The organism is Chloroflexota bacterium (assembly GCA_014360825.1).
Classification (GTDB): Bacteria; Chloroflexota; Anaerolineae; order UBA2200; family JACIWT01; genus JACIWT01.
In genome coordinates this window covers 1-49,560 of sequence record JACIWT010000016.1, presented here as the reverse complement: position 1 = coordinate 49,560, position 49,560 = coordinate 1, and the positions used below count along the sequence as shown (strand labels likewise).

Here is a 49,560-nt window from a genome sequence, read left to right as displayed (position 1 = left end):
GCACGGAAATGAAATTTCCGGGCTACGGTCACGAAGTCCCGCCGGGACTTCGCAGGCGTAGCCACCGAATTCCATTCGATGGCGGGTATTCACAAGTGGGAGCCGTCTCCAGACGGCGATGCGCCGATCGCAATCTGGAGATTGCTCCCACGACTGGCCAGCCAAGGCGGGCACAGCGCTCAAGGGGGCATATGACGCCAGCATCACGATGATGGCCGCTAAGGCCATTTTCATTCTCACACCAGCGCTCACTTTATCCCTCCCCCAAACCTTGGCGATGATGTTTTTCACTGCACACATTATAGCGCCGCAGGTTACTTTGGACAAGCCATCTTCGGGCATGGATAAGCGAATGCGCAAGAACTCAGATTGGTTTTGCACTGTTCGTCAAATAAATAATCACCGCAAACGCCTGTTGACAGTCCCAGCCTCGAGTAGTACAATGCAGGCATGCCCGGCTCACATCGGCCGGTTAGGGAAAGCGTCATCCATAGAACATCTGAGGAGGAAAACACATGGAAGTGTTACGCAGAGGCCGGGGGGAACTGGTCGGCTGGTATGACCCGGATGAGAACCGCCGCTGGATCCAGGCGAACAAGTCGCGCGAACTGCGCGACAAGCGCATGACCGTGGCCGAGGCAGTCTCGCGCTTTGTCCACGACGGCGACTTCATCGCCTCCGGCGGCTTCGGCCATGTGCGCGTCGCGATGGCCGTGGTCTACGAGATCATCCGCCAGGGGCGCAAGCACCTGACTATGGCCGGGAAGACAGCCGTCCACGACCTGGACATCCTGGTGGGAGCCGGGTGCGTGGACAGGGTGGAGGTGGCCTACTCCTTTGGCCACGAATTGCGAGGTCTCTCTCCGGCCAGCCGCCGCGCCGTGGAGACAGGCCGCTGCCGGGTGGTGGCCGAGACCTCCAACGCTGGCTACCAATGGCGTTTCCTTGCTGGGATGATGGGCTTGCCTTTCATCCCTACGCGGAATCTCCTGGGCACAGACACCTTCGAATATAGTTCCGCCGTCGTGGTGAAAGACCCCTTCAGCGGCAAGCCCATCTGCCTGGTGCCAGCCTGTCAACCTGACGTGGCCTTCATTCACGTGCCCCGCTGCGATAAATACGGCAACGCGCAGATTGACGGCATCCTGATCGAGGATTTCGAACTGTCACGGGCGGCGCGCCGGCTGATCATCACCACCGAGGAGATCGTGGATGAGGAAGTAATACGTTCTCAGCCCTGGCGTACCAGTATCCCCTTCTTCGTTGTGGACGCTGTGGTCCACGTCCCTTATGGCGCGCATCCTTGCGAGATGCCCTACCTCTACTTCTTCGATGAAGAACACATCGCCGAGTGGCTGCAGTTATCGCGTACCGACGAAGGAGTCCAGACCTACTTCGACAAATACGTCCACAGTGTGCCTGATTTTTCCGCGTATCTGGAACTGATCGGCGGGGAGAAGAAACTACACTATCTGCGCGAGGTGGAACATTTGCGCATGCCCATGGTGGCCCCGTGGATGAAGAACAAGGAGTGAGGATGATGGCTGAGGAGGCAACCTATACACCAACCGAACTCTTGGCCTGCGTGGCGTCCAAACTGTTGGAGGACGGCAAGTCGGTTTTTGTGGGCACAGGACTGCCTATGATCGCCGCTATGCTGGCTCAACGCACCCACGCGCCTAACCTGCTCATCATTTTCGAGGCCGGGGGCATAGGGCCCATCGTGCCGGTCCTGCCCATTTCGGTGGGCGATTCGCGCACCTTCTACCGCGCCGTGGGTGCGTCCTCGATGCACGATGTGATGTCGGCTTGTCAGAACGGCTACGTGGACTACGGCTTTTTGGGCGCGGCGATGATTGACCAGTACGGCAACATCAACACCACCGTCATTGGCGACCACGACCACCCAACGGCGCGCCTGCCCGGTAGTGGCGGGGCCAACGACATCGGCTCCTTCTGCTGGAAGACCATCATTCTCATGCGCCAGGACCGGCGCCGCTTTGTAAAGAAGGTGGATTTCATCACCACACCTGGCTACTTGAGTGGGCCTGGGGCGCGGGAGGCAGCCGGGCTGGCCGGGGGGACCGGGCCGTATCGCGTCATCACCCAACTGGGCGTGTACGGATTCGATGAGGCAACCAAGCGCCTGAAACTGCTGGCTTTGCACCCCGGCGTCACGGTGGAGGACGTGCAGGCGAACTCCGGCTTCGAGGTGCTGGTGGCCGATGACCTGATCACCACGACACCACCAACGCCCGAAGAGCGTCGCCTCCTGCGCGAGATTGACCCCACGGGCATGGCCATCGGGAAATAACAGATGGACTCGCCACAGCCCCGCTTGCATCGCCTCTTGGAACTCGCGGGCCTTTTCGTGAAGTTAGGACTCACCAGTTTCGGTGGGCCGGTCGGCCACATCGCGCTGATGGAGAACGAAGCAGTCCATAAGCGACGATGGCTGTCCCGTGAGTACTTCCTCGACCTCCTGGCCGCCACCAACCTCGTCCCTGGCCCCAACGCCACCGAGATGGCCATCCACATTGGTTACGTGCGCGCTGGATGGCCGGGTCTGGTGGTAAGTGGGGCGGCGTTCATCTTGCCCGCCTTCTTTATCACCCTGGCCTTGGCGTGGGCCTATGTGGAGTACGGGGCCCTTCCCCAGGTGGGGGCGATCTTGTACGGCATCAAACCCGTGGTCGTGGGGATCGTGGCGGTGGCCGTCTATCGCCTGGGCAAGGCAGCCTTGACTGAACTGAAGGCTGGCCTGCTCTTCGTCGCGGTGCTCATCTTGTCGTTTTTTCGCCTGAATGAGGTGGCATTACTTTTGGCATCAGGCGTGGCAGGGGTTCTCCTCTACACGCCTCCCTCGCTACGACCGTGGATGACCGCAGGGATGGGCCTGGGATTTTCGTTGCCGAGTCTGTCAGGTGTATTGCCCAGCCGCCTGCTGCAGATCGGACTGTATTTCCTGAAGGTAGGTTCCCTGCTCTTCGGCAGCGGGCTTCTGCTCTTCGCTTTCGTCCAACACGATGTGGTCGAGTCCTATGGCTGGCTCACGCCGCAGCAACTGGTGGACGCCATAGCCGCGGGCCAGGTAACGCCTGGGCCCGTGCTTTCCTCTGCTACGTTCATCGGCTATTTGTTGGAGGGAACGCCAGGCGCGGTGGTGGCGACGATCGCCGTCTTTCTGCCGTCGTTCCTGATCGTATCTCTCACCGGACCGTGGATACCGCGGCTGCGCGATTCTAAAGGGGCCTACGCTTTCTTGCGCGGGGTTACCGCGGGGGCGCTGGCTTTAATTCTCGGGACTGGTTTGCTGCTGGCCCGAGCAGCCGTGGTGGACATCTGGACGGCATTGCTGGCTATCGCCAGCCTGGGTATCTTATGGCGCACTGAACTCGATGTCGTCTGGGTCATTGCTGGCGGCGCCATCATCGGTTGGTTACGCTACTGGCTGGGCAGTTGACGCGACTATACGGAGCAGTTATAATTTCCATCGCACGAGGTCAAATGAAAGGAGAGACAAGACATGGCCATTTTTGGATCAGCCGAATGGTTGCAAGCCTTCCACGAGGCCATCAATGCCAGCAAGTCCTACGAAGAGGCGGCCAAGACCTGGGAGGGTGATTTCTACTTCGTCGTGGAACCCGAGGCATCCCAGACCGAGCCGGTCTACTATTACGTGGACCTCTGGCATGGCAAAAGCCGGAGAGCATTCATAGTCAAGGACGAATCCGAGATGCAGCCGGAATTCGTCATTTCTGCGCCGCCCAGCGTCTGGAGAAAGGTCATCGAGAAGAAACTGGATCCCATCCAGGGGCTCGTGACGCGGCAACTCAAACTGAAGGGTAACATGGGCAAGATCATGCGCGCCGTGAAGGCCGCCCAGGAACTGGTGAACTGCACCACCAAGGTGCCCACAGAGTTTCCTGCATAGCAGGAGAGGAGGAGACACAGGGCCCGGTTTATTGTCTTTCACAAGGGTCCGGAGGACGTTTCGCAAGAACTCGTGGTCGAGGTGGCGAAGAAGGTTGAGCGTTCACTGCCCCCAGAGGTGAAGTGGCTCAATAGTTGGTACGTGCCGAGCGAGAATCGGCTGATCTGTGAATGGGAGGCGGCGAGCGAAGGGGCGGTGCGTTCCGCCCTCAAAGACGCGATGTCGCTTTGGCCGATTGAGGTAGTACACGAGGTGGTGTACGTGAACCCGGAGTGGTACAAGTAGGGGCAGGTGGATACCTGCCCCCGAGGCAGGTGGAAATAAAGAATCCCGCGTGGGCGTAAATGGCCAGGTGGCGGGCATTTTCACGCAGGAGGGTCCCCATGTGGTTTTTCGCTAACCCACTGATCGTGTTTGGCGACGACGCCCTGGAATATCTCCGCGGAATCCAGGGCCAGCGTGCTCTGATTGTTACGGATCGCAAAATGGTGGAATTAGGCTTCGCCAAGCGCGTGGGCCGCGAATTGGCAAGGGCGGGCCTCGAGTACCGCGTCTACGATGAAGTGGAACCCGATCCTTCCCTGCAGACGATCAAACGCGGGGCCCAGGTGGCTCTCGACTACCAGCCCGACTGGCTCATCGGCCTGGGCGGCGGCTCTTCGATGGATGCGGCCAAGGGCATCTGGGTGCTCTATGCCCGCCCTGACATAGAACCAGACGCCATCAACCCCTCCGAGGTACTCAACTTGCGCCAGAAGGCCCACCTGATCGCCATCCCCACCACCAGTGGCACTGGAGCGGAAGTTACGTGGATGATCGTGGTCACCGATGTGGAAGGTCAACGCAAGATCGGCGTCGGCTCCCGCGAGACTATGCCCGACGTGGCCATTCTCGATCCCTTCTTCGTGATGAACTTGCCGCCGCAGATCACCGGCGACACGGGCATGGATGCTCTCTGTCACGCCATCGAGGGCTATACCTCTAACTGGCGCAGCGACTTCACCGATGGGCCCGCCCTCATCGCCATCAAACGTATCTTCGAGTGTTTGCCCCGCGTCTATGAGGATGGGTCTGATGTCGAAGCACGCACTCACATGATGCACGCGGCGACGCTGGCCAGTATGTCCTTTGGCAACGCCATGGCCGGCTTGGGCCATAGCATGGGCCATGCCCTGGGAGGCCTTTTCCACGTCCCACACGGTCGCGCGGTGGGCCTCTTCTTGCCCTACACAATGGAATATCTGGCCGAAGCAGCAGCGCCACTCTATGCCGACATCGCCCACTTCATTGGCATCGGCGATGGCTCAGACCTCGAAGTCACGCGGGAACTGACCGCCCGGGTGCGTGCATTGGCAAAGCGCGTGGGCCAGCCGCTATCGGTGCGCGAGGCGGGCATCGAGCAGGCGGCATACGAAAAAGCGTTGTCCGCGCTGGTCGAACGGGCCGAGAACGAGGCCACTACCATCACGGTGGCGCGTATTCCCGACAGCGCCGACTTGGAGCGCTTGTTCCGCTATGCCTACCAGGGCATGACCGTGGACTTCTAAGACCAAATTCACCAGATAGGAGACCGCATGGACGGTTACACGGGCAAAGTGCTGGTCGTGGACTTGTCGGCTAATGAGGTCCACGACGAGCCGCTCAACGAGGAGTACGCCCGGCAATTCATCGGCGGGGCCGGGCTGGCCTGTCGCTACCTCTACGATCTGATTGACGCGGACACCGATCCCCTGGGGCCGGAGAACCCGCTCGTGCTCATGACCGGCTTTCTGGCTGGGACCAACGCCCCGAGCGCCAGCCGGTGGGTGATTGCGGCGCGCTCGCCTCTGACCGGCATCTACGGTGAGGCCAATTGCGGTGCCTTTTTCGGCGCAGAATTGCGCTTCGCTGGCTACGACGGCCTGATCCTGAAAGGACGCTCGTCCGCACCAGTGTATCTTCACGTCGCCGATGGCCGGGCAGAGGTCCGCGACGCGGCTCACCTGTGGGGCCAGGACACGTATTCCACCATCGCCGCCCTCAAGGATGAGTGCGCCGACGCTCGCACCCGGGTGATCTGCATTGGCCCGGCTGGAGAGTACCTCGTTCCCTGCGCCGCTATTCTCTCCGAGAAAGGACGCGCTGCCGGGCGCACTGGCTTGGGCGCAGTGATGGGCTCGAAAAACCTCAAAGCCATCGCCGTTCGAGGCAAGGGCAGGTGGCCTATGGCCGACCGGCAACGGTTCCAGGAGATCGGACGCCAGTCTATGAAGGGCCTGCGGGAAGCGTTCGTCAGCCAGGTCTTCCACGATACCGGCACAGCCGGCTGGGTGGACACGGGCATTGCTTTCGGCGACATGCCCAACAAATACTACACCCAGGGCCTGTTCCCCGAGGCCACCGTCATCAGCGGCGTCACCATGGGCGAGACTATCCTGACCGGCGTCAGCGGCTGCTACGGGTGCCCCATCCGCTGCGGGCGTGTGGTGCATGTGAAAGATGGCCCTTATGCGTTGCCAGAGGGAGAAGGGCCAGAGTACGAGACAATCGCTGCCTGGGGCAGTATGCTGCTCATTGCGGATTTGGCAGCAGTGAACTATCTCAACCACCTGTGCAACGCCTACGGGCTGGATACTATCAGCGCTGGGGTGAGTGCCTCCTTCGCTTTCTATCTCTACGACCTCGGCGTGATTACGGCGCAGGATACCGGCGGTTTGGAATTGCGCTGGGGCGACGCAGAGGCTGCCATCGCCCTTTTGCACCAGATGGGGCGACGGGAAGGCTTTGGTGCCATCGTCGTGGAGGGTGTGCGGCGGATGGGCGAGCGCTATGGCCGGCCAGACGAGGCCGCGCATGTCAAAGGGCTGGAGATCCCCATGCATGACCCCCGCGCCTACGCCGCTATGGGCCTGGTGTATGCCACTTCGCCGCGTGGAGCTTGTCATAACAAAAGCGATGCCTACTTGGTGGAGATGGGTATGGGCAACCCCGACCTGGGCCTGGTGCCCGGGGATCGCTTTGCCGATGATAAAGCAGCGATGGTGGTGACCAGCCAGAATTGGCGGGCCTTCACCGATTCTCTGGGGTTGTGCCATTTCGCCGTGGTGCCATTGCAGGAAATATCAGAGATGATCCGCGCGGCGGCAGGTTGGGATATAGGTGCAGAGGATATGATGCGTGCGGGCGAGCGCATCTTCCAACTCCAACGGGCGCTGAATTGCCGCCTGGGCGTGACGGCCAGAGACGATCGCCTGCCCGATATCCTGATGCGCCCGTTGCCCGACGGCGGCACCGAGGGCCATGTGCCGAATATGGAGAAGATGCTGGCCGAGTACTATGCCCTTCGTGGTTGGGACCCGGCCACCGGAAAGCCATCGAATGAGCGGCTGGTGAGCCTGGATTTGGAGGATGTGGCCGAAGACCTCTGGCGGGTGTGATGTGATGATTCTGTGGGGGCCGACTTCCTCAGCGAGACACTACGAGCCGGATGATGACCGAGATTGAGGGCAATGCCGAACTGAGCGAGCGCGAGTTGGAAGTCCTGCGTCTGGTGGCTACCGGCGCTTCCAACCGCCAGATCGCCCGCCAACTGCATATCAGCCACAACACGGTGAAGGTGCACCTGCGCAATATCTTCGCCAAGTTGGGCGTCGAGTCGCGCACCGAGGCCACGCTCCGCGCTATCCACGAGGGGTGGGTCGAAGTCGCCCCTCCACCCGCGGAGATGCCAGCAGAGCCCGTCGTCATCCGGCGCATTGCCGGCTGGCAGCGCGTGGCCTTCGTACTCCTTGCGCTCGTCCTCGCGGTCATCGTCCTCCTGCCTCCCCGCGGAAGTGAATCGCTGGTCCCCGACCGTCAGTTCAGTGACCAAGGGTGGCAGGCCGGAGTGGTCACCACACCAGGCCCTGTGTCGCGCTGGTCGGAGCGCACGCCTATGTCCATCCCCCGTGCCCGCCTGGCGGTTGTAGCCTACCGAGACCAGATCTACGCCATCGGAGGCGATACACCGACGGGAGCAACCGGCGCGGTGGAGGTTTACGACCCCGAGACGGACTCGTGGACTCGGCGAGCAGACAAGCCCACGCCGGTGCTGAACATCGCCGCCGCGGTTATCGGCGACAGGATCTACGTCCCCGGGGGCTATGATGCGGCTCAACAACCCGTCGCTGCCCTCGAGATATATGATCCCTTGCAGGATGCCTGGTCTCAAGGTGCGCCGCTGCCCGAACCTCTCTTCGCCGCGGCAGTGGCGGCTGAGGGTGGGCGGCTCTACGTTTTCGGTGGTCACAATGGGATGCAGTACGTGAACACGGTGTACATCTACGATCCAGAGGCGGACACTTGGAGTCTGGGCACGCCTATGAGCACGGCGCGGGGCTTTGCCAGCGCCGTCGAATTCGACGGACTGATCTACGTGGTGGGCGGCTACAATGGGGCTACGGAATTCGATCTCTGCGAGGTGTACGACCCAGCGGCAGAGGCTGCCGGGAGCAATCCCTGGTCATCCCGCGCGCCGATGGCCCAGGGTCGGGGCGGGCTGGCCTTGGCTGCCGCCGACGGCAGCCTCTACGCCATCGGTGGCGGATGGATCAACCGCCTATCCTTCAACGAGCGATACGACGTGGCGCAAGATACCTGGTCTCCTTTCGAGACCCCGGTCTTGGAACAGTGGCGCACCTTGGGCGCAGCCACCATCCAGACAGGCGATGGCCCAGTGATCTACGCGGTCGGGGGCTTCAGTGGCGACTATCTGAACACGAACCGCGTCTTCCAGACTTTCTTCCGCATCTACCTGCCGCGGCTGTAATAGGAGCGTACGGCTATACGCTCCTAGCCCTTTGTCCCCTCCCAACTCCCTGGGTTTACCAAATTACACTTTCTGGGTTTGTGTGCAAATTTTCTCTCGTTTCCTATTGACAAACGAGCATATTTCTGCTATAATAAGAGCAGAAATGAGCACTAATTTGCTCAAATACGGCTCTTTTCTCCCCATCCAAGAAGTCCATCCTGCAGGTATGCACACACTATGCTGAGTGCTGAACGTCAACGAGAGATATTGCGTCTGATCCGTGAACGCCGGCGGGCGACGGTGGCCGAATTAAGCGAGCGATTTGGTGTCAGCCCGGCGACTGTGCGGCGCGATCTGGATGCGCTGGAAGATGAAGGAGTCATTCGCCGATCCCACGGCGGGGCCGTCGTCGCCGAGCGCGCCACTCCCGAACCACCTATCATCCAGAGAATGATGGAGAATGAAGAAGAGAAACGCAGAATCGGACAGGCAGCCGCAAAACTGATTCAGGATGGCGAAACGATTTTCCTGGGCTCAGGGACGACAACCTTCGAAGTGGCTCGCCACCTCACCGGCAAGAAGAATCTCACCGTGATTACCAATGCCCTCAACATTGTTAACCTCTTGGCAGACCAGCCGGAGATCACCGTTGTAGTCACAGGTGGATTGTTGCGCCACTCAGAATTATCCATGATCGGCCATATCACAGAGCAGACCCTGAAAGAGTTGCGGGCTAACAAAGTGATCATGGGTATGCGGGCTATCAGCGTTCAGGATGGTCTAACGAGCGATTATCTGCCTGAAACGATGACCGACAGGGCTATCATCCAATCCGCCTCAGAGGTGATTCTCGTAGCCGACCACAGCAAATTTGGAAAGGTATCTACGGTTCTGGTGGCTCCTGTCACGGCCGTTCACAAAGTAGTGACCGACTCGGCTGCCCCATCGGACATCGTAGCAGAACTGAGGAGGTTGGGCATAGAGGTGATCCTAACCTAAGCAAAACGATCACCTGCGGGTGCCCTACAATTGGGATTTGCATAGAGGCGCGGTTAAGGAGGAAATCATTGCCATGAAAATCGCCACTTTGTGCGGGATGGGCTTCGGCAGCAGCATGATGCTCAAGATGTTTATTGAGGAGATCCTGAAGGACCTTCAGGTAAAAGCCGAGGTAGTGCCGTGGGATCTGGGCACGTTCAAGGCCCAACAGGCAGACATCGTAGTGGCTCCTACCGACATGGAAATGCACTTGAAGAGCACGTCGGCCAAGGTGGTACTGATTAGAAACTTGGTTGACAAGAAGGAGTTGCGCGAAAAACTCGTGCCTGTTCTGCAAGAGTACCAAGGCAAATAGCATGCCCGTGCACTGTGCTCGAAGCCCGATGGTAGAAAGGAGGTGATAGAGGGAGGGTAGGACAATGAGGCTGTTGGGTATGGAAATTTTTCCGTTTCACTAAGTTAAGGAGGAAAAACCAATGGTCGAGTTGATTTTCGAATTGATCCGATTACCGGCTGTGATCCTTGGCCTGATTGCGCTGGTAGGGTTGCTCATCCAGCGCAAAACAGCAGGCGAGGTCATCAGCGGCGTGCTCAAGACCGTCCTGGGGGTGCTCATTATGATCGTGGGTATCGGAGCGTTGATCAATGCTTTGGTACCCATTCAGCAGATGTTCACCCATGCCTTCCACGTCGAGGGCTTCGTGACCTATGATGAGGGCTGTCTGGGCGCAGTGCAGGCGGCTAATGTCGCCGGAGTCGCTGCCGAGATCTCGCTTACCATGCTCTTCGGCTACATCATCCACATCCTCCTGGCCCGTTTCACGCCTTGGAAGTACATCTACCTCACCGGCCACATGATCTGGATCCACGCCGGCGCTTTCGCCATCCTCTACCATTCCTTCGGCTTGCCCTTCTGGCTGGTGGTAGCCCTGGCCTCCATTACCGACGGACTGTATATGACCTTGGCCCCGGCACTGGCCCAACCCTTTATGCGCAAGATCACTGGCTCGGATGAGATCGCCTTCGGTCACGGCCAGACTTTGCTAAACGTAACTGCTGGGTGGCTGGCCAGGCTAGTCGGCAACCCTGAGGACAGTGCCGAGGCCCTGAAGTTGCCCGAGGGCTTGGCTTTCTTCCGCGATATGTCCATCTCCATCTCCTTGGTCATGCTGGTTATCGTCATCTTAGCCATGATCTTCGCGGGGCCGGCCTACGTGACTGAGCTCAGTGGCGGCCAAAACTGGATCGTCTTCTCTATCCTGCAAGCCTTGGGCTTCACCGCGGGCGTGCTCGTCTTGATCCAGGGTGTGCGCATGCTCATTGCAGAGATCGTTCCCGCATTTAAGGGCATTGCGGACGTGGTCGCGCCTGGCTCGAAGCCAGCCCTTGACTGCCCGGTGATCTATCCCTATGCTCCTACTTCCCTGATGATCGGGCTTATCACCGGCAGTATTGCTCAGGTGGTCGCCATTGCTCTCCTGGCGGCTATTGGCTGGCCGATTCCCATCCCCAGCATGATCGCCGCTTTCTTTGCCAGCGGGTCGGGGGCCATCTTCGGCAACGCCTACGGTGGCAGGCGAGGGGCTGTCCTCGGCGGCTTCTGGTGGTGTTTCGCCGCTTGGATCATGATCAGCCTGGGCTACAAACTCCAGATCACTGGTAACCTCGCAGGCATGGGCGCAGAGGGCCTGTTCTGGACCTGCCCTGATGTCATAGTGCCATCCTTTGCCATTTGGGGCATTGCCAAACTCCTGGGGCTTCCCTGATAGTCGGGGTAGGTGCCCTCTCCACCTGAGTGAGAGGCTATCGAGTACTTGACACAGGGGACTGGGGGCCAGTACAATGTGTAACTGGCCCCCTTTTCTCTCTATTTGATAAGCCTGACCATTGTGAGGAATGGAGCGAGACGACGTTGGACACGGCTATCCGCTTACTCGATCTTCTGAATGAGAGAACTATCCGATTGGGCCTGTCGGCTGAGGATTGGCGACATGCAGTCCGCTTGGCAGGGCAACTTCTTCTGGAGACAGGGTCCATCACCCCGGGGTATATTGACGCCATGGTGAAGGTCGTTGAAGAGTATGGCCCTTATATGGTGGTGGCTCCTGGCATCGCCTTGGCCCACGCCAGACCTGAAGATGGGGTGAAGCGAGCGTGTATGAGTCTGGTGAGGTTGACCTCTCCGGTCGAATTCGGCTCAGAGGCCAATGACCCGGTGGATTTGGTTGTCGCGTTCGGGGCTGTGGACAAAGAAACCCACCTCCAGGCTTTGAGAGAATTGGCTACTTTCTTGGGAAAAGAGGAGGCAGTAACCGCTCTTCGCCGCTGTAGTAACGTCAAAAAGGCTATTCAGCTGATCAGAAAGTACACGGATGAGCGCACAGAAGACCGACACGCCGGTGGGCATTGAATAGGGGGTGGGGTGACGGAGAAAAAAGCGTTTGAACTTTACCTGGCCGAGATTCAGAGCATGCTGAAAGATGTTCGTGAGAAACAGAAGGAGAACATCCTGAAAGCAGCCGAGATCATCGCTCAATCTGTGGCTCGGGGTGGTATCCTTCATGTTTTTGGCACTTCCCACTCCCAGTTGTTGGCGCAGGAAATCTTCTACCGTGCAGGCTGCCTCGCCCCAACCAACGCAATGATCGAACCGACGCTCGGACTGCGCAAGGCGAGTGAGAACTGTTACTGGTATGAACGTCAAGAGGCCTATGGCAAAATCATTCTGGACTCTTATCATACCACACCAGGCGACGTTATTCTCATTATCTCCACGTCGGGACGCAACGAAGTACCTGTGGAAGTGGCGATCCAGGCAAAAGCACGGGGATTGAAAGTGATCGCTTTGCTCTCGCTACTTTATTGTGCCAATGTCGAGGCGCGCCACTCCAGTGGCAAGAAGCTCCCGGATGTAGCCGATGTGGTTCTGGATAACGGGGCGGTGTTGGGGGATGCGGCCATAGAACTCGAGGGCATACCTTACAAAGTGGGCCCCACCTCTGGGGTTATCGGCGCGGCTATCCTTCAAGCACTGATGGTTCAGGTCGCCCAAATGTTGGCTGAAAGAGGCGTGGAACCCCCCATTTGGGTTTCCGTAAATGTGCCCGGTGGGGCTGAAATCAATGCCAAATACCTCGAGAGGTACAAGGATAGGATCAAACATTTGTAAGAAAAAGGGGTAGAAATGGCAAATGTACTGGGAGAGATGACTTGGGTAGAGGCAGAAGAGGCGCTCAAGACCAGAAGGATCGCGCTTTTGCCTGTCGGCTCGACAGAGCAACACGGCCATCATCTACCCCTTGCTACAGACTACATCCTGGCAGAAGAGATCGCAAAGAAGGTCGCCGAACAGGTCAATGCCCTCGTGCTTCCCGGCATTCCGTATGGTCCAGTGTACACGTTTAGGCATTATGCGGGGACCATAGGAATACGTCCGGAGACCCTCCAAATAATGGTGGAGGATGTATGCAGGAGCGTTAAGGGTCAGGGCATTGATATTGTGGCGGTGATCATAGGGCATTTGACAGATGTCCCTCCAGTTCAGTTTGCGGCCAGGAACTTGCGCGAAGAGGGAATGCTAGTTCTATATCTATTCCATCCGGGACTGGATTATATCCTCAAGCATATATGTGAAACTAAACGCGCCCATCCTCGCGTGGTCCACGCAGCAGAGGTTGAGACTTCGTTGATGCTGGCCCTGAGGCCTGATCTCTGTCAGATGGACAAAGCGAAAGTCGAGTACCCAGATTTCCCTGTTTGGTATGATTACGTTCCACTTTCAACAAAGGGAATTGTAAGAACGGGAACGTACGGCGATGCTACGGCAGCCAGTGCGGAGAAGGGCAAGAAAATGGTGGATGTTATTGTGTCAAACATTGTAAAAATTCTGCGCGCTGTTGAGGAAGATAAGGAGAGACTGCTGGCGATGTAGCCTGGGGCGTCCGAAGAGTGAGTCTCTCTGCTGTGCTTTGAGGAGAGATTATGCACCGCGCCGTCTGGGTTGTTGTAACTGGGTGTTGCTGGCAAAAGGGAGCGTCATAATGAGGGTTCTGATCACCGGCGCCCGCGGGCTGCTTGGGCTGGATGCAGTGGAAGTCTTTTCCAAGAAGCACGAAGTTATTCCCCTTGATTACGAAGAATTAGATGTAACCGATGCTGTGGCAACAATTGCCACTATTCAGGACGCAAAACCTGATTTGGTATTGCATTTTGCGGGTTTTCGTGATTTGGACCAGTGCGAATCAAATCCCGATAAAGCGTATCTGGTCAACACGCTGGGGACGAGAAACGTAGCAGTGGGATGCCAAAAAGCGGGTGCGGTCATGCTTTATTCTAGTTCGGGATACGTTTATCCAGCGGACAAACGAGAGCCTTACACAGAGTTTGATGAAACTGGCCCAATTAATGTGTATGGGAAAAGCAAATTATTTGCGGAAAGGGTGGTGGAATCTCTACTTAACAAGTATTTTATCGTGCGACTTCCCATGCTCTTCGGAAGACACGGAGAACGCCAGCGGAACCCTGTGGTAGACATCTTGATGACAGTTCAAGAGAAAGGTGAAATCACGGGCATAGTAGATCAAATCGGCTCAATGGGCTACACGGTGCATATAGCACGAACTATGGCTCAATTGGTTGAGTCGGAACTCTATGGCGTTTATCATATGTCCAATGAAGGAAGTTGCTCTCGTTACGAGTTTGTGGAAGAGGTAATCAAGCAGGCAGGCCTCGAGGGCGTCAGGATTAGACCTATTGCATCCGCGGATCTGAATCGGCCTGCCGATAGGGGGCGCTATTGCATTCTGAGAAACTTTTGTCTCGAATCTAGTCTCGGGCCTTCCCTGCCATCTTGGCGCGCAGCTCTACAAGAATGCCTCCAGGCCATCTCACCCTTAGGAGTCGGAGTGGCAGGAAGTGAGAATTCCATCGTTGGTTTTTCCAGCAAGCAGCCAGCACTCTGACTAAACGGAGGTGAGATGATCAAGCGCATAACAGATATAACCGCCTCAGAATTCCAAAGGATGGATGCTAAGGAATTGGCGGGGAGCATAAGGGCAGCGGAGGGGAGAACTATAGCCGCTGAAGTGGTGTGCAGCGCACCCCCATTGGTTGATGGGGTCACCAATGCAGAGCTCGCTGCTGCCATGGGAGCAGATATCATCATCCTGAATCGCTACAATGTGGACCATCCTGTAATATACGGTCTGCCCTCTGCTTCTGAGGAACCTGACGCTGAATCGGCTGGGGCAGCACCCCGCGGGATCGGGGTTACAATACGAGAGGTTAAACGTCTGATTGGCCGCCCTGTGGGGGTCAACTTAGAGCCCGCCAGGAATTTCACCGAGGAGGATCATGGGCGTTTGGCCACCCCAGATAACGCTCGGAAGGCTGTTGCACAGGGGGCCGACATCCTATTCATTACCGGAACTCCAGGTACTGGAGTGACCAATGAGGCAATCGCAAGTGCTACGCAGGCCATAAGAGATAGGTTAGGGGATCGGGTGTTCATTGTTTCGGGGAAGCCCGTGGGATCTGGTATCGCTAGCGAGACGGGTGCGCATTTGATTACGCCCGACGCCATTAAAGCATTCTGTGCGGCTGGATGCGATGCAATAGCCTTGCCAATGCCTGGAGCCTCACCAGGGTGGACCACAGAGGCTGTTCGGGAGTTAGTTTCATTGGTACATAGGCAAGGTGCACTCGCTTGGTTAGTTATGATTGGTTCGGTGGAAGGCAGCTCAGCGGATGTTATCCATCGAATCGCCCTGGAAGCCAAGATGACTGGCGCGGATGTTCACGAAATCGGTGAGGGGGGCTTCTCAATATCCATTGCGGTGCCCGAGAATATTATGGAATATTCTATTGCGTTGCGCGGCAGAAGACACACTTACCGAAGAATGGCTATGTCGCCTCTACGCTGAAAGGTTTCTATGATGAGTAGACTTATCATCACCAATGGACGGGTGATCACCCCGTGGCAGGTATTAGAGAAAGGCACGGTGGTCGTCGAGGAGGGCAAAATCGTCGCAGTCCGAGAAGGTTCCGGACCGCCAGACCCGAAGGCCACTGTGATAGACGCTGCCGGCAAGATAGTGAGCCCTGGCTACATTGACATCCATGTCCACGGCGCGGCTGGCTATGACACCATGGACGCCACTCCCCAGGCGATCCAAGGGATGGCGCGCTTTTTCGCCAGCCACGGCGTAACCGGCTTCCTGCCCACCACCATCACAGCACCCCAGGGAGCCATTCTTGCTGCTATCGAGAACGCGGCTCTGTGCCAACGGGAGGGAACGGGTGGCGCACGGGTGCTGGGAGTACATTTGGAGGGGCCCTATATCAGCCCCAGCCAGCCTGGTGCTCAGCCTCCCCAATATATCCGGCCTGCCGACCCCCAGGAATACCCGCAGTTCTTCGCCTGGGATAACATCAAATTGATTACTCTGGCTCCAGAGATCCCCGAGAATTCGGCCTTCATCCCCTACGCGGTGAGCCGAGGCGCAGCGGTGGCTGTCGGCCACTCCGCGGCCAGTTATGAGGAATTGGTGGATGCGGTGGCGTCGGGCCTTACTCAAAGCAGCCACACCTTTAACGGCATGGTGGGCCTCCACCATCGCCAACCAGGGACGGCGGGGGCTTGCTTGGCTCTGGACGAGATTTACGCCCAGGTAATCGTGGACAACGTCCACATTCACCCGGCGGTAGTGAAAATCCTCGTGCGCGCCAAAGGAACGAAGCGCACACTGCTGATCACGGATGCCATGCGGGCCACAGGAATGTCTGACGGGGAATACGATCTGGGTGGTCAGAAGGTGATAGTTTCCCGAGGTGAGGCACGCTTGCCTTCGGGAACGTTGGCGGGCAGCACGTTGACTATAGATCAGGCGGTGCGCAATGTGATGATGGATGCAGGCCTCACCTTCGAAGAAGCCCTGCCTATGGCTACCAGTGTGCCCGCGGAGTCTATTGGCTTGGGTGACCAGGTGGGCTCGATCGCGCCCGGCAAGGCAGCGGACATAGTCCTATTGACCCCCGACTACCGCGTGGTTATGACCATGGTAGGAGGCCAGGTTGTCTACCAGGCCAGCGAAACATAAATTACTAAGGAGGACAAAATGCTAGCACGCGATTACTTAGACAAAGTGATTGACGTCATGAGAACGCTGCGTGATACACAGTTGGAGGCCATCAACCAGGCTGGGGAAATGATCGCCCAGGCCATCGTGGATGGACACTCATTGTTCGCCTTCGGTTGTAGCCATTCCGCGGTGCCTGTCGAGGACATCTATTACCGCGCTGGCGGCTTGATGCTCGTCAATCCCATTTTTGGCCCGGGCTTGACGCTGGACATCCATCCGCCGACCATCACTTCCAAGATGGAACAACTCTCTGGCTATGCCAAGATCCTGCTCGATCGCCTGCCCACTGCGCCTGGAGATGTACTCATTTTGGTTTCAGTCTCCGGTCGCAACCACGTGCCCATCGAGATGGCCATGGCCGCGAAGGAAAAGGGCATGAAGGTGATCGGCATCACTTCGATGCAATACACAAGCGCCGTGACTTCACGCCATCCCAGCGGCAAGAAGATGTACGAACTCGTCGATCTAGTCGTGGACAATTTGGCAGTGCCGGGAGATGCGGTGCTGGAGGTGGAGGGCGTGCCGCAGAAGATCTGCCCGACCTCGGGCGCAGTCGGTTGTGCCCTTCTGCACGCCATAATCGCCGCCACAGTAGAGAAATTGCTGGCCAAAGGATTCACGCCACCTGTATACCTGGCCGCCAACATAGATGGAGGCACTGAATACAATCGCCGGATGATGGAGCAATACAAAGACCGGATGCATTTTCTGTGATCACTCGTGCTGGGTTGGCACATCTTACTCTCAAATGGGGGTGGAGGAGAATACTTTATGGCTGAGCGAGGGGAGCACACACTGAGGGAAATCCGTGGGCAGGTCAAGGCCTGGGCCCAAGCCATACAAGAGGCCCGGATCGTCCTACCCCGTATTCGCGAGTCTTGGTCTCGCCGCAACGTAGCCGAGATGGTATTTTGCGGCTGCGGTTCAACTCATTACCTTTCTCTAACCGCCGCGGCGGTGTTCCAAGCCGAGACCGGCATTCGTGCCCGTGCCTTCCCATCGTCCGAAATCTTCTTGTTCCCTGAGATTGCTATGCCCCCAGGCGAGTGCTCGCTGGTGGCCATTTCCCGTTCGGGAGAAACTACCGAGACCGTACGGGCCGCCAAAGCCTTTGCTGAACACAAGGGCGGGGACCACGTGTTCGTTATCACCTGCTATGCCAATAGCACTCTCGCCGGTCTGACCCAAGCGCCGCTCGTGGCCAGCGCCGCCCAGGAGCAAAGTTATGCTCAGACTGCTTCTTTCTCTTCTATGCTGGTGCTGGCTCTTCACTTGATGGGGGAGTTGGCCGGACAGACGTCTGTTTTACAGGCTTTGCAAATGCTCCCCGAACACGGTGGAAATGTAGTCCGGGAGTGCGAAGAGGCGATGCGCCGACCAGGCGAGGATGACCGATACCAGCGCTTTTTCTTCCTCGGTTCGGGACCCAACTACGGCTTGGCTTGCGAAGGCATGCTCAAGATGAAAGAAATGTCGCTTTCTTACTCCGAAGCCTATCACTTTCTGGAGTTCCGGCATGGCCCACGCTCCATGGTGGATGACCACACCCTGGCAGTGGGACTGCTCTCGGATCGCGCGACACAGGAAGAGGTAGCAGTGCTGGCAGAAACACAGGCGTTAGGCGCACATCTGTTGGTCGTCGGAGAGGAGCCATCCCAAATCGGTGCACTGAAGCCCGAATACGCAGTCTGGGTCAGGTCGGGACTATCGGAGACACTCCGTGGCCCCCTTTACCTGCCGCCTATGCAATTCCTGGCCTACCATCGGGCCATGCGCAAAGGCCTGAACCCCGATCGGCCCGCCAATGTCGAGGCTGTGATCTACATATAATCGGTGTAGGGGCGCAGCACCACCGCGCCCCTACCCGCTTACATGTACGTGTTATGCGCAAGATGAAGGAGCCAACATGATTGATTTCCACACCCACCCGCTACTCGTCCGCGAGATGATGGAGAAATACCCTGAACTCCAGACTGCAGCCCGTGATGTGTTCTTCATCCGAAACATCCCGCAGCCTCTGGAGACCTTCTTGCTGGAGTTAGATGTCTCTGGATTGGAGCGGGCTGTGCTATTGCCCATTGATGCCTCTTCGACTCGGGGCTGTCGCCTTTATTCCAACGACCAGGTTGCAGAACTTTGCGCTATGAGCGATCGTTTCATAGGATTCGCCAGTGTGGACCCCCATGACCCAGAAGCGCCGAGAGAGCTGCGACGTGCAGTGGAGAAACTCGGGCTACGAGGCCTCAAACTTGCACCCCCTATGCAAGAGTTCTACCTCGATGACCGGGCCCTTGCCTACCCTCTTTATGGGGTAGCCCAGGCGCTGGGCATACCGGTAGTGATTCATGCGGGCATGTCGTGGGAGCCGGGAAGCAAGGCGATCTACGGACAGCCACTGCGTATAGAGAACGTCGCTGCTGATTTCCCAGAACTGAACATTGTGATCGCTCACTTCGCCTGGCCCTGGGTCCTCGAAGCAGTGATGCTGGCGCTGAAATACCCGAACGTGTATATTGACACGTCATGCCTTTATTTTGACAATCCTGCCGATTTCCTGCGTTTTGTGATCGGTGGACAGGTGCCATTGAGCCTCATAGAGAAGAGTTTGCGCCACAAAATTGTGTTCGGTTCCAACTATCCTCGCGTGGAAATCAAGAATATGGCCCGAGCAGTGCGCGGGCTAGGCCTAAGCGAAGGTTGCCTGGAACTGATCTTCCGCGACAACGCGCGCCACTTGCTGGGAGAGGTGTAGCATGAAAGTCTTCCTTCAGAAGATCGAACTACAAACGCGACGCGACAAGGAACTGATTGATATCACGCCAGAGGTGGAGCGCATCGTTCGTGAGAGCGGGGTCCGCGAGGGCGTGGTGAACGTGATGACTATGCACACCTCATCCGGCCTGTTCGTGACGGAAGGGCTACCATGCCTGGAGCGTGACATCATGAATCACCTGGAAGCGATGGCCCCCGATGACGGCGATTATTATCACAACCGTTACCTGGACATTGATGGGCGGCTGGGCTTCAACGCTGGCGCGCATCTGAAAAGCGTGCTGGGGGGATTCCAGGTCTTCTTCCCCATCCACGAGGGCGCTATCGTCAAGGGCTCGCGGCAGCGCATCTACTTCGCCGAATATGATGGCCCCCTATGCCGGACGTATTGCGTGCAGGTGCTGGGCGAATAACGTTTGAGCGCTCAAGACCAGTTCGGCATCCATAGCCTTCCATCAGGATTCTGCCCCTGGCTCGGGCATACCCTCTGAGCGCGTTTGTTCCCCCAGATAGATGGTGATACAATATATTCCCATCTGAAGACGAGCAAGAAAGGAAATGAGATTGCGTCGCGTCGTGTCCTTATCCTTGATATTGGTACTCTGGACCCTGGTCCTGTCCCATGCCTGGGCCCAGGAACCCGTGGTGCGGTTCTTCTTTTTCTATTCCGCGGAGTGTGACCATTGCCAGTGGGTGATGCGTGAGGTCTTGCCACCTCTGTTCGAGAAATACGGAGACCGCTTGCAGGCGCGTTACTTCGAGATCGCCGTTCCCGAGAACTACCTGATGCTCCTGGACCTGGAGTCCCGCTTCCGTGTCACTTGGCCAGGATTGCCGGAGATTTTCATTGGCGACCGGGTGCTCATCAACCAGGAGGAGATCGAGCAGGAATTACCTGGCATCATCGAAGCCTGCTTCCAGAGTGGCGGCTGCGATTGGCCTGACCCTAGTCTTGTCCCCGTGCCTACCCCAGAGGGTGGTCCGACACCAGCAATCTCTCCCAGCGCCGTGCCGACGACTACCCCTCAACCTACCCCCACGCTCGCGCGTCCTACGGCCACTCCCACCGTTGACATCACTCGTCTGCCCGAGGAGGGTTGCCGCTGGTGCGGACGCGAGGCAGGAGGCCCAGGCCCCATTCTGTATGTCGCTTATCTATATGACACTACCTGTCGTGAGTGTGACCGGGTCTCTTACGAACTGGATTACTTCAAAGAGGTCTATCCCAATCTCTACGTTCGGGCTTGGGATGTGACAGCGGATGCGGAAATCGGCGAGGCGTTGGGCCTGAAGTATGGCCTACCTCAGAACGAGCGGCTGGTGGCGCCGACGATTTTCGTGGGCGATGAGGCCCTGGTAGGGCCAGCCAATGTTACCCATGTCAAGTTGGCCGCGCTCTTCGAACGATACGCCACCACGGGCACAAAGCCACCCTGGGAGGGGCTCGATTTGGGCCAGAGTGAGCAGAGTATTGTCCAGCGGTTCCTCTCCTTCAGCGCACTCACGGTAATTGGCGCAGGCTTGATTGATGGGGTGAACCCCTGTGCTTTCACTACCATTGTCTTCTTCGTCTCCTACTTGGCTCTCATCGGGCGCAAAGGGCGCGATATCCTTCTTGTAGGTGGGGCTTTCACCTTAGGCGTATTCGCGACTTATCTTCTGGTGGGTTTGGGGGTGCTCTCATTCCTCAGTACGCTGGCTTTCCTGAAAACCCTGTCCCGTCTGGTATACCTGGCGACGGCTGTCCTGTGCGCCGCATTGGCCGTGCTGAGTCTCTATGATTTCATCCAGGCTCGGCGTGGCCGCCCGGAAGAGATGCGCCTGCGGCTGCCCAGACGCGTTCACCAGCAAATGCACCAGACGATTCGCCAGCATTCGCGGTTGAGGGGTTTCATGTGGGGGGCGCTAGGCACGGGCGTGGTCGTCTCACTATTGGAACTGGCTTGCACTGGCCAGGTGTATTTGCCCACCATCATCTTTGTCACAAAGGTGCCGGAATTGCGCGCCCACGGGGTTTTCTATCTGGTGCTCTATAATCTCATGTTCATTGCGCCGTTGGTAGTTGTCTTCTTACTGGCCTTTTGTGGCACTACTTCGCGGCAGTTGGGTGCTTTCCTGGAGCGACACGTGGCGACGGTCAAACTACTCACTGCCGCCCTATTCGCTGTGCTGGCCGTGTGGCTATTTGCCAGCCTGCTGTATTGAGGAGATGGCAAGATGATCTATTTCGACAACCCTGCCACCTCTTGGCCTAAGCCCGACTCCGTTGTCCAGGCGATGGTGGCCTTTATGACCGAGGTGGGTGGCAATCCGGGCCGCTCTGGCCATCGCCAGTCTGTCCAGGCAGCGCGCATCGTCTATGACACCCGTGAGGCGTTGGCGGAACTGTTCGGCGTGGGTGACCCGCTGCGCATCATCTTCACCCCGGATGCCACCGAGGCCATCAACCTGGTGGTGAACGGCTACCTGCGCCCCGGAGACCACGTGGTTACGAGTTCCATGGAGCATAACGCCCTGATGCGACCCCTGCGTGCCCTGGAACGCCAAGGAGTGGCCCTAACCGTCGTGCCCTGCTCGTCAGAAGGGGTCTTAGATCCGGCAGGGATTGAGGAGGCCATTCGCCTGAACACCGCTCTCATTGCCATCAACCACGCCTCGAATGTGGTGGGCACCATCCTGCCGGTCGCCCAGGTGGGCGAGATCGCCCGGCGACACGGTATCCCACTGCTCGTGGACGCGGCCCAGACCGCGGGCGCGATCCCCTTAGACGTCGAAGAGATGGGCATTGACTTTCTAGCCTTCACCGGGCATAAAGCCCTGCTGGGGCCAATGGGGACGGGTGGGCTTTACATCGGCCCGCGGGTGGACCTGGAGAGGCTGCGTCCCTTGGTCCGTGGTGGCACGGGCAGCCGCTCGGAGTTCGAGGAGCAGCCGGAGTTCCTGCCCGACAAATACGAGAGCGGGACGCTGAACGCGGTGGGTATCGCTGGCTTGGGCGCGGGGGTGCGCTTCGTACTCGGTCGTGGCGTGTCTGAGATCCAGGAATACGAGACTGCGTTGACCGCACGCTTGCTGGCGGGCTTGGCGGCGATCCCAAAGGTTACGGTGTATGGCCCGCGTGACCCGAGGCAGCAGGTGGCTACAATCAGTTTCAACGTGGCGGGTATGGAACCGTCGGAGGTGGGGCAGCGGCTGGATGAAGAGTACGGGGTACTATGCCGAGTGGGACTGCACTGCGCCCCGGCCGCCCATCGCACCATCGGCACCTTCCCACACGGCACAGTGCGCTGGGGCCTGAGTGTATTCAGCACCGAAGGAGAAATTGACGCCGCAGTAGAGGCCCTGCGCCATATTGCAAAAGCATAAGGGGACCGCTACCGGATGGTCAGGAACGACTACGGTGTGATTTTGTTCCATTCGACTCAGAGTGCGATCAAGGCGGAGCGCGCCTTGGCGAAAAGTGGCCTAGACGCACGCCTGATACCAACGCCTCGCCACCTCAGTTCGGACTGCGGCTCGGCGCTGCGCTTTCCATGGAGCGAGGTGGAAGAGGTGTGCCAACTGCTGACGGAGGCGGGCGTGGACATCGCTGGCTTGTATCACCTGGGTAACTCGCGCTCTAAGGAAATCCCGGTGGACGCCATTCACTCTGGCGAAGACATCGTGGTGACAGAGTAGGGGGTACAATCAAATGACAACCGGCGCGACAAGTGATAAGCGTTTATCCGATGAAATCGGAGCCCGCATCCCGCCTGGCCAGGTGCTCACCGAGAAGTTCCCCGTCCTGCACGAGGGCCCTGTGCCCCGCGTGAACCTAACAGAGTGGGACTTCCGGGTTACTGGCCTGGTCGAAGAGCCGTTAGTCCTCACCTACGAGCAGTTCACCGCCCTGCCAACGCGGCGCATCGTGGTGGACATCCACTGCGTGACGCGCTGGACGAAACTAGACACGGTATGGGAGGGCGTGCCCAGTCGCGAACTCATGCGCTTGATCAAGCCCCTGCCCGAGGCTCGCTACATTATGGTCCACGCCGAGCACGGCTACACCACCAACCTGTCGCTGGATGACTTCCTACACGAGGATGTGCTCTTTGCCTGGCGTTACGATGATAAGCCCCTCGCACCGGAGCACGGCTACCCCTTACGCCTGGTGGTACCCCACCTGTACTTCTGGAAGAGCGCCAAGTGGGTGCGCCGGCTGGAATTCATGGCCGAGAACCGGCCCGGTTTCTGGGAGAGCAGGGGCTACCACATACGCGGTGATCCGTGGAGGGAGGAGCGATTTTCTAGTGGGTTGGGGCGGAGGGGCAGCGCTGAGGAGTGAATTCGTCGGCTAACCGCGGCGAACTCAGCTGCCACCGGATTAGCAGCGTACTCTCTAAGTACAAAGCAGTCCACAACAACAAGTTTCGAATTCGGCGCGCGATTAGCGTGGTTGGCTGCGGTGAGCGGTTAGGCGCTGTCTGCCTGGAGGGCTATGCCAGTGATCTCCACGAGAATTCTCAGTTCTGCTGTCCCTTGTCTGCATCCCTCCGGAGCTCTGGGGAGCTGCCTAGGGTAGTACCACTGTGAAGAGAATCTAACCCGGCCATATTTTACATAATCTCCGTCGAGAAATCCACCACCTGCACGTCCGGGCGGACGCGCTCGATGAACTCCACGACTTTGGTTAATGTGGCATGGGCGTGAGAAGCGTCATTGCTCACGCAGGCCACGCCGACCACTGCCATCTGCCAACCAGAGTCAAACTCTGCACAAGGCCCCGTGGTACCTACCGTCGAAGGCAGGTTAGGCCCATGCTCCCGGCGACGAATTTGGTGCTCTCTGCTTAAGCCCCCTGAGCTCTTCGATCTCGCGAATGAGCGCAGGTAGATTGGGCTGAGTGAAACTCATCTCCGGCGCAGGAACGCGGTGGTGCTTGATGTCAGGGGGCACATGCTTGTGATGGGGAAACGTCGAAGCCAAATCTGGATCATGCGGATGGGGAAAGTCATCGTACCAATACAGCCGTTCTGCGCCCCGATAGACTTCATAACCATACGCCGTGATCAAACCCGCGTCGAAATCCAGTTCCTCCCGCAAACGTAACCGGATGCCGTTCGAGAAAAACACCTCTCCTTCAGCCACACCCGTGTACCGACTGTCAGACCAAACTGCCACCGTGGAGCGCTCCACAGTGGGACGATGAAGCAACTCGGCTACAAAGCGACTGTAGTTGGTCAGTGACTTCAGGGGATTGTCAGTCATCTTCAGTAGGCAGGCTGAACACGCAGAGCCTCAGCCAGTTCACGTTGCCGGATTTGCTCGGTGTAGGCTTCTTTGCGGCGTAGCCATGTCTCGTAAATCCCCTTCCACCGGCTGAAATCGGCACGCGTCTCATCGAAAGCGTCGTAGCGTTCCAACTCTCCTGCCATGAGGGCAGCGTAGAAGTCTTCGCTGAGAACGCCATACTTCTCTTCATAGAGGGTCAAGCGACGCTCAAGCAATTTCATCTCGACAATCAGTTCGTGAATTTCCATCTTCTGCCCCTCCATGGGAATGACTGGTTTTGCAATCAATTATACCATTTTGGCGGTCCTTTGCCCAATTGCGACGTGTTCTCGAGGTGGTCTGCGGCTCTATTTTACATAATCTCCGTCGTGAAATCCACCACCTGCACGTCCGGGCGGACGCGCTCGATGAACTCCACCACTTTGGTCAGCGTGGCATGGGCGTGAGAAGCATCGTTGCTCACGCAGGCCACGCCGATCACTGCCATCTGCCACAGGTCGTTGCCTTCCACCTCGGCGATGGAGACGTTGAACTCCTTGCGCACCCGTGCCAGGAGCGACTTGAGCACCTGACGCTTGTCCTTGAGCGAGTGGTTGCCGGGGATATGCAGTTTGATCGTGCAGATGCCAACGACGATGGTCGCCTCTCTCCTATGCTGGTTTGGACCTTGCTCCCGCAGCGGATAGCGCCTCTCGCACTCGTTCTGGCGTGGCGGGCAAGCGGTACACCCGGGCCCCGCAAGCGTGGTAAATGGCGTTGATGATCGCGGCTGCGGTGGGGATGGAGGGTATCTCCCCCACGCCTTTCGCCCCGTAGGGCCCATCGGCAGCGGGATCTTCGACCAGGATGGGGACTATTTCCGGCACATCTGTGACAGTGGGAATGCGGTAAGTCCGCAGGTTGGTGTTCTGAGGCACTCCTTGGTGCAACACCAGTTCTTCCAATAGCGCCTGGCCAATGCCCATCACCACACCCCCCTCAATCTGTCCGCTCACTGCTATGGGATTGAGCGCCCGACCTACGTCGTGGGCGGCGATGACCCGCCGCACACGCACCTCGCCGGTTCGGACGTTGACCTCCACCTCAGCAGCCTGGGTGGCGTAGCCAAAGGCGAAATGCATATCGCCTGGCTGACCCAGGGGGACCGTCTTGGGCGGGGTATAAGAGGCATGGGCGCGCAGGGACCGGCCCTCGGCCTTGGCCAACCTGGCTGCCTCGGCCAGCGACATCGTCCGCTCCCCGGCCCGCACCTGTCCGTCAGCGAAGACCAACATCGCTGGCGGCACATCCCAGGCCTCTGCCACTGCGCCGGACAACGATTCGCGGGCCTGAATGGCGGCCCTGCGCACGGCATTGCCGGTGATGAAGCTCTGGCGCGAGGCGGTGGTGGGACCACCGTCGGGCGTCAGCGCGGTGTCGCCCAGGACGACCTTGACCTGGCGGTAATCCACGCCCAATTCTTCGGCCACAATCTGCGGTAATATGACCGGCAATCCCTGGCCTACTTCGGCGGCTCCGGTATATATGGATACGTTCCCTTCCTCATCAATCTCTACCACAGCCCCTGCGCTGTCATCCACGCCACCGCCTAACCCCACATTTTTGTAGGCACAGGCTATGCCCCACCCTCGTCGCCACTCACCGTTCGGCTCCGGTGTGGGATATTTCGCCATCTCTGCCTCGACCCGGTCTATCGTCTCCATAAGGCCCACGCTCTCTCGAAGTACCTGGCCGGTCGCCGTCGTCCCCCCAACGCGCAGGGCGTTGATGCGCCGGATAGCAAACGGCGAGAGGCCCAATTCCTCCGCTAAGATGTCCATCTGGCTCTCGATGGCAAAATTCGACTGGGGCACGCCGAAGCCGCGGAAGGCCCCAGCGGGAGGGTTATTGGTGTACATCGCATTGCACTCGATGAAAACGTTAGGGACATCATAGGGCCCGGCGGCATGGGTGGCGGTGCGAGTCATGACGTGTTCGCCCAGAGAGGCGTATGCCCCCGTATCACCCAAGATGTGGGCTTCCAGGGCGACTAGCCTGCCGTCTCGCCTTGCGCCTGTCTTAAGCCGGATCACAGTGGCGTGGCGTTTGGGATGGCTGATGATAGACTCCTGGCGCGAATAGACCAATTTGACCGGGCGGTGAGTAACCCAGGCCCCGAGTGCAGCGTGAATCTGGCCCGCGATATCCTCCTTGCCGCCGAAGGCACCACCTACCCAGGTGTGCACCACGCGCACCTGCTCTTCGGGGATGCCCAGCGATGCTGCCACCTGGCGCCGGTCCGCAAAGGGTATCTGTGAGCCGACATAGAGCACCAGCGTCCCATGCTCATCCAAGCGGGCCACAGCCGCCTCTGGCTCCAGGAAAGCGTGCTCAGTGGTGGGGGTGCGGTACTCGCGCTCGATCACCACATCGGCACTGGCGAAGCCCGCCGCCACGTCTCCGCGTCGCACTTCGATGTGTTTGAGCAGGTTGCCGCCTTCGTGGATCTGCGGAGCGTCGGGGGCTATTGCCTCCTCAGGCGAGGATACCACTGGCAGGGGCTCGTACTCCACGGCAATCGCCTCTGTGGCTGCCCGCGCCTGGGCCTCTGTCTCCGCGAGTACCAATGCCACCGCATCACCCACGTAACGAACCTTGTCGTAGGCCAGCACAGGCCAGTCGGGCCGTGAGACACCGTGCACCTTTGAGCCCGGCACGTCCTCTGCCGTGAGCACCGCTACCACGCCGGGCATGCTTTTCGCCCTGGACGTATCCACCTTCAGCAGTCGGGCGTGGGCGTAAGCGCTCCGCAGCACCGCAGCGTAGAGCATATTATCGAAGTACAGGTCAGCGGCGAAGAGCGCCTCGCCCTTCACTTTGGCTTCGGCATCCGGGCGCGGCAGAGGACGTCCGACTGTGCGTAACGGAGGCTTGATCTCTGGAATGGAGGGCGGTAGGGGCATGGCACGCTGCGCCTGTGCCGCTGCCTCAATTGCGCGGATGATCCGCACGTAGCCGGTGCAGCGACATAGGTTGCGTTCCAGCGCCTTCTTGATATCTTCTTCGGACGGATGGGGATTGGCCTCCAGAAGTGCCACCGCGGACATAATCGCCCCGGGGGTACAGAAGCCGCAATGGACCGCCCCGTGCTCGACAAAAGCCCGCTGGACAGGGTGTAGTTCACCCCCTTTGGCCAGGCCCTCAATGGTGCGCACTCGCGCACCCTCCAGGCGCTTCGCCAAGAAGGTGCACGATCGCACCGCTTTGCCGTTCACGATGACCGTGCACGTTCCGCAATGTCCCTGTCCACAGCCTTCCTTGGTCCCTGTGAGGTGTAATCGGTCGCGCAGTATCTCCAAGAGGGTGGTGTGTGGACCAATTTCCACCTCGCAGAGTTCATCGTTGACGTAGAAACTCACTCGATCCGTTGGCATCAGATGAACCTCCTCTTATAGCAACCATGCCCAACAAGGGGCTTAAGCCCCTTGTTAAGCCCCTGTTGGCTTCTCTCCGCATCATGTGCTGCCCACAACTCGCGCAGCCACCGCGGCACCGTAGCCTCGGGCACGAGATCGCCACGCACCAGGTAGGGTTTGATATCTATCACCGGGCTGCCGTCCAATGCGTCCAGTCCCTCGACGATGAGCACGTTCCCCTCGCGGCGCAGGAGGCGTACGGGCTTGATGGCAATGGGGTTAGGGCGGTTAGGTGTGCGGGTGGCGAAAAAGCCCACCAGGGGCGTATCCTCGCGCTGTTCGGGATGAACCCGCAACTGGAATGGTCCATGGGCACGGTGCAGCCACCAGAGGATAATCAGATGGGAGAAGCCCTCTATGCCATCCAAAGCCGGCTCCAGGTCGGGCCGGATCACGATGCGGCTGGGACGGGTTTCCCAATCCTCCGGCACCTCGTCCGTGAAATCGTTCTCCACAGTGCCAATTGCTGTCAGAATAATGGTCTCTTGCATGCCATATCTTTCTCCAGTCCCGCCTTACGTTGCCGGAATGGGGGTCGCTATGCTCATCGCGAGAGGTTCTGCAATACCATACCTACTGGCGAAGTAACCGTATAGTTCTTCGGCATTCCGCACGCCTTCGAAATCCCATTGCACCCTATCAGGGTACATGATGAAAGGGTAGTCTTGTGGCCCACCCAATCCGCCGTGTGCTGCCCACTGCTCCTCGAAAGACACGACCGTGTTCGTCGCGGGGTCATAGTGCCCGAAGACAATGAGATCGCCACTGTGTGGGAAGAACAGCAGTCGCCGGATCTGATCCGCTGCCCATTCCGGTTCAGGTAGGAGGCGTAGCGGATTTTGGCCGTGAACACGATAGCCGACGCCGAGGCGCAGGATGCCTTCTTTTCCTATGACCACTACCTCGTTTCCCTCGCGTCCGGCCACCAACCAGATCCCTTCGTGCAGCACCAAGCGCGGGATGAGTTCAGGGAAGACCTCCATCACCTGGCTCAACTCCATCTGTGCATCCGTGACATTGAAGTACACGTGGGAAAGCGAGCCAGAGTTTCTCACCACAATGTCATTGGCCCGATCGACATGCCGGGTCGTTTGGTCTCCGGGTTGGGTGAGACGCTTTTCGGCCAGCCGATACAGTGCGTGCGCGATGATGGCTCCCCGTTCTCCAAGGTTAGCCTCGATGGCCCGCAGTTCTTCCAGAAGGTACTGTGCGTGTACCCCAGCCTGGTTTTCTCCGTCGTCTGTTTCTGCTAGGCGCATGGGTTTGCCGATTTGACGGGCGATGAACTGGCCTAACGTTTCGCCATAGAGCCAGGCGAAGGGATGCGCCGGAGTGAGCCCGTGATCGGAGAGAATGTATAAGTCGTAATCGCGATTCAATCGGGCGCGGCGCAAGCGGTCAATCTGATGGATGTGGGCATCAATGTCGCGTAGGGAGCGGCGGGCCGCTGTGGAACTGACTTCGTGGTGATGTGCCGTCTCGTCGTAGCCGTAGTAGGTGCTGTAAATTGCGGGTGTGCCCCGGTAGATATCGATCTGCACTGCGAAGGTCTGCAATTCGGAGAGAATAACGTTGCTGAAAACTCGCACCCAGGGATGAAGGTCCACGAGAGGCACTGGGCGACCTAGGCGGAACCGGGCTTTGATACGCTCCAAAGCCGCCACCACATACTCCCGAACGCTCAGGAACCCCATCCTCAGCGCACGCCAGGGGTTGAGCAGGAAAAGCATCAAGAACCCCAACCCGCGTACGCTCTCAAACAAGCGGCGCTCGTTGATAGCCCCCAACGTGGAGAGAGAGACGCTGGCATCGCCATCGAAAACGTTGCCAGAACTGAGGCCCCCCTGGAGAATACCCGGACGGCTCGCGGAGAGGCGTGCTTGTACCTCACCCATATCGTTCGGGCTTTTCGCTACCACTGGCGTACGACGACGCTTGTCATACCATCGGTAACCGGGGATGTCCTCGTTGTTGCCAAATAGGATGCCAGCCTGGGCCGCGGGAGTGGTGCTGGGCAGTCCACAGCGCCAGCGACTCAAACGCAAGTGGCCGCGCTCCAGCATTTTCCTCGTGTGTGGCATGATGCCGGCTTCCAGCGCTGCTTGCAGGGCCTCGTGGGAGAGGCCGTCAATCTGGATGATGATGAAACCGCGCCGTCCATCCGCTGCCTCGCCAGGCCCTGCCAGGCCCAATCGCTTCACGATAGCAGCGTATTTTTTTGAGTAGTAGAGTCCGGTGAGCGCAGCCAGCGTGTCGGCCAGGAACTGCGCCATCCGGGCGATGGTGCGCTGCAAGGTGTTCATCTTTAGCCCCATGCCGATGCCCAAGAGCCTAAGATCTCGTTAGACAGGCCAGGCGGCCTAGTGAAGTGGTGGAGATGTGGGCTATGTTACGACAACTGAGTTATCTCCGCCAAAGGGATTGGGCACATATTTATCTGCGTCCCAGTCGTTGTGCCAGTCGGTGCCGTTAACCAAATAGCGGAACTGATATTCGCGCCCACGCTCCAATTCTAGGGTGATCTGCCAGGTATCGTCGTCGCGGCCTCGTTTGAGAGGGTGCGAGGTTTGATTCCAATCATTGAAGTCACCGACCAGGTGAACGGTCTCGGCCCAGATTGCAGGGGGGAGTTCGAAGGTGACCAACACGGTGTTCTTTTTGCCCGAAGGTCTTTTCTTAATCATCACCACCCTCCGCAGGGCAATGGTTTCACATCTTACTTTCTATTATAGTCGCATTTCTGCCCGTGCACAAGCCGTGTTGACAGAGTTCTTATGCGCGATCTGGAAGCGAAGTTTGCACACATCAACAAAACCCTTTCGAGAAAACAACAAAAAGTGGGTGGCCCGCTGCATTCAGGACCACCCACCTTGGGCACCCTATTTCGGTTGTTTATCGGGATGCAATTTCTTGAACTTGGCCAGCAATTGCTCGTGTGTTTCCTCGTGGGCCGGGTCAGGCACACAGGCGTCCACAGGACACACAGCCGCGCACTGCTGCGTCTCGAAGAAGCCCACGCATTCCGTGCACTTGTTCGGGTCAATCACGAAGATCTCGTCGCCCTCGCTGATGGCTTGGTTGGGGCACTCGGATTCGCATGCGGCACAAGAAATGCAGTCCTCTGTGATTTTGAAAGCCATTTTCCTTTGCCTCCTTCTGGTTGTTTGACTCTTATTTCCTGTTCAAGGGGCCCACAGCGATTACCCGGGCTGGCGCGCCATCTGCGCCCGCGATCTTGAGTGGCAAGCACAGAATCTGATACCAGCCAGCCGGTATTTCACCTAAATTCAGCCCCTCGATTGCGATCACGCCCTGTGTGGCGAAAGTGCGATGGACAGCGTGGTCCAAAGAACCAAAGCGCTCAACAGAAAGATAATCGATCCCGATCAGGCGGATACCCCGCTCTACAATCCACTGCGCTCCCTCTGGAGTGACAGCAACGAAGTCCTTCTGAAACCCCCCTTTGTCATGAGCCCAGTACCTCGAATTCGTGGTTTTAAGCAGGAGTCGCGTGACACCTGCCGGGATCTTGGCCTGTCTCAATTCCTCTGGCCCTATCTGCGCAGTCTGACCCATATCTGCCACGTACCCTTCTCCTACCAGTACCTCCAAGGGCAGTTGGTCTACTGTAGGGCCTGCGTCGTGAAAGTGCCAGGGTGCATCTACGTGCGTGCCGGTGTGCGTCCCAAGGGCTAATCGAGAGACATTGGCTACATCACCAAGCGATATGCGGGACACCGGATCCAGGCGAATGTCCTCCTCTCCTGGCCAGGTTGGCATTCCCGGCCAGATCGTGACAGTCAGATCGTAAATGCCCATAGCCAATTACCTGCGAAGTATAGCGATTCTCCGTAGTCTGTCAAGAGCAGCGCTCCTGGCACAGGTCTAACTTGCCGACGCCTGGCCGGTGCGTTCCAGTTCCATTGCTGCCAGGGTCTTCGCTAATTCCTCGATGGCTGCGCGCTGCTTGCGATAGAAATCTGGCTCACTGATCGCCATGCGATCTGCTATCTCTCGAATGCGTCGGCCCTGGATATACTTCATCTCCAGGATGTTGTACAGCACCCATTCTGCGGCGGTCATGCTGCGAGGACCGTCGGGTTTCAGCCGTTCGATGGCTTCTTTCAATACGGCGCGCAGAGCACGCGACGGTACACCGCCGCTTTTCTCCATCGCCTCTTGCACTGTGCGCAATTGCAGGAGCGGGCTTGTCGTAAGTCGCGGGCCTCCCCAGTAGTGGCTGAGTGCGTCCTTCACTATCTTCTGGAACTCTGGATCCGAGATCACACTACCTCCGCCGCGCCCCACCGGCACCGGACTGAGGTATGGCGGCAGACTCCGCAGCCGTTGCAACTGGTCGATTTCGGGGACAATGTGTTGCAGTGCATCAAATACTTCGCGCTGCAACTGAATATCATATAGAGCCAGCTCCGCCTGTCCCACCAATCCGGCCACGATTTCCATCTGTTCATCGCTCAGGTCAGGCGCGCCTCGGCGACGAACCCCCAGAATGCCCAAAGTAGCCTGGCCGTTTTCGGTCCGCAGAGGTAGCAGCCAATAACCGTCACGGATCAATATCTCCGCCACTGGGCTGGTTCCTTCTTCCCGTGGCTGGGCGTTGAACTCCGCTAGTAGTGCCCGGACATCGCTCTTCTCTATAAAAGCATTGGCGATGCGTTGGGGGCCGCAAAAGACGCGCATTCGTGGCCCATCATCGTCAATAGCCAAAACGAAACCGCTCGGTGCTCGCAGGAGATCGCATAACGCGATGAGCACGTTCTCCAAAATCTGCTCCAGGTCAGAACTCGTGAGCAGGCGTGTGTCCAATTGCTGTATCCAGGTGATCTCGTCGCGATCTTTGCGATAGATAAGGCGATCAATATAAGGCTTGGCGACGTTAATAAACACCTGGAAGAGCACGATGCCAATGGCAACGGTGAAAATGAGCACGGTGTCGCGCGGCAGACCCAGGATACGCTCCACACGGGGGATCACCAGCACAGCGAGTATGACAGCCGAGGCCACCAATGGCCCGCGCAGGAGGTAGTGGATGAGGTTGTGCTTGATGACCCGATCGGGGGTGAATACGCCCTGGAAGGCGACGGTGTAGGCAATCACGATGTTCATCAGAGCAATGCCCACATTGCTGAGCAGGGCGAGGGCCAACACAATTTGAGTTGGAACCCGACCAGCCAGGGTGGCTACCAGCAAGTAAGGGAAAACTCCCAACCCTGGTGCAGCAATTGCCACCGTCAGGCGGCCCATGCGACGCCGGGAGGTGGAGGTAAGGCACCGTTGCCGGGCCCGAAAGATGTTCACCACGCCAATCAAAACGCAGGTGAAGAAATAGAAGGTAAATAGGTTGAACAGTGGTCCGGGAGCGAGATGGTCAATGTATCCCATACGCACGCCATCGTGCACGATCAAATCGCTCCCGGCAGCCAAGGCGAAGAAAGCGCCACTAGCCAGATAGCCCAGAACCACCAAAGCCCGGCGCACAGTGGAAATCGAGTTGGTCGTTTGTAGCATGGTATCGGAGAAATGCAAGCACGCGGCGGGAACGAAGGCGATACCCAGCCATTGCAAGCGCATCCAACGGATCATATCCTCTGTGGAGACCACATTCGGGGTGATCACATCCACAGCGAAGACGATCAGCACGAAGGTCATCAACGCACAGAAGGCTCTCGCCACCGCGCTGTGATAGTTCTGCGTCAGGATATAGACCAACAGTGAAAAGGCGATGATCACGTTGGCCGAAGCCAGTATCAGGTTCAGCAGTGAGAGGATCGAGATGAGCGTTATCCCTTCGATGACCATAGTCCTTTTCTACCCAAAGACTACCTTGCCGTAATGCCCACGATCCATATGAGATAATAATAGACCAGGGGCACTACAAACAGCAAACTATCCGCTCGATCCAACACACCCCCATGACCCGGGAAAAACGTCCCGGAGTCCTTGGCTCCTACCTGTCGTTTCAGCAACGACTCGGCCAGATCGCCAAATGTGGCCGCAAGTGGAAGTATTAACCCTAGCACAATGGCTTGCGCAAGCGTCAGTTTCAAAAAGAGCCCTGCTCCCACAGCCGCTATCGCCCCGCTGAACCACCCTCCGATAAAACCCTCCCAAGTCTTGTGTGGGCTAATGGTGGTGAAGAAGCCTTGTCTCCCCCTACTGGTGCCAACAAAATAGGCAGCGCTATCGCATACCCAGGTGGGTATGGCAGCCAACGCCAGCCATCCAAAGCCACCTGGCAACGCCCGCAACGTGATGAAATGGCTGCCCAATCCGCCCACATAAAGCGCTCCGGTCAACATGAGAGCCCAGTTCACCAAGAAGCCCTTCGTTTGGTTGCGGACAATATGTCGGGTGGCCTCTATGGCAATGGTGGCGACTAATGCAAAGCGCCCAATCCGATAGCCAGGGAAAATAGCATCTATCAGGAGCGCGGCAATGAGGCCCAGACAGGCGGGTTCAGATGGATTGTAACCGGCGGAACGCATCAGGGCGCAGAATTCATGTCCGCCTAGGAGTAGAATAGCAGCCAAGGGCAGATAGAACCACCAACCGCCCAGGTAGGCAACGGCGAGGACTATGGGTATGGCGATGACGGCGGTTAAAACCCGCGTGCGTAGCATAACGAGAGCCTTCCCACTGCTTCTAAGACGCAGGCTTGAGCAACCCGAAACGCCTGTCGCGTTGAGCATAAGCAAGCAATGCCTTGTAAAGCTCCTCTCGTCCAAAGTCTGGCCAGTAAGTAGGGGTGGAATAGTATTCCGCGTACGCAGCCTGCCAGATGAGAAAATTGCTGAGGCGCATCTCACCGGCAGTACGGATGATAAGGTCGGGGTCAGGGAGACCTGCAGTGAAGAGGTATTTGCTCAGAGTCTCCTCTGTCACTTCATCAGGCCTCACGCCCTCATGCATCATGCGGCGCACCGCCTCCACTATTTCCATCCGCCCTCCATAGTTGAAGGCGATGTTCACGCTGATGCGCGTATTGTCTTTGGTGAGTTCCAAGGCATGCTGGATCTTCTCTTGCAGTTTGCTGGGCAGGGCATCGAGCCGGCCCAGATGGCGCAATCGCACCCCTTTGGCATGCAGTTCAGCCAACTCGCGATCGATCACCTGCTCCAAGAGCATCATCAACGCCCGCACTTCCTCCGCAGGGCGTCCCCAGTTCTCCGTGGAGAAAGCGAATAAGGTGAGATATTGGATGCCGAAATCAACGGCGGCTTGTAAGACGGTGCGGATGTTCTCAGTACCGGCGCGGTGTCCTGCAGTGCGGGGCAGGCCACGCTGCTGGGCCCAACGGCCGTTACCGTCCATGATGATGGCCACATGAACGGGGACAACCTTCAGTTCTTTTGCCGACGCCGTTTCCTCTGGATAACCCATCCTCCTCCTACTCGGTTAGATTTCCATAATCTCGTCTTGCTTCTGCTGGCCCAATGTATCAATTTTCTCGATGTATTCGTCGGTGAGTTCTTGGAGGTCGTCCTTCGCCTTGTAGAACTCATCCTCTGAGATGAGTTTGTCTTTTTCCAACTTGCGTAGGTCCTCTAGGGTGTCGCGCCGGATGTTGCGGATGGCCACGCGCCCCTCTTCCACACGACGATTCACGAGTTTTACCAGTTCCTGCCTTCGCTCTTCGGTGAGCGGAGGAATGTTCAAACGAATTAGTCGCCCATCGTTGATTGGCGTGAGTCCCAGATCGGACTTCAGGATCGCCTTTTCGATATTGCTTATCACGTTGGGATCCCACGGGCGGATGACGATCAGTCTCGGTTCAGGCACCGAGATAGTAGCGAGCTGATTAAGCGGGGTGGGAGAGTCGTAATAGTCCACTTTGAGGCGCTCGACGAGGGCAGGTGAGGCACGCCCCGTGCGGATGCTCAGTAGATCCGCGCGCAGTGCCTCGACCGCCTTTTCCATGCGTTCTGAGGCCTCCATTAGCACGAGCAGGGCTTCATCGCTCATCATCAGTCTCCGTGTGTTCGAATCGTAAGGGGTTGTTTCCGTGCTACCTCATCGGCAGACGATAGTGCCGATGTTGTCACCCAATACTACTCTCTCGATGCTACGTGGCTCGCTTAGTTTGAAGACGATGATGGGTAGGTCATTGTCCATGCAGAGCGATAGAGCAGTCGAGTCCATTACCTGGACGCCCAAATTCAGCGCCTCTATGTAACTCAGATGTTCGAACCGTTTCGCGTTCGGATTAGTGACCGGGTCACAGTCGTATATGCCATCTACTTTGGTGGCTTTCAGTAGGACTTCGGCGTCAATTTCCATTGCCCGCAGAGCAGCAGCGGTATCAGCAGTGAAATACGGGTTACCGGTCCCCGCGCCGAAGATGACCACGCGACCCTTCTCCAAATGCCGGATAGCCCGCCGCCGGATATATGGCTCTGCCACCGCGCGCATCTCGATGGCTGTCTGCACCCGCGTTTCGACCCCCATGCGCTCCAGCGAATCCTGCAGGGCCAGTGAATTCATCACGGTGGCCAGCATGCCAATGTAGTCGGCGGTAGCCCGGTCCATCCCGCGGGCCAAGCCATCCCTGCCGCGCCAGATGTTCCCAGCCCCGACGACAATAGCCACTTGCACTTCTAGGTCGCGGACGTTCCTGATCTGTGCGGAAACTCCGTCCACGACGACTGGATCGATGCCATATCCTGACTTACCGGCCATGGCTTCGCCGCCCATCTTTAACAAGATGCGCCTGTATTTGACCTTCGCCATGTGGGTTATTCTCCCATGTGCTTGGCTTCGTTATTCGCCCAACTCAAAGCGCACGAAGCGGCGCAACACGACATTCTCACCAAATTTGGCGATAGCCTCATTTAGGACATCGCGCACTGTCTTGTTCTCATCGCGGAAGAAGTGTTGCTCCAAGAGAACCACTTCCTCAAACCATTTCTTAAGGCGGCTTTCCACAAGCAGGCCTTTTTCGCCCTCTGATTTGGAACTATCTGCCAACTCAGCGCGGATAAGTTGCCGCTGGGCGAGGAGCACCTCCTCTGGTATATCCTCGACGCGCAGGTAGAGAGGATGGTATCCTGCCACCTGCATAGCCAGGTCGCGGGCGAGTGCGCGGAACTCGTCCAGGCGCGAGACGAAATCGGTCTCGCAGTTCAATTCCACCAACCCCACCAATTTCTGCGTGTTATGCACATAGACGCCAATCACGCCGTCTTTGGCCTCGCGATCGGCCTTCTTAGCGGCTTGTGCCAATCCCTTTTTGTAAAGTATGGCGGCGGCCTTTTCCATATCGCCGTTAGTAGCCTCTAACGTTTTCTTGCAGTCTAAAATCCCCGCGCCGGTCATTTCGCGGAGTTGTTTGACCATGTCGGTCGTGATGTTCATCGTTCTCCTTTGATTCCGATATTATCACTGTAAGGCGGACTGTATGAGTACAGTCCGCCCTCTTAGATTATGCCAGGCTGGAATGCTCTTTCTCGGCCTGCTCTTCGTCTTGGGGATTCGCTTCTTCGTCGGGCTCTGGCGAGAAGACTCTGGGCAATCCCTCAATCGAGATGGGGACCTCCTCTTCAATGACCTCCTCCTCGGGCGAGAAAACCCTGGGCAGCCCTTCTGCTGAGACGGGCGCTTCCACTGCTTCCGCGCCCTCCTCGGCCATGATGACGCCGCGCATACCCTGGCCCTCGATGACCGCATTGGCTATGACCGAGGTGATTAACCTGATGGCGCGGATCGCATCATCGTTGGCAGGGATGACATAATCAATGGGATCTGGGTCACAGTTGGTATCTACCATAGCCACAACCGGAATGCCTAGGGTGTTTGCCTCTTTGATGGCAATGGCCTCGCGGCGAACGTCCGTGATGAAAAGAGCACTGGGGAGATAGTACATGTTCTTCAGCCCGCCCAAACGCCGCTGCAGTTTGCTGAGTTCGCGCTCCTTCCACAAGGCCTCTTTCTTTGGGAGCAGGTCGAACTCGCCCCGTGCCTTTTGCGCTTCCAACTCCAGCAGATAATCCGCCCGCTGCCGGATGGTGCGGAAGTTGGTTAAAGTGCCGCCCAGCCAACGTTGGTTGACATAAGGCATCCCACAGCGTTGCGCCTCGCTGGCGATGGTCTCCTGGGCCTGTTTCTTCGTGCCCACGAAGAGCACTGTGCCGCCTTCGGCAGCCTGGTCGCGGATGAAGTTGTAGGCCTCCTCCAAGCGAGTCAACGTTTGCTGGAGATCAATGATGTGGATGCCATTGCGCTCAGTGAAAATGAACGGGCGCATTTTGGGGTGCCATCGCTGGCTGCGGTGGCCAAAGTGGACGCCTGCTTCTAACAGGGCCTTCATGGAAACAACAGTCACGATATCCTCCTTCGTTTTATTCGTCCGCCACCCTCTTCCCAACCAGGAACCACCTTTGCTTTCCGCATAGCGTCAAGACAATAAGTGGCACGCCTGGCTAGTCAGGAGGCGTGCTGGATAGCAGATCTCTCAGGGGATCTGCAAAAATAGTATAGCACAAGGATGCTGCTTTGGCAAATTGAACGCCCTTCATAAAATGCGCAGTTTTGACCTCCACGTGCGACGGGGCTATTAATGAATACAAAGAATCCCGACTAGATGGGATGGAAACGGCGGTAGGGGCGACCCGCCGGGTCGCCTCTCCGGTGAACAATGGACACGGTAGGGGCAGGCCTTGTGCCTGCCCGGGGGACAGAGGCATCGACAAGGGATGCAGGTGGAAATGAAGAATCCCGCGAACGCGTCGTCGGTTAGAAACCGACGGCAAGGGGTGGGAAACCCGCGCCGCGGGTTTAATAATACGATCCATCGCACACGGGCGATTCCATTCGATGGCGGGGCCTGTAGCCTGTAGGGGCAGGCCTTGTGCCTGCCCTGGGGACAGAGGCATCCACAAGGAATGCCCCTACACCGCCCTTCCAGGCACAGAAACAAATCCGACGCAGATGGGTTGGCAACGATCGCCCAGGTAGGGGCAGGTCTCAGACCTGTCCCCCCTACAGGCATCGCCCGGGAACGAGAAAGCCCGCCGTTCTCCAATCAGAGAACGGCGGGCCGTATGTTCCGGATCGTCTCCGGCCATGCTACGCTGAGCCGCGACCCCCACCACGACTGATACAAATCGCGCCTATGCCATAAGCGCGACGGGACTTCTGCCGTGCCTCGCAGAAATAGTGTTTAGCGAAAGGCCTCGCGAGTGATATCGAGCAACCCACGACTGGGACCGGGTTCTGGAACAAGACCCCGTTCGACCCCTTCGACTTGCTTCTTGGCGTTGGCTCCCGCCCAGATGCCTACCACCAGGCCGCCCACCCCCAACACGATGATTGCCCCTAAGACTGCGGACATCTCGGGGTTAACGGTTGCGGCGATGGCGTTGCGCCACTCCTCGAACTTGGCCACTGTGATACCACTCACGAACCCGCCAATGGCGGTGGCCAATTTCTGCATGTTCTCCGCGTTGAGCAGGTAAAAGCCGGCGAAATAGCCGAAGGCGGTGCAGGCAATGGCCGCTGCCGCCGTGATGAGCACGTTGGCAAACACGGAGGCCTTGGGCCAGGCCGGAACCAACACCTGCCACAGCAAAAACAGCACAACAGCCGCCGCGATGACGTACACGATCATGATGATTGCCCAGGTCCGAATCGAACTTTTCTGTGCGGCGTCCATTTGGTCTCGACCTCCTTGTGGTTTCATAGACAGGGCAGGCGGCCTTGTCCCCTTCTCGCGCGCAATGTTTGCTCCGCTATCGGTGCAGAGTATATCACGTCGTGGAGTTTGTGTCAAAAAGTTGAGAAATGAACTAGGGGTAGATGACCACTACCCCCACATATAGACTGCTCTAAGCGCTGTACTATCACTATCTGGGATCTTGAATTGAGGTCATCTCTGCACGGCGAGCCCCTTAGGGACGCAGGATAACCGGCAGGTACACCTTCAACAACGCTTGGAAGATCACGTAGGTGAAATCGCCACGACCATTCTCTGTATAGGCCCAGACTTCGGCGGTGCGCGGAACCGTGTCAGCCCGCAGATGTGCGATCGCAATGCCGCTTTTGGTCGCACTGGTGTAAACGGTCGTGCCAGTCTCGACCCACATTCCAAAGTTCGTAGTAAACCCAATAAGCGTGCCATCTCGGACAGAATTGCCTTCCTCATCTTGCACCAACGCCGACACTGTGGATATGGAGAGGCCATCAGCGGGTATGTTCGACGGATGGGCGATCACGTCCACATAGTATGGCTGGTTGGACAAGGTGGGTGTCACCGTGGGCGTCCTGGTTAGTGTAGATGTGCGTGTTGGCGTCTGTGGGGGCGTGGCAGTCGGAGTAAACATTGGGGTGGACGTCTTGGTCGGTGTGCAGGTAGACGTATTAGTCCTAACCGGCGTAGATGTGCGCGTTGGTGTGTGCGTGAGCGTTTTGGTCGGAGTAAACGTGGGGGTGGACGTGTTGGTCGGTGTACGAGTAGGGGTATTTGTTTTGGTCGGTGTAACTGTTGGTGTCCGAGTGCGGGTTGGAGTAGATGTCGGCGTCCGGGTCCAAGTGGGAGTAGCGGTTAGCGTTGCTACACTTTCCCAGTAGAATTGACTTTCCCAGACATTGTTGTTCTCGTTTGACTCATGTACTGTGTTGTCGGGGTCCACGCTCAACCGGACCGTGTGCCAACCGGATGTGTTGATGACTATGGCCCAATCATCGAATCCTCCCCAGCAGCCGACACAGTAATCAGAATAAGGATAACGTATGTGTCTCGTGTTATCCACCCAGAGTTCTACGTAAAAGCCCCCCGAAGCGGTTGCATTGCCGCTGTTAATGAAATACCAGTCGAAGTAGGTGGGCCGGCCGGCATAAAGAGTGTTAACCTCGTGCGTGCCCAGGATGGATGAGGGCACAACCGGATAGGGGTAGCCCTCAGGGGCGTAAGGATGTAGATCAGGCTTGGGACTAGCTCGGTCGAGCCAGATCCATTTCCAATCTGACACATTTCCAGCTGTGTCGTAAGCCTCTGCAAACACCTGATTCCAGCCGTAGTTTAGCGTACGGCAATCAAGACTCGCCTGGTAGGGGGCAGTGTAGTCTTCACCAATTTCGCAGAACCGCGGGTTCACTGCGTCCCAGCGGTAGAATCGAACTCTGGAAACAGCCACATTGTCGGTTGCACTGACCTCCAATAGGATTACTTCGTCTCTGACGGGATACACTTGTTCGTTGCCAACTGGTGCAACCCAGTTCACAACGGGCTTTTCAGTGTCGGGCTGAGAAGTAGGCGTTGGCGGCGGCGTGTAACGTGTCCAGGACAACTCCACCTTGGCGTTGCCTGAGCCTTCAAAGTATTCGAGTTTGACCTGGTGGTTACCGGCGTTCAGGTATCGGGTAGGGCTCACGTCGTGCCAGCCATCCCACCATTCCTGGGCCACGAGCTGGCCGTCTACGTACAGGCGGAAGCCATCGTCGGAGCGGACGGTGAACTTCCAATCCCCGGACTCGCCAAAGGACGCGGTGCGCTCGTAGCGGATGGAGAAGTTATCGGAGCCCACGCCGTGGCCTGGGCTACCGGTACCCCAGTCGTGAGAGATAAAGGCACTTGTCTCATAGTCTGTTGAGGCATACGAGTCAAAGTTTCTGCCATTGTAGTAGTCCACTCGCCACGAGCCTGGTGGGGGTTGGGTGGCGGTGCGAGTAGGTGTTGCTGGTGGTGTGTAACGTGCCCAGGACAGTTCCACCTTGGCGTTGCCCGAGCCTTCAAAGTATTCGAGCTTCACCTGGTGGTTCCCGGCGGTCAGGTATCGGGTAGGGCCTACGTCGTGCCAGCCGTCCCACCATTCCTGGGCCACGAGTTGGCCGTCTATGTAGAGCCGGAAGCCGTCATCAGAGCGGATGGTGAACTTCCAATCCCCGGATTCGCCGAAGTATGCGGTGCGCTCGTAGCGGATGGAGAAGTTATCGAAGCCCACGCTGTGGCCTGGGCTACTGGTGCCCCAATTGTGAGAGATAAAGGCGCTTGTCTCGTAGTCTGTGGAGGCATATGATTCGAAGTTTCTGCCGTTGTAGTAGTCCACTCGCCACGAGCCAGGCGGGGGTTGGGTGGCGGTAGGGGTGGGACCTCCCTGGTGGCTGTTGATGAAGTTGGTGGGATGTAGCCAATCGGCAAGCACACTAGCGTTACCATAGCCCCAATACACCCAAGTGCTGCTGTAAGCGCCCTTGCGGATCCCTAAATGAAGGTGTGGTGCGTAACAACCATTTTCATCCGAGTTGCCCAGATAGCCGATGAGTTGCCCTTTAGCGACCTCGCCCACGCCAACTTGCAAGTCTCTGCTGCGCAGGTGACCGTAAACCGAAACTACATAGCTACCTGCTGGATCGCCAGCGGGGAGGTGGTGTTCGACAATGACCGCTGTCCCGTAATCCCCACATGCGGTGTTAACGTAAATTCGCTGGACGTAGCCATTTCCGATTGCATACACTGGGGTCCCGGCTGGCTTACCAGCGTCTTCCCCCAGGTGGTATCTGTCTGTGCCAACTTCCTGCCCGAAGTAGTAGCCATTGACCACATAATCCGACAGTGGAAACTGGAAGTTGTCCGCAGTGGGATAGGTGGCTGATGAGGGCCCAGTTACATTTTGCTTCATGGGTACTGCAGTGGGATTGGGCGAAACGAGTGGTAAGCAAATCGTGCCAGTGGACCCTGGCTGGGTCGTAGGCACAATGTCCGTGAATACCAGAACGCACGCAATTGCTGTTATAACCAGGGCATTTCTTCTCATCGTGACACTGTCTCGTGTTGTCCGTGATGAGGGCTACCCAACCCACCGGCCAGGTCTTGCACTGCCCCACCTCTCCTGTCTTCTCAATTCAAGAAGCAGGCAGCCTTGTCTCTTTCTCGCGCGCAATGTCTGCTCCGCTATCGGTATAGAGTATATCACGTCGCGGGGTTTGTGTCAAAAAGTCTGGAGCCAGGGGAGATCTATAACCGCAGCCACCAGTACCCGTATGGGGGCAGCGACAGCACATAGGGACTTGCCGAGATGGGTGGGAAGGTGCGGCCCGAAAGGAGCTCGGTGGGCGTTACCCCTGTGAAGTCAGCCAGGTCGAGCGGAACCGATTGCTGGGCCGGCGACAAGTTGTGCAGGACCAAGATCGTCTCCGCCTGATACTGACGGATATAGGCCAGTATGGCGACATTGTCTGGCAGTAGGAAACGCATGTCACCACGCCCGAAGGTCGGATGTTGCTTGCGCACGGCTATCATCCGCTTCATCACACTCAGAAGAGATTGTGGATCGTTCTGCTGTGCTTCGACGTTCACCTGTCGGTAGCCGAAAACCTCATCGTCAATCACTGGTGCGTAGAAATGCGCCGGGTCAGCAATGGAAAAGCCCGCGCCTGGGCCTGCAGTCCACTGCATTGGCGTACGGACGCCATCACGGTCCTTGAGGGCGATGTTGTCACCCATCCCGATTTCATCGCCGTAGTAGATGATCGGTGAGCCAGGCAGAGTGAAGAGGATGGAATTTAAGAGTCCGATCCGGCGATGGTCGTTGTCTAGTAAAGGGGCTAACCGACGGCGGATACCCAGATTGAGCCTCATCCGCTGGTCCGGTGCGTAGGCGTGCCACATGAATTGGCGCTCTTCCTCGCTCACCATCTCCAGTGTTAGTTCGTCGTGGTTGCGCAGGAAAATGCACCACTGGCACGAGTCGGGGATGGGAGGGGTGCGTTCCAGAATTCTCACGATGGGTGTACGGTCGGCCAACTGGAGGGCCATGAACAGGCGTGGCATGACCGGAAAGTGGAAGGCCATGTGCATCTCGTCGCCGTCGCCGAAGTAGGCCCGTACGTTCTCAGGCCACTGGTTGGCCTCGGCGAGGAAGATAGCCTGGGGATAGTGTTCGTCCAGGAAGCGGCGCACGCGTTTGAGATAAGCGTGGGTCTCAGGCAGGTTTTCGCAATTGGTCCCTTCGCGTTCGAAGAGATAGGGCACCGCATCGGCGCGGAAACCGTCAATGCCTATGTCCAACCAGTATGCCATGATGTCCAACATGGCTTGCTGGACTTTGGGGTTGTCGTAGTTGAGGTCGGGCTGCTGGCGGAAGAAGCGATGCCAGTAGTATTCGCCGCTCAGGGGGTCGTATTCCCAGTTTGATGACTCGGTGTCTATGAAAATGATACGGGCATCTTTATACCTCTGGTCCGTCTTGCTCCAGACGTAGAAATCCCGGAACGGTGAATCCACTGAGGCGCGAGAGGCAACAAACCACGGATGCTGATCCGAAGTGTGGTTCATCACCAGATCGGTGATGACACGTATGCCGCGCCGGTGAGCCTCTTCGATCAGGGCTTTGAAATCGGCCAGGGTGCCATATTCTTTCAGGAGCTTGTAATAGTCGGAGACATCATAGCCATCGTCCACCAACGGCGACTCGTATATTGGCAAGAGCCAAATGCAATCCACGCCCAACCCCTGCAAGTAGTCTAACTTGCTGATCAGCCCCTTGAAGTCTCCATGACCATCGCCGTCGCCATCGCAAAAGGCACGGACGTACAGTTCATAGAAAATGGCATCTTTATACCAGAGTCCATCGCTTTCACGCGCAGGCACAATACCTCCTCACGTAACCGATATGTCTGCAGGCTCTATCCTTTCACCGCGCCCGCCAGAATGCCGCGAATGAAGTACCGCTGCAGCAAGAAGAAGACAACGAGGGGCAAAGCCATCGAGATGAAGGCCGCCGCGGTGAGCAACTCCCATCCGGCGCCGAGCGAACTCACCAGATTGCTGATAGGCACGGTCATTGGCGCGACGCTAGGTCTGCCGCCCAGATAGGTGAGGGCCACCAGCAGGTCGTTCCATACCCACAGAAACTGGAAGATGCCCAGTGAGGCCAGCGAGGGCACGGAAAGCGGCAGCGCGAGCCGGAAGAACGCCGTCAAATTGGAAGCGCCATCCAGGTAAGCGGACTCGAACAAATCTTTGGGCAGTGCCCCGAAGAAATTGCGCAGTAAGTAGATGGCATACGGCAACCCATAGGCTGTGTGAGCCAGCCAGATGCCAAGCAACGTCCCGGTCAGGCCAATTTGGGTGTATAGTCTGAGGATCGGGATCAGCGTCATCTGCAGGGGGACGACCAGGAGCCCCACCACGATGATAAAGAGCAGATCTCGCCCCGGGAAACGCATCCAGGCAAAAGCATAGGCAGCGAAGGCCGCAACCAGGATGGGGATGATCGTTGCGGGAATGCTGATCTTCAGGCTGTTGATGAAAGCCTGGCCCATGCCGGCTTCAGTGAGCACTTTGACATAGTTGTCCAGTGTGTACTGAAACGGTGTTTGGAATGAGGTCCACCAGCCACTGACGCGGACGGCCCGTGCTGGTCGGAATGAACTGATGAGCAAGCCTACCGAGGGCAACGTCCAGATGAAAGTAATGAGTAAAATGACGGCGTGTAGAGGTGCTGTAGACAGGGCTTTGACAATTCTTTGGGTCATCGCATTGCCTCCTCCGCCCGGAAGCGGCGGACATTAAACAGCATTATTGGGATGATAGCCAGAAGCAGGATCACGGCGACCGCTGCTGACCGGCCATTCTGGCCATCCACGTAGAACAGAAAATACATCCGGTTAGCGATCACGTCGGTTCCATTGCGACCACTGGTCATCACGTAGACGATATCGAATACCTTGAGTACGTTAATGATCATCGTGGTGGCGACCACGATGATGGTTGTGCTCAGCATAGGCACGGTCACCCGCCAGAATATCTGCCACTCATTGGCTCCGTCCACACGTGCAGCCTCGATGATTTCCTTGGGGATGCTTTTGAGCGCCGCTGACAAAATGACCATGCAGAACCCGGTCCACATCCAGATGCCAACGACGATGAGCACGGAGTTGTTCACCGGCTCTCTTTGCAGCCAAGCGATCGGATTGCGAAGTAGCAAGTTCTTGAGGACGGCGTTGACGAGCCCAATATTGGGATTGAAGTCCATCATGAACTTCCAGATGGCCCCTGCCGCTACAAAGGAGATGGCCTGTGGCAGGAAGATAAATGACTTAACCAATGTCTCGTAGCGCACGCGATCGAAGAGCACCGCGATCACCAGGCCGAAGCCAACCGTGCAAGTCGTGAAAATGATGAGCCACAAAGCGTTGTTCCGTAGCGCCTTGCCGGTCTCCCGATCGCCGGGCAAATAGTAAAAGTCACCAATGAGATGACGGGCGTTTTCTGGTGGCTCATTCGCCCGGATGACCTGCCCGAAAATCCACTGGTAGTTCTGCCCACCCACGTAGATCTTGGAATCCCTGTCCAGGAAACTGAGATACGCAGTGTTGATGACCGGGTAAACCAGGTAGACCAGTAGCATGAGGACGGCAGGCGCTACCCACAACCAGGGTACGATACTGACTTTTCTGCCGGACATATGCATTCCTCCTGGGTTGTTATACTTACACAGACCGAGGCAACCCGCCTACAAGGGCAGGTTGCCTCGGGAGTTAGTCAGCGACTACTGGCCCATCTGTTCAATGGCCTTGGCTTCGAGAGCGGCCAGGTAGGCGTCGAGGTTGGCGGGGTTCTTGACGAACTCGACGGCTTGTTTCCAGAACTCCTGCTGGAGAGCGCCGCCCATGAGGTCCCCGGCGCCGACGCGGAAGGAGGTGGCGGTGGTGAGCATTTCGGCAGAGGTGCGGGCCACGGCGTTGGGGTAGGCATCCAGCGGGACGCTCTTGTTGGGCGAGGTGTAGCCGCCGGCCTTGGCCCAGATGGTCTGCGGTTCGGCCGAGGCCAGGTAGGCCATGAAGGACTTGGTGGCGGGTTTGTCGTTGAAGCAGACCACCACGTCCACGCCGCCGGTGATGCCGCCGGAGCCTGGCCAGCCCTTATCGGGCCAGGGGAAGAAGGCGTAGTCCTGGCCGGGCACAGCCTCCGGGTACTGGTCGCGGATGAAGCCTTCGGTGAAGTCGCCGAGGAAGTACATGTAGGCGGTGCCGTCCATGATGGCGTAGGAGCCGTTGATGAAGTTGGTGGCGATGATGCCATCTACGCCGTTGAGGACATAGCCTGAGGTTGTAGCGATTTGGCCGAAGGTTTGGAAGGCCTTCTTGATGGCGGGGTCGGTCCAGGGGATTTGGTGTGCGACCCACTTATCGTAGACCTCAGGGCCGGACTGGGTGAGCACGATCTGGGCGATCCAGTCGGTGAGGGACCAGCCGGTAGCGGCGCCGGACTCGGTGGCGATGGACCAGGGGGTAGCGCCGTCGGCGACGATTTTATCGGAGAGGGCGAGTAGTTCATCCCAGGTGGTGGGGATGGAGTAGCCCTTGGCGGCGAAGTTTTTGGGGCTGTACCAGACGGTGCCCTTGTTGGCGGCCTTGAAGGCGATGGCGTAGAGTTTGCCCTGGTAGGAGCCGACGTCGAGCCAGGCCTGGGCGTAGTCTTTCTTGAGGGCGGTCATGTCGAGGAAGTTGAGTTCTTGGAGTTTGCCGGCCTTGGCGTAAGTGACCATTTCGCCCGGGTTGGGGAGGATGGCGATGTCGGGCGGGTTGCCGGCCTCCACGCGGGTTTTGAGGACGGCGATGAGGTCGCGGGTGAACTCGCCCTCGACTTTGGCGCCGGTGCGCTCTTCCCAGGGGGCGTAGGCGGCCTTGAAGGTGTCGAGTTCAGCGCCACCCCACACTCCCATCACGTTCACCGTCTGACCAGCCAAGTCCTTGGGCGGGACAGTCGGTTCGGGTGTGGTTGGGGCGGGCGTTGGCGTCCGCGGGAAGGGACGTGGGGTCGGTGTCGGGGCAGGAGCACAAGCACCGAGCACCATGCTGAGCACAGCGACGAGGCTGATCGCGACTGCGAGTTTCTTACTCGTGAACATTTTTCTCCTCCTAAGAAAATCATCCTTTACATTCTCAATAGTGACCAAAACGAACTTGTTCCTTTTTGCAGATCACCTCCTCTTCAATTGTTACGGTGCGGTGCAAGCCGCCTTGCACCGCACGATTCCCGCACCACCAGTTCGGTGGGCAGGAGGATGTGGGGTTCCGGCACGTCCAGGCCGTAGATGATCTTCAGCAGCATGTCGCCGGCATTCCAGCCCAGATCGTAAGCGGGCAAGCGGACTGTGGTAAGGGGCGGGTCAATGTGGTGGGCTAGTCGCACGTCGTCAAAGGCGACGATAGCGATGTCATCGGGGATACGTAGGCCACGCTGTTTAATGGCCACCATTGCCCCGAAGGCGACCAGGTCGCTGGCGATGAAGGCAGCAGTGGGCAAGGGTCGCAGGTCAAGGAGTTCCACCATGGCCCGGTAGCCGCTTTCCTGTAGGAAATCGCCATAGCGCACCAGATCCGGGTCATAAGCAATGCCTGCGTCGGCGAGAGCAGCCTGATAGCCGCGCCAGCGGTCTTCACTCGCGGTGTACTGCAGGGGAGCGTTGGTGATGTGGGCAATGCGGCGGTGTCCCAGACCGATGAGGTGAGAGACAGCTCGACGCGCGCCCTCCTTGTTGTCCACATCTACGAAGGGAACGCTGGAGTCACGAAGTTGGCCCAAAAGAACGATAGGAAAGCCCCCTTCATGAAGGCGAGGCAACTGTTGGTCGTCGGAGCGAGGGCCGGAGAGGATGATGCCGGCGATCTGTTTTTCTTCAGCCAGGCCAATGTAGGCTTCTGGCGCGGAGACGTCTTCGACGGAGTGCACGATGACGCGGAAATCCTGGCGCTCGAGGCGATTGCTGAGACCGCGCAGTACGTCAGGTAAGAAGGCATCGGCGAAGATGCGATCGGGGCTCTGGCAGAGGACTAGGCCAACGGTGCGGGTGGGATGATAGTTGAGTTCGCGGGCGACTTCCAGGACCCGCTGGCGGGTCTCCTCGGGGATATTGGTGCCACGAACGCGATTGAGGACGAGGGAGACCGTTGTCCGCGAGACATCCGCCCGCTCGGCCACTTCCTTGCTGGTCGCGCGCTTCTTGGCCATAGCATCCCTTTCTCCGTTGACCGATTACAAAAGACTAACAGCGTTCAGTAAACTATGTTACTAACACATGTTATTATAGCAGATTCAGTTTTCTTTGTCAAGTATACGTATCGCAAAACCGGGGAAGGTGATGGCAGTACACTCCTGTAAAATCAAACGGCGTGTGGTACACTATGGCGAACAAACCCATCACCATCCCGGAAGGGTAGAAAGGACCACACGCCATGGAAAGGATACCACCGAGTGAACGA

At 57.8% G+C, this 49,560-nt stretch carries 50 protein-coding genes; 25 read left to right on the top strand and 25 right to left on the bottom strand.

Annotated features, from left to right (window positions below; all coding sequences use genetic code 11):
- A partial coding sequence (locus tag H5T64_10480) for a hypothetical protein (protein ID MBC7264762.1) occupies positions 1–252 on the bottom strand: 252 nt, incomplete at its 3' end.
- Between the two features lie 263 nt (positions 253–515).
- Here H5T64_10480 and H5T64_10475 point away from each other — a divergent pair.
- The 25 genes from H5T64_10475 (at position 516) to H5T64_10355 (ending at position 23,936) form a co-directional block, all read left to right on the top strand.
- Positions 516–1,535: a CoA transferase subunit A gene (locus tag H5T64_10475; GenBank protein ID MBC7264761.1), complete on the top strand. Its 1,020-nt coding sequence runs from the start codon at positions 516–518 to the stop codon at positions 1,533–1,535.
- Between the two features lie 5 nt (positions 1,536–1,540).
- The gene (locus H5T64_10470) at positions 1,541–2,314 is read left to right on the top strand and encodes a 3-oxoacid CoA-transferase (GenBank protein MBC7264760.1); all 774 of its coding nucleotides are present in this window, start codon (positions 1,541–1,543) and stop codon (positions 2,312–2,314) included.
- A 3-nt stretch (positions 2,315–2,317) separates the two neighbouring features.
- Positions 2,318–3,463, top strand: a complete 1,146-nt coding sequence (gene chrA / locus H5T64_10465) for a chromate efflux transporter (protein MBC7264759.1) — start codon at positions 2,318–2,320, stop codon at positions 3,461–3,463.
- A gap of 63 nt (positions 3,464–3,526) precedes the next feature.
- The gene (locus tag H5T64_10460; GenBank protein ID MBC7264758.1) at positions 3,527–3,934 is read left to right on the top strand and encodes an SCP2 sterol-binding domain-containing protein; all 408 of its coding nucleotides are present in this window, start codon (positions 3,527–3,529) and stop codon (positions 3,932–3,934) included.
- 30 nt (positions 3,935–3,964) lie between these two features.
- Positions 3,965–4,219 (top strand): DUF4242 domain-containing protein, encoded by a 255-nt coding sequence (locus H5T64_10455; protein ID MBC7264757.1) that lies wholly within the window; start codon positions 3,965–3,967, stop codon positions 4,217–4,219.
- Between the two features lie 98 nt (positions 4,220–4,317).
- Positions 4,318–5,481 carry an iron-containing alcohol dehydrogenase gene (locus H5T64_10450; GenBank protein MBC7264756.1) on the top strand — a complete coding sequence of 388 codons (1,164 nt, stop codon included), beginning with the start codon at positions 4,318–4,320 and terminating at the stop codon, positions 5,479–5,481.
- A 27-nt stretch (positions 5,482–5,508) separates the two neighbouring features.
- The gene (locus tag H5T64_10445) at positions 5,509–7,350 is read left to right on the top strand and encodes an aldehyde ferredoxin oxidoreductase family protein (protein ID MBC7264755.1); all 1,842 of its coding nucleotides are present in this window, start codon (positions 5,509–5,511) and stop codon (positions 7,348–7,350) included.
- Positions 7,351–7,403: 53 nt separating this feature from the next.
- A complete protein-coding gene (locus tag H5T64_10440; protein ID MBC7264754.1) occupies positions 7,404–8,720 on the top strand; it encodes a helix-turn-helix domain-containing protein in 1,317 nt (438 codons plus the stop codon).
- 219 nt (positions 8,721–8,939) lie between these two features.
- Positions 8,940–9,701, top strand: a complete 762-nt coding sequence (locus H5T64_10435; GenBank protein ID MBC7264753.1) for a DeoR/GlpR transcriptional regulator — start codon at positions 8,940–8,942, stop codon at positions 9,699–9,701.
- Between the two features lie 73 nt (positions 9,702–9,774).
- Positions 9,775–10,056: a PTS sugar transporter subunit IIB gene (locus H5T64_10430; GenBank protein ID MBC7264752.1), complete on the top strand. Its 282-nt coding sequence runs from the start codon at positions 9,775–9,777 to the stop codon at positions 10,054–10,056.
- A gap of 121 nt (positions 10,057–10,177) precedes the next feature.
- Complete coding sequence (locus tag H5T64_10425) at positions 10,178–11,467, top strand: PTS ascorbate transporter subunit IIC (protein MBC7264751.1); 1,290 nt, start codon at positions 10,178–10,180, stop codon at positions 11,465–11,467.
- Between the two features lie 158 nt (positions 11,468–11,625).
- The gene (locus tag H5T64_10420) at positions 11,626–12,111 is read left to right on the top strand and encodes a PTS sugar transporter subunit IIA (GenBank protein ID MBC7264750.1); all 486 of its coding nucleotides are present in this window, start codon (positions 11,626–11,628) and stop codon (positions 12,109–12,111) included.
- Between the two features lie 12 nt (positions 12,112–12,123).
- On the top strand, positions 12,124–12,870 hold the full coding sequence (locus H5T64_10415) for an SIS domain-containing protein (GenBank protein ID MBC7264749.1): 747 nt from the start codon (positions 12,124–12,126) through the stop codon (positions 12,868–12,870).
- 15 nt (positions 12,871–12,885) lie between these two features.
- Positions 12,886–13,632 carry a creatininase family protein gene (locus H5T64_10410; protein MBC7264748.1) on the top strand — a complete coding sequence of 249 codons (747 nt, stop codon included), beginning with the start codon at positions 12,886–12,888 and terminating at the stop codon, positions 13,630–13,632.
- A gap of 109 nt (positions 13,633–13,741) precedes the next feature.
- On the top strand, positions 13,742–14,662 hold the full coding sequence (rfbD, locus tag H5T64_10405) for a dTDP-4-dehydrorhamnose reductase (protein MBC7264747.1): 921 nt from the start codon (positions 13,742–13,744) through the stop codon (positions 14,660–14,662).
- A 15-nt stretch (positions 14,663–14,677) separates the two neighbouring features.
- Positions 14,678–15,622 carry a haloacid dehalogenase-like hydrolase gene (locus H5T64_10400; GenBank protein ID MBC7264746.1) on the top strand — a complete coding sequence of 315 codons (945 nt, stop codon included), beginning with the start codon at positions 14,678–14,680 and terminating at the stop codon, positions 15,620–15,622.
- Positions 15,623–15,631: 9 nt separating this feature from the next.
- The gene (gene nagA / locus H5T64_10395) at positions 15,632–16,798 is read left to right on the top strand and encodes an N-acetylglucosamine-6-phosphate deacetylase (protein MBC7264745.1); all 1,167 of its coding nucleotides are present in this window, start codon (positions 15,632–15,634) and stop codon (positions 16,796–16,798) included.
- An 18-nt stretch (positions 16,799–16,816) separates the two neighbouring features.
- Positions 16,817–17,554 (top strand): SIS domain-containing protein, encoded by a 738-nt coding sequence (locus H5T64_10390; GenBank protein ID MBC7264744.1) that lies wholly within the window; start codon positions 16,817–16,819, stop codon positions 17,552–17,554.
- A 57-nt stretch (positions 17,555–17,611) separates the two neighbouring features.
- A complete protein-coding gene (locus tag H5T64_10385; GenBank protein ID MBC7264743.1) occupies positions 17,612–18,670 on the top strand; it encodes an SIS domain-containing protein in 1,059 nt (352 codons plus the stop codon).
- A 76-nt stretch (positions 18,671–18,746) separates the two neighbouring features.
- Positions 18,747–19,592 (top strand): amidohydrolase, encoded by an 846-nt coding sequence (locus H5T64_10380; GenBank protein MBC7264742.1) that lies wholly within the window; start codon positions 18,747–18,749, stop codon positions 19,590–19,592.
- 1 nt (position 19,593) lies between these two features.
- Positions 19,594–20,025, top strand: coding sequence for a YjbQ family protein (locus H5T64_10375; GenBank protein MBC7264741.1), 432 nt, complete (start codon positions 19,594–19,596; stop codon positions 20,023–20,025).
- 145 nt (positions 20,026–20,170) lie between these two features.
- Positions 20,171–21,817 carry a hypothetical protein gene (locus H5T64_10370; protein ID MBC7264740.1) on the top strand — a complete coding sequence of 549 codons (1,647 nt, stop codon included), beginning with the start codon at positions 20,171–20,173 and terminating at the stop codon, positions 21,815–21,817.
- A 12-nt stretch (positions 21,818–21,829) separates the two neighbouring features.
- On the top strand, positions 21,830–22,978 hold the full coding sequence (locus H5T64_10365) for an aminotransferase class V-fold PLP-dependent enzyme (GenBank protein MBC7264739.1): 1,149 nt from the start codon (positions 21,830–21,832) through the stop codon (positions 22,976–22,978).
- A 15-nt stretch (positions 22,979–22,993) separates the two neighbouring features.
- A complete protein-coding gene (locus H5T64_10360) occupies positions 22,994–23,290 on the top strand; it encodes a DUF3343 domain-containing protein (protein ID MBC7264738.1) in 297 nt (98 codons plus the stop codon).
- Between the two features lie 13 nt (positions 23,291–23,303).
- Positions 23,304–23,936 (top strand): sulfite oxidase-like oxidoreductase, encoded by a 633-nt coding sequence (locus tag H5T64_10355; GenBank protein MBC7264737.1) that lies wholly within the window; start codon positions 23,304–23,306, stop codon positions 23,934–23,936.
- Between the two features lie 271 nt (positions 23,937–24,207).
- On the opposite strand, the gene H5T64_10350 is transcribed toward H5T64_10355, so the two are convergent.
- The 24 genes from H5T64_10350 to H5T64_10235 form a co-directional block, all read right to left on the bottom strand.
- The gene (locus H5T64_10350; protein ID MBC7264736.1) at positions 24,208–24,342 is read right to left on the bottom strand and encodes a DUF503 family protein; all 135 of its coding nucleotides are present in this window, start codon (positions 24,340–24,342) and stop codon (positions 24,208–24,210) included.
- A gap of 58 nt (positions 24,343–24,400) precedes the next feature.
- Complete coding sequence (locus tag H5T64_10345; protein MBC7264735.1) at positions 24,401–24,859, bottom strand: hypothetical protein; 459 nt, start codon at positions 24,857–24,859, stop codon at positions 24,401–24,403.
- A gap of 2 nt (positions 24,860–24,861) precedes the next feature.
- On the bottom strand, positions 24,862–25,131 hold the full coding sequence (locus H5T64_10340; protein MBC7264734.1) for a hypothetical protein: 270 nt from the start codon (positions 25,129–25,131) through the stop codon (positions 24,862–24,864).
- A gap of 104 nt (positions 25,132–25,235) precedes the next feature.
- The gene (locus H5T64_10335; protein ID MBC7264733.1) at positions 25,236–25,520 is read right to left on the bottom strand and encodes a DUF503 domain-containing protein; all 285 of its coding nucleotides are present in this window, start codon (positions 25,518–25,520) and stop codon (positions 25,236–25,238) included.
- Positions 25,521–25,533: 13 nt separating this feature from the next.
- Positions 25,534–28,296: a molybdopterin-dependent oxidoreductase gene (locus H5T64_10330; GenBank protein ID MBC7264732.1), complete on the bottom strand. Its 2,763-nt coding sequence runs from the start codon at positions 28,294–28,296 to the stop codon at positions 25,534–25,536.
- Positions 28,296–28,829, bottom strand: coding sequence for a tRNA (N6-threonylcarbamoyladenosine(37)-N6)-methyltransferase TrmO (tsaA, locus tag H5T64_10325; protein ID MBC7264731.1), 534 nt, complete (start codon positions 28,827–28,829; stop codon positions 28,296–28,298). Before tsaA ends, H5T64_10330 begins: the two co-directional genes overlap by 1 nt.
- A gap of 24 nt (positions 28,830–28,853) precedes the next feature.
- Entirely contained in the window at positions 28,854–30,641 is a 1,788-nt protein-coding gene (locus H5T64_10320) for an alkaline phosphatase family protein (protein MBC7264730.1), read from the bottom strand.
- Positions 30,642–30,722: 81 nt separating this feature from the next.
- On the bottom strand, positions 30,723–31,022 hold the full coding sequence (locus H5T64_10315) for an isoamylase early set domain-containing protein (protein MBC7264729.1): 300 nt from the start codon (positions 31,020–31,022) through the stop codon (positions 30,723–30,725).
- Positions 31,023–31,217: 195 nt separating this feature from the next.
- Positions 31,218–31,478 carry a YfhL family 4Fe-4S dicluster ferredoxin gene (locus tag H5T64_10310; protein MBC7264728.1) on the bottom strand — a complete coding sequence of 87 codons (261 nt, stop codon included), beginning with the start codon at positions 31,476–31,478 and terminating at the stop codon, positions 31,218–31,220.
- A 31-nt stretch (positions 31,479–31,509) separates the two neighbouring features.
- Positions 31,510–32,157, bottom strand: coding sequence for a cyclase family protein (locus H5T64_10305; protein MBC7264727.1), 648 nt, complete (start codon positions 32,155–32,157; stop codon positions 31,510–31,512).
- A gap of 66 nt (positions 32,158–32,223) precedes the next feature.
- Positions 32,224–34,158: a hypothetical protein gene (locus tag H5T64_10300; GenBank protein MBC7264726.1), complete on the bottom strand. Its 1,935-nt coding sequence runs from the start codon at positions 34,156–34,158 to the stop codon at positions 32,224–32,226.
- A gap of 20 nt (positions 34,159–34,178) precedes the next feature.
- A complete protein-coding gene (locus tag H5T64_10295) occupies positions 34,179–34,979 on the bottom strand; it encodes a CDP-archaeol synthase (protein MBC7264725.1) in 801 nt (266 codons plus the stop codon).
- A 22-nt stretch (positions 34,980–35,001) separates the two neighbouring features.
- Positions 35,002–35,739, bottom strand: a complete 738-nt coding sequence (locus H5T64_10290) for an isoprenyl transferase (protein ID MBC7264724.1) — start codon at positions 35,737–35,739, stop codon at positions 35,002–35,004.
- A gap of 15 nt (positions 35,740–35,754) precedes the next feature.
- A complete protein-coding gene (gene frr / locus H5T64_10285; GenBank protein MBC7264723.1) occupies positions 35,755–36,324 on the bottom strand; it encodes a ribosome recycling factor in 570 nt (189 codons plus the stop codon).
- Between the two features lie 45 nt (positions 36,325–36,369).
- Positions 36,370–37,086 (bottom strand): UMP kinase, encoded by a 717-nt coding sequence (locus H5T64_10280; GenBank protein MBC7264722.1) that lies wholly within the window; start codon positions 37,084–37,086, stop codon positions 36,370–36,372.
- A 30-nt stretch (positions 37,087–37,116) separates the two neighbouring features.
- The gene (locus H5T64_10275) at positions 37,117–37,710 is read right to left on the bottom strand and encodes an elongation factor Ts (GenBank protein ID MBC7264721.1); all 594 of its coding nucleotides are present in this window, start codon (positions 37,708–37,710) and stop codon (positions 37,117–37,119) included.
- Positions 37,711–37,777: 67 nt separating this feature from the next.
- Positions 37,778–38,677, bottom strand: coding sequence for a 30S ribosomal protein S2 (gene rpsB, locus H5T64_10270; protein ID MBC7264720.1), 900 nt, complete (start codon positions 38,675–38,677; stop codon positions 37,778–37,780).
- Between the two features lie 837 nt (positions 38,678–39,514).
- Complete coding sequence (locus H5T64_10265) at positions 39,515–40,006, bottom strand: hypothetical protein (protein ID MBC7264719.1); 492 nt, start codon at positions 40,004–40,006, stop codon at positions 39,515–39,517.
- A 235-nt stretch (positions 40,007–40,241) separates the two neighbouring features.
- Positions 40,242–43,106, bottom strand: a complete 2,865-nt coding sequence (locus H5T64_10260; GenBank protein ID MBC7264718.1) for a peptidoglycan DD-metalloendopeptidase family protein — start codon at positions 43,104–43,106, stop codon at positions 40,242–40,244.
- 200 nt (positions 43,107–43,306) lie between these two features.
- Complete coding sequence (treS, locus tag H5T64_10255) at positions 43,307–44,941, bottom strand: maltose alpha-D-glucosyltransferase (protein ID MBC7264717.1); 1,635 nt, start codon at positions 44,939–44,941, stop codon at positions 43,307–43,309.
- Between the two features lie 35 nt (positions 44,942–44,976).
- Positions 44,977–45,828, bottom strand: a complete 852-nt coding sequence (locus tag H5T64_10250; GenBank protein ID MBC7264716.1) for a carbohydrate ABC transporter permease — start codon at positions 45,826–45,828, stop codon at positions 44,977–44,979.
- Positions 45,825–46,760: a sugar ABC transporter permease gene (locus H5T64_10245; GenBank protein ID MBC7264715.1), complete on the bottom strand. Its 936-nt coding sequence runs from the start codon at positions 46,758–46,760 to the stop codon at positions 45,825–45,827. Before H5T64_10245 ends, H5T64_10250 begins: the two co-directional genes overlap by 4 nt.
- An 84-nt stretch (positions 46,761–46,844) precedes the next feature.
- Entirely contained in the window at positions 46,845–48,206 is a 1,362-nt protein-coding gene (locus H5T64_10240) for an extracellular solute-binding protein (protein ID MBC7264714.1), read from the bottom strand.
- A gap of 83 nt (positions 48,207–48,289) precedes the next feature.
- The gene (locus H5T64_10235) at positions 48,290–49,309 is read right to left on the bottom strand and encodes a LacI family DNA-binding transcriptional regulator (GenBank protein MBC7264713.1); all 1,020 of its coding nucleotides are present in this window, start codon (positions 49,307–49,309) and stop codon (positions 48,290–48,292) included.
- Positions 49,310–49,560 lie beyond the last annotated feature (251 nt).

Excerpts from the sequence above, each read along its gene's own strand:
- H5T64_10475 (MBC7264761.1), top strand. The coding sequence starts at position 516 with ATGGAAGTGTTACGCAGAGGCCGGGGGGAACTGGTCGGCTGGTATGAC.
- H5T64_10470 (MBC7264760.1), top strand. The coding sequence starts at position 1,541 with ATGGCTGAGGAGGCAACCTATACACCAACCGAACTCTTGGCCTGCGTG.
- chrA (MBC7264759.1), top strand. The coding sequence starts at position 2,318 with ATGGACTCGCCACAGCCCCGCTTGCATCGCCTCTTGGAACTCGCGGGC.
- H5T64_10460 (MBC7264758.1), top strand. The coding sequence starts at position 3,527 with ATGGCCATTTTTGGATCAGCCGAATGGTTGCAAGCCTTCCACGAGGCC.
- H5T64_10450 (MBC7264756.1), top strand. The coding sequence starts at position 4,318 with ATGTGGTTTTTCGCTAACCCACTGATCGTGTTTGGCGACGACGCCCTG.
- H5T64_10445 (MBC7264755.1), top strand. The coding sequence starts at position 5,509 with ATGGACGGTTACACGGGCAAAGTGCTGGTCGTGGACTTGTCGGCTAAT.
- H5T64_10440 (MBC7264754.1), top strand. The coding sequence starts at position 7,404 with ATGACCGAGATTGAGGGCAATGCCGAACTGAGCGAGCGCGAGTTGGAA.
- H5T64_10435 (MBC7264753.1), top strand. The coding sequence starts at position 8,940 with ATGCTGAGTGCTGAACGTCAACGAGAGATATTGCGTCTGATCCGTGAA.
- H5T64_10430 (MBC7264752.1), top strand. The coding sequence starts at position 9,775 with ATGAAAATCGCCACTTTGTGCGGGATGGGCTTCGGCAGCAGCATGATG.
- H5T64_10425 (MBC7264751.1), top strand. The coding sequence starts at position 10,178 with ATGGTCGAGTTGATTTTCGAATTGATCCGATTACCGGCTGTGATCCTT.
- H5T64_10410 (MBC7264748.1), top strand. The coding sequence starts at position 12,886 with ATGGCAAATGTACTGGGAGAGATGACTTGGGTAGAGGCAGAAGAGGCG.
- rfbD (MBC7264747.1), top strand. The coding sequence starts at position 13,742 with ATGAGGGTTCTGATCACCGGCGCCCGCGGGCTGCTTGGGCTGGATGCA.
- H5T64_10400 (MBC7264746.1), top strand. The coding sequence starts at position 14,678 with ATGATCAAGCGCATAACAGATATAACCGCCTCAGAATTCCAAAGGATG.
- nagA (MBC7264745.1), top strand. The coding sequence starts at position 15,632 with ATGATGAGTAGACTTATCATCACCAATGGACGGGTGATCACCCCGTGG.
- H5T64_10390 (MBC7264744.1), top strand. The coding sequence starts at position 16,817 with ATGCTAGCACGCGATTACTTAGACAAAGTGATTGACGTCATGAGAACG.
- H5T64_10385 (MBC7264743.1), top strand. The coding sequence starts at position 17,612 with ATGGCTGAGCGAGGGGAGCACACACTGAGGGAAATCCGTGGGCAGGTC.
- H5T64_10380 (MBC7264742.1), top strand. The coding sequence starts at position 18,747 with ATGATTGATTTCCACACCCACCCGCTACTCGTCCGCGAGATGATGGAG.
- H5T64_10375 (MBC7264741.1), top strand. The coding sequence starts at position 19,594 with ATGAAAGTCTTCCTTCAGAAGATCGAACTACAAACGCGACGCGACAAG.
- H5T64_10370 (MBC7264740.1), top strand. The coding sequence starts at position 20,171 with ATGAGATTGCGTCGCGTCGTGTCCTTATCCTTGATATTGGTACTCTGG.
- H5T64_10365 (MBC7264739.1), top strand. The coding sequence starts at position 21,830 with ATGATCTATTTCGACAACCCTGCCACCTCTTGGCCTAAGCCCGACTCC.
- H5T64_10360 (MBC7264738.1), top strand. The coding sequence starts at position 22,994 with ATGGTCAGGAACGACTACGGTGTGATTTTGTTCCATTCGACTCAGAGT.
- H5T64_10355 (MBC7264737.1), top strand. The coding sequence starts at position 23,304 with ATGACAACCGGCGCGACAAGTGATAAGCGTTTATCCGATGAAATCGGA.
- H5T64_10350 (MBC7264736.1), bottom strand. The coding sequence starts at position 24,342 with ATGGCAGTGGTCGGCGTGGCCTGCGTGAGCAATGACGCTTCTCACGCC.
- H5T64_10345 (MBC7264735.1), bottom strand. The coding sequence starts at position 24,859 with ATGACTGACAATCCCCTGAAGTCACTGACCAACTACAGTCGCTTTGTA.
- H5T64_10340 (MBC7264734.1), bottom strand. The coding sequence starts at position 25,131 with ATGGAAATTCACGAACTGATTGTCGAGATGAAATTGCTTGAGCGTCGC.
- H5T64_10330 (MBC7264732.1), bottom strand. The coding sequence starts at position 28,296 with ATGCCAACGGATCGAGTGAGTTTCTACGTCAACGATGAACTCTGCGAG.
- tsaA (MBC7264731.1), bottom strand. The coding sequence starts at position 28,829 with ATGCAAGAGACCATTATTCTGACAGCAATTGGCACTGTGGAGAACGAT.
- H5T64_10320 (MBC7264730.1), bottom strand. The coding sequence starts at position 30,641 with ATGAACACCTTGCAGCGCACCATCGCCCGGATGGCGCAGTTCCTGGCC.
- H5T64_10315 (MBC7264729.1), bottom strand. The coding sequence starts at position 31,022 with ATGATTAAGAAAAGACCTTCGGGCAAAAAGAACACCGTGTTGGTCACC.
- H5T64_10310 (MBC7264728.1), bottom strand. The coding sequence starts at position 31,478 with ATGGCTTTCAAAATCACAGAGGACTGCATTTCTTGTGCCGCATGCGAA.
- H5T64_10305 (MBC7264727.1), bottom strand. The coding sequence starts at position 32,157 with ATGGGCATTTACGATCTGACTGTCACGATCTGGCCGGGAATGCCAACC.
- H5T64_10300 (MBC7264726.1), bottom strand. The coding sequence starts at position 34,158 with ATGGTCATCGAAGGGATAACGCTCATCTCGATCCTCTCACTGCTGAAC.
- H5T64_10295 (MBC7264725.1), bottom strand. The coding sequence starts at position 34,979 with ATGCTACGCACGCGGGTTTTAACCGCCGTCATCGCCATACCCATAGTC.
- H5T64_10290 (MBC7264724.1), bottom strand. The coding sequence starts at position 35,739 with ATGGGTTATCCAGAGGAAACGGCGTCGGCAAAAGAACTGAAGGTTGTC.
- frr (MBC7264723.1), bottom strand. The coding sequence starts at position 36,324 with ATGATGAGCGATGAAGCCCTGCTCGTGCTAATGGAGGCCTCAGAACGC.
- H5T64_10280 (MBC7264722.1), bottom strand. The coding sequence starts at position 37,086 with ATGGCGAAGGTCAAATACAGGCGCATCTTGTTAAAGATGGGCGGCGAA.
- H5T64_10275 (MBC7264721.1), bottom strand. The coding sequence starts at position 37,710 with ATGAACATCACGACCGACATGGTCAAACAACTCCGCGAAATGACCGGC.
- H5T64_10265 (MBC7264719.1), bottom strand. The coding sequence starts at position 40,006 with ATGGACGCCGCACAGAAAAGTTCGATTCGGACCTGGGCAATCATCATG.
- H5T64_10260 (MBC7264718.1), bottom strand. The coding sequence starts at position 43,106 with ATGAGAAGAAATGCCCTGGTTATAACAGCAATTGCGTGCGTTCTGGTA.
- H5T64_10250 (MBC7264716.1), bottom strand. The coding sequence starts at position 45,828 with ATGACCCAAAGAATTGTCAAAGCCCTGTCTACAGCACCTCTACACGCC.
- H5T64_10245 (MBC7264715.1), bottom strand. The coding sequence starts at position 46,760 with ATGTCCGGCAGAAAAGTCAGTATCGTACCCTGGTTGTGGGTAGCGCCT.
- H5T64_10240 (MBC7264714.1), bottom strand. The coding sequence starts at position 48,206 with ATGTTCACGAGTAAGAAACTCGCAGTCGCGATCAGCCTCGTCGCTGTG.
- H5T64_10235 (MBC7264713.1), bottom strand. The coding sequence starts at position 49,309 with ATGGCCAAGAAGCGCGCGACCAGCAAGGAAGTGGCCGAGCGGGCGGAT.